This is a genomic window from Pseudomonas proteolytica (genome assembly GCF_007858275.1).
Classification (GTDB): Bacteria; Pseudomonadota; Gammaproteobacteria; order Pseudomonadales; family Pseudomonadaceae; genus Aquipseudomonas; species Aquipseudomonas proteolytica.
The window spans coordinates 1-57,671 of sequence record NZ_VFEV01000024.1 but is presented as its reverse complement, the minus strand read 5'-3'; the positions used below and the strand labels follow the sequence as shown (position 1 = coordinate 57,671).

The 57,671-nt window shown below is 61.8% G+C and carries 45 protein-coding genes (1 of these 45 running past the window's edge); 29 read left to right on the top strand and 16 right to left on the bottom strand.

Going from position 1 to position 57,671, the window contains the following annotated elements:
- The 15 genes from hscA to FIV38_RS17975 form a co-directional block, all read left to right on the top strand.
- Window positions 1-613 carry the final stretch of a Fe-S protein assembly chaperone HscA gene (hscA, locus tag FIV38_RS18040; protein ID WP_029298553.1) on the top strand. It extends 1,250 nt beyond the left edge of the window, so the window shows 613 of its 1,863 coding nt (coding positions 1,251-1,863); the start codon falls outside the window, past its left edge; the stop codon is at window positions 611-613.
- 3 nt (window positions 614-616) lie between these two features.
- Window positions 617-958, top strand: coding sequence for an ISC system 2Fe-2S type ferredoxin (fdx, locus tag FIV38_RS18035; RefSeq protein WP_029298551.1), 342 nt, complete (start codon window positions 617-619; stop codon window positions 956-958).
- 14 nt (window positions 959-972) lie between these two features.
- Complete coding sequence (gene iscX / locus FIV38_RS18030; RefSeq protein ID WP_092233830.1) at window positions 973-1,173, top strand: Fe-S cluster assembly protein IscX; 201 nt, start codon at window positions 973-975, stop codon at window positions 1,171-1,173.
- 88 nt (window positions 1,174-1,261) lie between these two features.
- Window positions 1,262-1,687, top strand: coding sequence for a nucleoside-diphosphate kinase (gene ndk / locus FIV38_RS18025; protein ID WP_017846179.1), 426 nt, complete (start codon window positions 1,262-1,264; stop codon window positions 1,685-1,687).
- A gap of 28 nt (window positions 1,688-1,715) precedes the next feature.
- A complete protein-coding gene (rlmN, locus tag FIV38_RS18020) occupies window positions 1,716-2,864 on the top strand; it encodes a dual-specificity RNA methyltransferase RlmN (protein WP_029298546.1) in 1,149 nt (382 codons plus the stop codon).
- 12 nt (window positions 2,865-2,876) lie between these two features.
- Window positions 2,877-3,635, top strand: coding sequence for a type IV pilus biogenesis/stability protein PilW (pilW, locus tag FIV38_RS18015; protein ID WP_029298544.1), 759 nt, complete (start codon window positions 2,877-2,879; stop codon window positions 3,633-3,635).
- Complete coding sequence (locus FIV38_RS18010) at window positions 3,635-4,621, top strand: RodZ domain-containing protein (protein ID WP_092233833.1); 987 nt, start codon at window positions 3,635-3,637, stop codon at window positions 4,619-4,621. The genes pilW and FIV38_RS18010 overlap by 1 nt, the downstream gene beginning before the upstream one ends.
- A 2-nt stretch (window positions 4,622-4,623) precedes the next feature.
- Window positions 4,624-5,733 carry a flavodoxin-dependent (E)-4-hydroxy-3-methylbut-2-enyl-diphosphate synthase gene (gene ispG, locus FIV38_RS18005; RefSeq protein WP_029298540.1) on the top strand — a complete coding sequence of 370 codons (1,110 nt, stop codon included), beginning with the start codon at window positions 4,624-4,626 and terminating at the stop codon, window positions 5,731-5,733.
- A 23-nt stretch (window positions 5,734-5,756) separates the two neighbouring features.
- A complete protein-coding gene (hisS, locus tag FIV38_RS18000; RefSeq protein WP_029298538.1) occupies window positions 5,757-7,046 on the top strand; it encodes a histidine--tRNA ligase in 1,290 nt (429 codons plus the stop codon).
- 41 nt (window positions 7,047-7,087) lie between these two features.
- Complete coding sequence (locus FIV38_RS17995; protein ID WP_029298536.1) at window positions 7,088-7,729, top strand: YfgM family protein; 642 nt, start codon at window positions 7,088-7,090, stop codon at window positions 7,727-7,729.
- Window positions 7,722-8,873, top strand: coding sequence for an outer membrane protein assembly factor BamB (gene bamB / locus FIV38_RS17990; protein WP_029298534.1), 1,152 nt, complete (start codon window positions 7,722-7,724; stop codon window positions 8,871-8,873). Before FIV38_RS17995 ends, bamB begins: the two co-directional genes overlap by 8 nt.
- Window positions 8,874-8,936: 63 nt before the next feature.
- Window positions 8,937-9,110 (top strand): hypothetical protein, encoded by a 174-nt coding sequence (locus FIV38_RS29980; RefSeq protein WP_158682871.1) that lies wholly within the window; start codon window positions 8,937-8,939, stop codon window positions 9,108-9,110.
- 21 nt (window positions 9,111-9,131) lie between these two features.
- Window positions 9,132-10,601 (top strand): ribosome biogenesis GTPase Der, encoded by a 1,470-nt coding sequence (gene der / locus FIV38_RS17985; RefSeq protein WP_029298532.1) that lies wholly within the window; start codon window positions 9,132-9,134, stop codon window positions 10,599-10,601.
- Between the two features lie 215 nt (window positions 10,602-10,816).
- Entirely contained in the window at window positions 10,817-11,965 is a 1,149-nt protein-coding gene (locus FIV38_RS17980) for a pyridoxal phosphate-dependent aminotransferase (protein ID WP_092233834.1), read from the top strand.
- On the top strand, window positions 11,953-12,744 hold the full coding sequence (locus FIV38_RS17975; protein WP_092237314.1) for an amidohydrolase: 792 nt from the start codon (window positions 11,953-11,955) through the stop codon (window positions 12,742-12,744). Before FIV38_RS17980 ends, FIV38_RS17975 begins: the two co-directional genes overlap by 13 nt.
- Before the next feature lie 182 nt (window positions 12,745-12,926).
- Here the strand turns inward: FIV38_RS17975 and leuA are convergent, their stop codons facing one another.
- From leuA to FIV38_RS17955, 4 genes are all read right to left on the bottom strand, one after another.
- The gene (gene leuA / locus FIV38_RS17970) at window positions 12,927-14,606 is read right to left on the bottom strand and encodes a 2-isopropylmalate synthase (protein WP_029298525.1); all 1,680 of its coding nucleotides are present in this window, start codon (window positions 14,604-14,606) and stop codon (window positions 12,927-12,929) included.
- A 382-nt stretch (window positions 14,607-14,988) separates the two neighbouring features.
- Window positions 14,989-15,810, bottom strand: a complete 822-nt coding sequence (locus FIV38_RS17965; RefSeq protein WP_092233837.1) for a M23 family metallopeptidase — start codon at window positions 15,808-15,810, stop codon at window positions 14,989-14,991.
- Window positions 15,811-15,813: 3 nt separating this feature from the next.
- Entirely contained in the window at window positions 15,814-17,193 is a 1,380-nt protein-coding gene (xseA, locus tag FIV38_RS17960) for an exodeoxyribonuclease VII large subunit (RefSeq protein WP_070994742.1), read from the bottom strand.
- Between the two features lie 30 nt (window positions 17,194-17,223).
- Window positions 17,224-18,114 carry a LysR family transcriptional regulator gene (locus FIV38_RS17955; protein WP_092233841.1) on the bottom strand — a complete coding sequence of 297 codons (891 nt, stop codon included), beginning with the start codon at window positions 18,112-18,114 and terminating at the stop codon, window positions 17,224-17,226.
- Between the two features lie 99 nt (window positions 18,115-18,213).
- Here FIV38_RS17955 and FIV38_RS17950 point away from each other — a divergent pair, with 99 nt between their 5' ends.
- The 4 genes from FIV38_RS17950 (at window position 18,214) to guaA (ending at window position 23,013) form a co-directional block, all read left to right on the top strand.
- The gene (locus tag FIV38_RS17950; protein WP_070994744.1) at window positions 18,214-18,981 is read left to right on the top strand and encodes a sulfite exporter TauE/SafE family protein; all 768 of its coding nucleotides are present in this window, start codon (window positions 18,214-18,216) and stop codon (window positions 18,979-18,981) included.
- 137 nt (window positions 18,982-19,118) lie between these two features.
- On the top strand, window positions 19,119-19,667 hold the full coding sequence (locus FIV38_RS17945; RefSeq protein ID WP_070994745.1) for a sugar ABC transporter ATPase: 549 nt from the start codon (window positions 19,119-19,121) through the stop codon (window positions 19,665-19,667).
- A gap of 217 nt (window positions 19,668-19,884) precedes the next feature.
- Window positions 19,885-21,354, top strand: coding sequence for an IMP dehydrogenase (gene guaB / locus FIV38_RS17935; protein WP_070994746.1), 1,470 nt, complete (start codon window positions 19,885-19,887; stop codon window positions 21,352-21,354).
- 81 nt (window positions 21,355-21,435) lie between these two features.
- On the top strand, window positions 21,436-23,013 hold the full coding sequence (guaA, locus tag FIV38_RS17930; protein ID WP_029298509.1) for a glutamine-hydrolyzing GMP synthase: 1,578 nt from the start codon (window positions 21,436-21,438) through the stop codon (window positions 23,011-23,013).
- 146 nt (window positions 23,014-23,159) lie between these two features.
- Here guaA and FIV38_RS17925 read toward each other — a convergent pair whose 3' ends face one another.
- From FIV38_RS17925 to treR, 3 genes are all read right to left on the bottom strand, one after another.
- Window positions 23,160-23,471, bottom strand: coding sequence for a hypothetical protein (locus tag FIV38_RS17925; RefSeq protein WP_092233844.1), 312 nt, complete (start codon window positions 23,469-23,471; stop codon window positions 23,160-23,162).
- Window positions 23,472-23,588: 117 nt separating this feature from the next.
- A complete protein-coding gene (locus FIV38_RS17920) occupies window positions 23,589-26,660 on the bottom strand; it encodes a membrane-targeted effector domain-containing toxin (RefSeq protein ID WP_092233845.1) in 3,072 nt (1,023 codons plus the stop codon).
- 65 nt (window positions 26,661-26,725) lie between these two features.
- The gene (gene treR / locus FIV38_RS17915) at window positions 26,726-27,430 is read right to left on the bottom strand and encodes a trehalose operon repressor (RefSeq protein ID WP_029298502.1); all 705 of its coding nucleotides are present in this window, start codon (window positions 27,428-27,430) and stop codon (window positions 26,726-26,728) included.
- 316 nt (window positions 27,431-27,746) lie between these two features.
- On the opposite strand from treR, the gene treP reads away from it, so the two are divergent.
- The 5 genes from treP to FIV38_RS17880 all read left to right on the top strand — a co-directional run bounded on the left by treP (window position 27,747) and on the right by FIV38_RS17880 (window position 35,298).
- Window positions 27,747-29,189 (top strand): PTS system trehalose-specific EIIBC component, encoded by a 1,443-nt coding sequence (gene treP, locus FIV38_RS17905; protein ID WP_029298500.1) that lies wholly within the window; start codon window positions 27,747-27,749, stop codon window positions 29,187-29,189.
- 118 nt (window positions 29,190-29,307) lie between these two features.
- Window positions 29,308-30,954: an alpha,alpha-phosphotrehalase gene (gene treC, locus FIV38_RS17895; protein WP_092233851.1), complete on the top strand. Its 1,647-nt coding sequence runs from the start codon at window positions 29,308-29,310 to the stop codon at window positions 30,952-30,954.
- A gap of 150 nt (window positions 30,955-31,104) precedes the next feature.
- Window positions 31,105-32,325, top strand: a complete 1,221-nt coding sequence (locus FIV38_RS17890) for a maltoporin (RefSeq protein WP_092233854.1) — start codon at window positions 31,105-31,107, stop codon at window positions 32,323-32,325.
- A gap of 163 nt (window positions 32,326-32,488) precedes the next feature.
- The gene (gene ptsP, locus FIV38_RS17885) at window positions 32,489-35,011 is read left to right on the top strand and encodes a phosphoenolpyruvate--protein phosphotransferase (RefSeq protein ID WP_092233857.1); all 2,523 of its coding nucleotides are present in this window, start codon (window positions 32,489-32,491) and stop codon (window positions 35,009-35,011) included.
- Window positions 35,012-35,013: 2 nt separating this feature from the next.
- Entirely contained in the window at window positions 35,014-35,298 is a 285-nt protein-coding gene (locus FIV38_RS17880) for a PTS sugar transporter subunit IIB (protein ID WP_092233859.1), read from the top strand.
- Window positions 35,299-35,436: 138 nt separating this feature from the next.
- On the opposite strand, the gene mltF is transcribed toward FIV38_RS17880, so the two are convergent.
- Window positions 35,437-36,897, bottom strand: coding sequence for a membrane-bound lytic murein transglycosylase MltF (gene mltF / locus FIV38_RS17875; protein ID WP_092233862.1), 1,461 nt, complete (start codon window positions 36,895-36,897; stop codon window positions 35,437-35,439).
- 287 nt (window positions 36,898-37,184) lie between these two features.
- On the opposite strand from mltF, the gene purL reads away from it, so the two are divergent.
- Window positions 37,185-41,081, top strand: coding sequence for a phosphoribosylformylglycinamidine synthase (gene purL / locus FIV38_RS17870; RefSeq protein ID WP_070994753.1), 3,897 nt, complete (start codon window positions 37,185-37,187; stop codon window positions 41,079-41,081).
- A 4-nt stretch (window positions 41,082-41,085) separates the two neighbouring features.
- On the top strand, window positions 41,086-41,397 hold the full coding sequence (locus tag FIV38_RS17865; RefSeq protein WP_092233865.1) for a YqfO family protein: 312 nt from the start codon (window positions 41,086-41,088) through the stop codon (window positions 41,395-41,397).
- 341 nt (window positions 41,398-41,738) lie between these two features.
- Here FIV38_RS17865 and FIV38_RS17860 read toward each other — a convergent pair whose 3' ends face one another.
- From FIV38_RS17860 to FIV38_RS17825, 8 genes are all read right to left on the bottom strand, one after another.
- A complete protein-coding gene (locus FIV38_RS17860) occupies window positions 41,739-47,417 on the bottom strand; it encodes a membrane-targeted effector domain-containing toxin (protein ID WP_092233868.1) in 5,679 nt (1,892 codons plus the stop codon).
- A 77-nt stretch (window positions 47,418-47,494) separates the two neighbouring features.
- On the bottom strand, window positions 47,495-49,210 hold the full coding sequence (gene nagE, locus FIV38_RS17855) for an N-acetylglucosamine-specific PTS transporter subunit IIBC (RefSeq protein ID WP_092233871.1): 1,716 nt from the start codon (window positions 49,208-49,210) through the stop codon (window positions 47,495-47,497).
- 26 nt (window positions 49,211-49,236) lie between these two features.
- Window positions 49,237-51,744 carry a phosphoenolpyruvate--protein phosphotransferase gene (gene ptsP / locus FIV38_RS17850; protein ID WP_092233874.1) on the bottom strand — a complete coding sequence of 836 codons (2,508 nt, stop codon included), beginning with the start codon at window positions 51,742-51,744 and terminating at the stop codon, window positions 49,237-49,239.
- Between the two features lie 37 nt (window positions 51,745-51,781).
- On the bottom strand, window positions 51,782-52,804 hold the full coding sequence (locus FIV38_RS17845) for an SIS domain-containing protein (RefSeq protein ID WP_029296152.1): 1,023 nt from the start codon (window positions 52,802-52,804) through the stop codon (window positions 51,782-51,784).
- Window positions 52,785-53,891 carry an N-acetylglucosamine-6-phosphate deacetylase gene (gene nagA / locus FIV38_RS17840; RefSeq protein ID WP_092233878.1) on the bottom strand — a complete coding sequence of 369 codons (1,107 nt, stop codon included), beginning with the start codon at window positions 53,889-53,891 and terminating at the stop codon, window positions 52,785-52,787. The genes FIV38_RS17845 and nagA overlap by 20 nt, the downstream gene beginning before the upstream one ends.
- Before the next feature lie 9 nt (window positions 53,892-53,900).
- Window positions 53,901-54,659, bottom strand: coding sequence for a GntR family transcriptional regulator (locus FIV38_RS17835; RefSeq protein ID WP_029296156.1), 759 nt, complete (start codon window positions 54,657-54,659; stop codon window positions 53,901-53,903).
- Window positions 54,660-54,920: 261 nt separating this feature from the next.
- A complete protein-coding gene (locus FIV38_RS17830) occupies window positions 54,921-55,424 on the bottom strand; it encodes a L,D-transpeptidase family protein (protein ID WP_029296160.1) in 504 nt (167 codons plus the stop codon).
- 23 nt (window positions 55,425-55,447) lie between these two features.
- Window positions 55,448-55,996 carry an NUDIX hydrolase gene (locus FIV38_RS17825; protein WP_070994758.1) on the bottom strand — a complete coding sequence of 183 codons (549 nt, stop codon included), beginning with the start codon at window positions 55,994-55,996 and terminating at the stop codon, window positions 55,448-55,450.
- Window positions 55,997-56,142: 146 nt separating this feature from the next.
- Between FIV38_RS17825 and FIV38_RS17820 the strand changes: the two genes are divergently transcribed.
- Genes FIV38_RS17820 through FIV38_RS17810 form a run of 3 tightly spaced genes read left to right on the top strand, consistent with a single transcriptional unit; the run spans window position 56,143 to window position 57,517 of the window.
- Window positions 56,143-56,745, top strand: a complete 603-nt coding sequence (locus FIV38_RS17820; protein ID WP_029296164.1) for a CoA pyrophosphatase — start codon at window positions 56,143-56,145, stop codon at window positions 56,743-56,745.
- 35 nt (window positions 56,746-56,780) lie between these two features.
- The gene (locus tag FIV38_RS17815; RefSeq protein WP_070994759.1) at window positions 56,781-57,305 is read left to right on the top strand and encodes a gamma carbonic anhydrase family protein; all 525 of its coding nucleotides are present in this window, start codon (window positions 56,781-56,783) and stop codon (window positions 57,303-57,305) included.
- The gene (locus FIV38_RS17810; RefSeq protein ID WP_092233881.1) at window positions 57,302-57,517 is read left to right on the top strand and encodes a DUF1289 domain-containing protein; all 216 of its coding nucleotides are present in this window, start codon (window positions 57,302-57,304) and stop codon (window positions 57,515-57,517) included. The genes FIV38_RS17815 and FIV38_RS17810 overlap by 4 nt, the downstream gene beginning before the upstream one ends.
- The last annotated feature ends 154 nt before the right edge of the window (window positions 57,518-57,671 follow it).

Below are 57,671 nucleotides of genomic sequence, written 5' to 3'. Positions count from 1 at the left end.
CGTCGCCCGCGCCCAGGACTTCACCACGTATAAAGATGGCCAGACGGCCATGATGATTCATGTGCTGCAAGGCGAGCGCGAGCTGATCAGCGACTGCCGCTCCCTGGCACGCTTTGAATTGCGCGGCATCCCGGCGATGGTCGCGGGTGCAGCGAAGATTCGCGTGACCTTCCAGGTCGACGCCGATGGCCTGCTCAGTGTGGCCGCGCGTGAGTTGGGCTCGGGCGTTGAAGCCAGTATCCAGGTCAAGCCGTCCTACGGCCTGACCGACGGCGAAATCGCCAAGATGCTCAAGGATTCGTTCCAGTATGCCGGTGATGACAAGGTCGCCCGTGTACTGCGTGAACAGCAAGTCGATGCCCAGCGCCTTCTCGAGGCTGTGCAGGGCGCCCTTGAGGCCGACGGCGAGCGCCTTCTGGATGCTGAAGAACGCCTGGTCATCGACCTGCAGATGCAGGAACTGGCCGAATTGATGAAAGGCACCGATGGTTATGCCATCGAACAACAGACCAAGCGCCTTTCACAAGTAACCGATGCCTTTGCCGCCCGTCGTATGAACCAGACGGTGAAAGCCGCCCTGGCGGGACGCAACCTGAATGAAATTGAGGAATAACTGATGCCGCAGGTCATTTTTCTGCCACACGCCGAGCATTGCCCGGACGGTATGGTCGTGGAGGCTGAGACCGGCAAGTCCCTTCTCGAAGTCGCCCATGACAACCACATCGAGATTGAGAGTGCCTGTGGTGGCGTCAATGCCTGCACCACCTGTCACTGCATTATCCGCGAAGGTTTCAATAGCCTCGAAGAGGCCGATGAGCTGGAAGAGGACTATCTTGATAGGGCATGGGGCCTGGAACCGACTTCGCGCCTGAGCTGTCAGGCAAAGGTGGGGACTGAAGACCTCACCGTCGAAATTCCGAAGTATTCCCTCAACCATGCGGCCGAAGCGCCGCACTGACTGGTAGTGCTGTCATGAATTATGGCTGGAATGATGTACAGCGCATTGCTGAAGAGTTGGCTGAAACCAAGCCGGATATTGATCCGCTGAAGGTCAACTTTGTCGACCTGCAGCGCTGGATCATGGAGCTTCCTGATTTCGACAACACCTCCGGTCGCTGCGGCGAGAAGGTGTTGGAAGCAGTTCAGGCGCTCTGGATAGAAGAAATAGACTGATCATCCCCGCAGGTTAGGCAATACCCAAGAACCCGCGTATAATTCGCGGGTTTAATTTTTCGCAAATTACCGTTTCTGGAGTTACACCATGGCTGTTCAACGTACTTTCTCCATCATCAAGCCTGACGCTGTTGCAAAAAACGTCATCGGCGAGATCACCACTCGTTTCGAAAAAGCCGGCCTGAAGGTTGTAGCTTCGAAACTCAAGCAACTGTCCAAGGCTGAAGCTGAAGGCTTCTACGCTGAGCACAGCGCTCGTGGTTTCTTCGGCGACCTGGTTGCCTTCATGATCTCCGGCCCTGTTGTTGTACAGGTTCTGGAAGGCGAAAACGCTATCGCTCTGAACCGTGAGCTGATGGGCGCTACCAACCCTAAAGAAGCTGCTGCCGGCACCATCCGTGCTGACTTCGCTGACTCCATCGACGCCAACGCTGTACACGGTTCGGACTCCGAAGCCGCTGCTGCTCGCGAAATTTCGTACTTCTTCGCAGCTACTGAAGTAACCACTCGCTAAGCATTGGCTTAAGAGTGAAGGTGAATCCATGACTACATCGACTGTAAAAACCAACCTGCTGGGGCTGACTCAACAGGAAATGGAAAAATTCTTCGACTCAATCGGGGAGAAGCGTTTCCGTGCCGGTCAGGTAATGAAGTGGATTCACCACTTTGGCGTCGACGATTTCGACGCCATGACGAACGTCAGCAAGGCCCTGCGCGACAAGCTCAAGGCTATTGCCGAGGTCCGTGGTCCCGAGGTTGTCAGCGAGGACATCTCCAGCGACGGCACCCGTAAGTGGGTGGTGCGCGTGGCGTCCGGCAGTTGCGTCGAGACCGTCTACATTCCCCAGGGCAAGCGCGGCACTTTGTGCGTTTCGTCCCAGGCAGGCTGTGCCCTGGACTGCAGTTTCTGCTCCACCGGCAAGCAAGGCTTCAATAGCAACCTCACCGCCGCCGAAGTCATCGGCCAGGTGTGGATTGCCAACAAATCCTTTGGCAGCGTCCCGGCAACCGTCGACCGTGCCATCACCAACGTGGTGATGATGGGCATGGGTGAGCCGCTGCTGAACTTCGACAACGTGATTGCGGCCATGCATTTGATGATGGACGACCTGGGCTACGGCATCTCCAAGCGCCGTGTGACCCTGTCGACCTCCGGCGTGGTACCGATGATCGATGAGCTGGCCAAGCACATCGACGTCTCCCTGGCGTTGTCGCTGCACGCACCCAATGACGCATTGCGTAACCAATTGGTGCCGATCAACAAGAAGTATCCGCTTAAGATGCTGCTCGAGTCTTGCCAGCGTTATATGGCGACCTTGGGTGAGAAGCGCGTGCTGACCATTGAGTACACCATGCTCAAGGACATCAACGACAAGGTCGAACACGCGGTCGAGATGATCGAGTTGCTCAAGAACACCCCGTGCAAGATCAACCTGATCCCGTTCAACCCGTTTCCCCATTCTGGCTACGAGCGGCCGAGCAACAACGCCATCCGCCGTTTCCAGGATCAACTGCACCAGGCAGGCTACAACGTGACTGTGCGCACCACCCGTGGTGAAGACATCGACGCTGCCTGTGGCCAATTGGTCGGACAGGTGCTGGACCGCACCCGTCGCAGCGAGCGTTATATCGCCGTGCGTGAACTGAACGCCGCCGACGATTTGCCGCAAATTGCTGTGAATCGAATCTGAGAGAGGATCTCTATGCCCTTGCGCCTTGCGCTGCTTTTGCTTGTTGCCAGCCTCTCGGTTGGCTGTGTTTCATCGGGCTCTGACAGCCCGTTGCAAACCGGCAAGGGCCGTGACGAAGCGCGTGCTGCCTATGTGCAGTTGGGGCTGGGCTACCTGCGCCAGGGGTTGAGCGAGCAGGCCAAGGTGCCGCTGCAAAAGGCCCTGGCCCTCGACAACCAGGATGCCGACGCCAATGCGGCGCTGGCCCTGGTATTCCAGGCCCAGGCCGAGCCCGAGCTGGCCGACCAGTATTACCAGAAGGCTCTGGCGGTTCGCCCCCATGATCCGCGCCTGCTCAATAACTACGGCAGCTTCCTGTTCCAGCAGGAACGTTATGAACAAGCATCCGGTTATTTCCAGCAGGCCGCCACTGATACCCTATATCCTGAACGTTCGCGGGTTTTCGAGAACCTTGGGGTGACGTCTGTGCGCCTTGGCCAGCGGGAAAACGCCCGCCAGCAGCTGGAAAAAGCCCTGCACCTGAACCAACGCCAGCCACGGGCCTTGCTTGAAATGGCCCAGTTGTCGTTTGAAGACAGGCATTATGTGCCGGCACGTGACTATTACGAGCGTTTTAGCCTGCTCAGTGGGCAAAATGCACGTAGTCTATTGCTCGGTGTGCGCCTGGCCACGGTTCATGAAGAACGCGACAAGGCCGCACGTTTTGGCCAGCAACTAGAACGACTCTATCCCGGTACGCCGGAATATCAGCAATACCTGTCGGAGCAATGATGAAAGCCGCGCACCCGGAAGTTGTAGCCGCTAATCGCGTTAACCCAGGCGAGACCTTGCGTCTGGCCCGCGAAAGCAATGGTTGGTCACTGGAAGAAGTGGCCCTCAAGCTCAATTTGACCACCACTTCCCTGGGCAACCTGGAAAACGGCGCGTTCGACAAACTGCCCGGGCATACCTTCGCCCGCGGTTATATCCGTGCCTACGCTAAGCTGTTGGGCACCGACCAGGCCATCCTGGTCCAGCAATTCGACCAGTTCACCGGTACCGATTCCCAGGGCAGCAACGTGCACGGTCTCGGTCGTATTGAAGAGCCGGTGCGCGTTTCCCACACTATTTTGCGAATTGTCAGCCTGTTGCTGCTGATTGCAGTGATCGGTGGTGGCTTTATCTGGTGGCAGGATCAGACCTCGCTGCGCAGCAAGGACCTGGTCAGCAACGCCCTGGAGCATGTCGAAGTCGAAAGCGCCGACGGCACCACCCAGATCCACCCCCTGGACGAGCCGGAAGACCAGGCTGTGGCCCAGGGCGAGGCCGCAGCTGGAACCAACCTTGACCTGCAAGCGGCTCAACCGCCCGTCGATGCCGGCACTGAATCGGCTCCGGCCGCCGTTGCGCCGGCTCCAGCCGTGCCGGCAACCCCGGCCCCGGCCACTGCGGCCCAGGCGCCCGCCGCTCCGGTCCCGACCCCGGTCGCGCCAACGGTAGCCGCCCCTGTCGCCCAGGCGCCTGCCAGTGTGGCCGGCGATGGCCGTCTCCAGATTACCTACGTCGCTGACTGCTGGACACAAGTCACCGATGGCAATGGCAAGGTCCTGTTCAGTGCTTTGAAGCGTAAGGGAGATACGCTTGATCAGGTCGGCAAGCCTCCTTTGACGCTGCGTCTGGGCTTTGCCCGTGGTGCGCAAGTGGCCTACAACGGCCAGCCTGTGGACGTGGCGCCGTTCACCAGTGGCGAGACCGCTCGCCTGAAGTTGGGACAATAGTCATGCACGGCGAATCTCCAATCAAACGTCGCGTATCGCGCAAGATCTGGGTTGGCTCCGTGCCGGTGGGTGGCGATGCCCCCATCGCCGTACAGAGCATGACCAACAGCGACACCAATGATGTGGCGGCCACCGTGGCCCAGATCAACCGCCTGGAGGCTGCGGGCGTCGATATCGTGCGGGTTTCCGTGCCGGATATGGACGCCGCCGAAGCTTTCGGCCGCATCAAGCAACTGGTCAAGGTGCCGTTGGTCGCCGATATTCACTTCGACTACAAGATCGCTCTGCGCGTAGCCGAACTGGGCGTCGACTGTCTGCGGATCAACCCGGGCAACATCGGCCGCGAAGACCGAGTGCGTGCCGTGGTCGACGCTGCCCGCGATCGCGGGATTCCGATCCGTATCGGCGTCAACGCCGGTTCCCTGGAAAAAGACCTGCAAAAGAAATACGGCGAGCCTACTCCGGCAGCGCTGGTAGAGTCCGCACTGCGCCACGTCGAGCACCTTGAACGCCTGAATTTCCAGGACTTCAAGGTCAGCGTAAAGGCTTCCGACGTGTTCATGGCCGTAGAAGCCTACCGCCTGTTGGCCAAGGAAATCGTGCAGCCGTTGCACCTGGGCATCACTGAAGCCGGCGGTTTGCGTTCAGGCACAGTGAAATCTGCAGTAGGTCTCGGTATGCTGCTGGCCGACGGGATTGGCGATACCATTCGCATCTCCCTGGCGGCGGACCCGGTAGAGGAAGTGAAAGTCGGCTACGACATTCTCAAATCCCTGCATCTACGCTCCCGTGGCATCAATTTTATTGCCTGCCCGAGCTGCTCGCGGCAGAACTTCGACGTGGTGAAAACCATGAACGAGTTGGAAGTACGCCTGGAAGACCTGCTGGTGCCGCTGGATGTCGCGGTCATCGGTTGTGTGGTCAACGGGCCAGGTGAGGCCAAAGAGGCTCATGTGGGCCTGACCGGCGGTACCCCGAACCTGATTTACATCGACGGCAAGCCGTCGCAGAAATTGACGAATGACAATCTGGTGGATCAGCTGGAAAAGCTGATCCGCGACAAAGCGGCCGAGAAGGTCGCCGCAGACGCAGCGCTGATCGCTCGCGGCTGATTGAACGAATTTAAGGATTTGATGTGAGCAAGTCTCTGCAAGCCATCCGTGGCATGAACGACATCCTGCCCGAACAGACGCCCCTGTGGCGCTATTTCGAGAGCACGGTCGCGCGCCTGCTGGATAACTACGGTTACAAGCAGATCCGCATGCCAATCGTCGAGTTCACCGAGCTGTTCAAGCGCTCCATCGGTGAAGTGACCGACATCGTCGAAAAAGAGATGTACACCTTCGAGGACCGCAACGGCGACTCCCTGACCCTGCGTCCGGAAGGTACCGCTGCGTGCGTGCGCGCCGTGCTTGAACATGGCATCACCGGTGGTGGGCAGACTCAGAAGCTGTGGTACATCGGCCCGATGTTCCGTCACGAACGCCCGCAAAAAGGCCGTTATCGCCAGTTTCACCAGATCGGTTGCGAAGTCTTCAACCTCGATGGCCCGGATATCGATGCCGAGCTGATCGTGCTGACCTGGCGTCTGTGGGGCCAGTTGGGCATTCGCGACGCGGTCAAGCTCGAACTCAACAGCCTGGGCACCAGCGAATCCCGTGGCCGCTACCGCGAAGCCCTGGTCGAGTACCTGTCGGCCCACCTGGACAAGCTCGATGAAGACAGCCAGCGTCGCCTGAAGACCAACCCGTTGCGCGTCCTCGATACCAAGAACGCCGACACCCAGGCCGTGCTGGTCGACGCGCCGAAAATGGCCGACTACCTGGACGATGAATCCCGCACGCATTTCGAGGGCCTCAAGGCTCGCCTGGATGCGGCCGGTATTCCCTACGTGATCAACCCCAAGTTGGTGCGTGGCCTTGATTACTACAGCAAGACCGTGTTCGAGTGGGTCACCGATAAGCTCGGCGCCCAGGGCACCGTGTGTGCCGGTGGTCGCTACGACGGCCTGGTCGAGCAGATGGGCGGCAAGCCGACTACGGGCGTGGGCTTTGCCATGGGCATCGAGCGGCTGATCCTGCTGCTGGAAACCCTGGAGCAGATCCCCGAAGAAATTTCCCGTCAGGTGGACGTTTACCTGTGCGCCTTTGGCGAGGCGGCCGAACTGGCTGGCCTGGCCTTGAGCGAACAGTTGCGCGACCAACTGCCGAGCCTGCGCCTGCAGGTCAACGCCGGCGCTGGCAGCTTCAAGAGCCAATTCAAGAAAGCCGACAAGAGTGGCGCGTTGTACGCGCTGATCCTGGGCGACGATGAACTGGCCCAGCAAGTAGTAAGTGTCAAACCCCTGCGTGGCCAGGGCGAACAACAAAGCATTGCCTTTGATGCGCTTGCCGCGCACTTGGCCACCTGCATCGTGCAGGGTTGAAGCTGTCAAACAGCCGAATTTAGCGATTAAGGAGTATTGGGGTGTCGAGTACTGAAGATGATCAGCTGGCCGAGTTCAAAGACTGGTGGCAGCGTAACGGCAAACCCCTGGTAACTGGCGGCCTGTTGGCGCTGGTGGTGGTGTTCGGTTGGCAGGCGTTCCAGAAGTATCAGAGCAATCAGTCGCAAGGCGCCTCGATGCTCTATCAGCAACTGCTGGAAACCACGCTGACCCCTACTGGCAAGCCTGATCCTGCCCAAGTGGCGGACCTGGCCGGCAAGCTGAAAAACGAATTTGGCGGTAGCACCTACGCCCAATACGGCAGCCTGTTCGTCGCGAAAGTCGCGGTTGATACCGGCAAGCTGGATGACGCAGCCTCCGAACTCAAAGCCATCGCCGACAAGCCGAGCAACCCGACCCTGGGTGAAATCGCACGTCAGCGCCTGGCCCAGGTCCTGGCTGCACAGAACAAGGCCGACGAAGCACTGAAACTGCTCGACGGCGATGCTGACAAGGCATTTGTAGCCACTCGCGAAGAGCTCAAGGGGGACCTGCTGGTCCAATTGGGTCGTACCGACGAAGCCAATGCTGCGTACCAAAAAGCCAAGGCTGCGCTGTCTGATGAAGCAGCGGTCGGTGGCTTACAAATCAAGCTGGACGACTTGGCCAAAGGGGATGCGTGACGTGATCCGTTGGAAACATGCAGCATTGCTGGCTCTGGCCGTTTTGGCCGCGGGTTGCAGCAGCAACAGCAAAAAAGAACTGCCTCCGGCCGAGCTGACCAGCTTCAAGGAAGAAGTGGTCCTGCAAAAGCAGTGGAGCCGCTCCATCGGTGACGGCCAGGGTGATACCTACAACATGTTGGTACCGGCAATCGACGGTGACAACATTGTGGCCGCTGACGTGAATGGTGTCGTGATCTCCATGGACCGCATGAACGGCGACGTCAAGTGGAAGAAAGATCTCGAACTGCCGGTTTCCGGCGCCGTTGGCGTGGGTTACGGCATGGTGATGATCGGCACGCTGAAAGGCGAAGTCGTTGCCCTGGATTCGAGCACCGGTGAAGAGAAATGGCGCGCTCGCGTGACCAGTGAAGTGCTCGCACCGCCTGCCACCAATGGCGATATCGTCGTGGTGCAAACCCAGGATGACCGTGTCATCGGCCTTGACGCCAACACCGGTGAGCAGCGCTGGCTGTACGACAGCACCCCGGCGGTGCTGACATTGCGCGGTACCAGTGGTCCGGTTGTGACCAATAACCTGGCGCTGGCAGGTCTTTCGACCGGTAAAGTGGTCGCCCTGGATACCCAGAACGGCGTGCCGGCCTGGGAATCGCGGGTCGCCATTCCGCAAGGTCGCTCCGAGTTGGACCGTGTCGTGGACATCGACGGTGGCTTGCTGCTGTCGGGTGAAACCCTGTACGTCGCCACTTACCAGGGCCGCGTGGCGGCGCTGGACCTGCAAAGCGGCCGTGTTCTCTGGCAGCGTGATGCCTCCAGCTACGCCGGTGTCGCCCAAGGGTTTGGCAGCGTCTACGTGAGCCTGGCATCCGGTACCGTTGAAAGCGTCGACGAGCGTTCCACCACAGCCCTGTGGAGCAACGACTCGCTGGCTCGCCGTCAACTGTCGGCGCCGGAAGTGTTCTCCAGCTATGTAGCGGTAGGCGACCTGGAAGGTTACCTGCACCTGCTGAGCCAGGTGGACGGGCGCTTTGTCGGCCGTGAACGTATCGACAGCGACGGCCTGCGTGCGCGTCCGCTGGTGGTAGGCAACATGCTTTATGTGTTTGGTAACAGCGGCAAGCTGGAAGCCCTGACCATCAAGTAAGAACTATGCTTGGGGTAACCCCCAGGCGGCCCTACTTCAATACCTGTTGCTGTAGGAGCGAGCTTGCTCGCGAAGGACGTCAACGATAACGCGGGTTTTCTGGATAAACGCGTCGTCCTCGGGTTTTTCGCGAGCAAGCTCGCTCCTACAGTAGCGGGGGCAGAGCAGGGCATGTGGCATTTCAAATGCCGCCCCGAGCACCAGCCGCTGCCTTGCAGCGGCTTTTGTATTTTCTGAAATAACGCAGTGGAGAGCCGCATGGTTCCCGTAATCGCCCTGGTGGGCCGACCTAACGTCGGCAAGTCCACCTTGTTCAACCGCCTGACCAGGACTCGCGACGCCATCGTCGGCGACTTGTCCGGTCTGACCCGTGATCGCCAATACGGTGAGGCAAAGTGGCAAGGGCGCTCCTACATTATTGTCGACACCGGAGGTATCTCCGGTGACGAGCATGGCATGGACGAAAAGATGGCCGAGCAGTCGCTGCTGGCCATTGAAGAAGCCGATGTCGTGTTGTTCCTGGTGGATGCCCGTGCGGGCTACACCGCTGCCGACCAGATGATCGGCGAGCACCTGCGCAAGCGCAACAAGCGTTCCTATCTGATCGCCAACAAGATCGACAACATCGATCCTGAGGCGGCCCGCGCCGAATTCAGCCCGATGGGCCTGGGTGACGCGATCCCGGTCGCCGGTGCCCATGGTCGCGGCATCACCCAGATGCTGGAAATCGCCCTGCGCGACTTCCCCAAGGATGACGCCGACGAAGTTGAAGGCGAAGAAGAGCTCGTTGCCGAAGGTGAGGAAGCCAAGCGCATTCCTGGCCCAAGCGAAAAAGACGGCATCAAGATCGCCATCATTGGCCGTCCGAACGTCGGCAAGTCGACCCTGGTCAACCGCATGCTCGGTGAAGACCGGGTAATCGTCTATGACCAGCCCGGCACCACCCGTGACAGCATCTACATCCCGTTCGAACGCAACGACGAGAAGTACACGCTGATCGACACCGCCGGTGTGCGCAAGCGCGGCAAGATCCACGAGGAAGTCGAAAAGTTCTCGGTGGTGAAAACCCTGCAGGCGATCAAAGACGCCAACGTGGTGATCTTCGTCATGGACGCCCGCGAAGGCGTGGTCGACCACGACCTCAACCTGCTGGGCTTTGCCCTGGAGGCCGGTCGGGCATTGGTGATCGCGATCAACAAATGGGACGGCATGACCCCGAGCGAGCGTGACTTCGTCAAGGTCGAGCTGCAACGCCGGTTGTTCTTCGTCGACTTCGCCGACATCCACTTTATCTCGGCGCTGCACGGCACCGGCGTGGGCAACCTCTACGCCTCGGTACAGAACTCGTTCAAGTCTGCGGTCACCCGCTGGCCGACCAACCGCCTGACCCAGATACTTGAGGATGCAGTTGGCGAGCACGCGCCGCCGATGGTCAACAACCGCCGGATCAAGCTGCGTTACGCCCACTTGGGTGGTGCCAACCCGCCGATTATCGTGATCCACGGTAACCAGATCGAGAAGGTGCCTAAGTCCTACGTGCGCTACCTGGAAAACACCTACCGTCGTGTCTTGAAGCTGGTCGGTACGCCGATCCGCATCGAGTTCAAAGGTGGCGAGAACCCGTACGAAGGCAACAAGAACAGCCTGACTGACCGCCAAGTGAACAAGAAACGTCGCTTGATGAGCCACAACAAGAAGGCTGACAAAAAGCGTAAAGACCGCCGCTGACTGTGGGGCTGGCTTGTGTGTGCGGGCTTGCCCGCGATAGCGATAGATCAGACACCAACTTGCTGACTGACCCACCGCTACCCAGGCAAGCCAGTACCTATACCAGTTAGGCGTTACCCAAAAAGGGCTCTGAACGAGCCCTTTTTTGTGCCCCACGATTGACCCCTCGGCGCTTGCAGCTTACAACTTGTAACTCACCGTCAGGGGCCCACCGAATGATCACCAGCAAGCTGCCAAACGTCGGCACCACCATCTTCACCACCATGTCGCAACTCGCTGCGCAAACCGGCGCGCTGAACCTGTCCCAGGGCTTCCCCGATTTCAACGGCCCCCAGGCCTTGCTCGACGCGGTGGGCAAACATGTTGCCAACGGTCATAACCAATACGCGCCAATGACCGGTCTACCGGCCCTGCGCCAGCAAGTGGCGGCCAAGGTCGCCCGCAGCTACGGCGTGCAGGTTGATCCCGACAGCGAGGTGACCATCACCCCCGGCGCCACCCAGGCGATCTTCTGTGCGATCCAGGCGGTGATCCGCAGCGGTGATGAAGTCATCGTCTTCGACCCGTGCTACGACAGCTACGAGCCCTCTGTGGAGTTGGCCGGCGGTCGTTGTGTGCATGTGCCATTGGGGCTGGCGGACTTCAGCCTGGATTTCGAGCAGATCAAGGCCGCGCTATCACCGCGCACGCGCATGATCATCCTCAACACCCCGCACAACCCCAGCGGTGCCCTGATCAGCCGTGCCGAGCTGGACCAGTTGGCCGAGCTGATCCGTGACCGCGATATCTATCTGGTCAGCGATGAGGTCTACGAACACCTGGTATTCGATGGCGTGCCCCACGTCAGCGTCCTGGCCCACGAGGAGCTGTATCAGCGTGCGTTCGTGGTCAGCTCTTTTGGCAAAACCTACCACGTCACCGGCTGGAAAACCGGTTACGTGGTTGCGCCTGCGGCCTTGAGCGCCGAACTGCGCAAGGTGCATCAATACGTCAGCTTCTGCGGCGTGACGCCGTTGCAGTTCGCCCTGGCCGACTTTATGGCCGAGCACCCTGAACACGTCGAGGAGCTACCGGCTTTTTACCAGGCCAAGCGTGACCTGTTCTGCGATCTGCTGGCCCCCTCGCGTTTCAGTTTCACGCGGGTGGCCGGTACTTACTTTCAACTGGTGGATTACTCACAGATTCGCCCGGACCTGGATGACGTGGCCATGTCGCTGTGGATGACCCGCGAACATGGCGTGGCGACGATTCCGGTCTCGGTGTTCTACCAGACCCCACCCCAAGGCCAGCGCCTGGTGCGCCTGTGCTTTGCCAAACGCGAGGAGACGCTGCGCCAAGCAGCCGAGAAACTATGCGTGATCTGAGTGCGTTACCCGATCTGAACATCGCCCTGGTTCAGACCACCCTGGCCTGGCATGACCGCCAGGCCAACCTGGAGCATTTCGAGTTGCTGCTGGAGCAAGCCAGGGGCGCCGACTTGATCGTGCTGCCGGAAATGTTCACCACCGGTTTTTCCATGGAGTCCGAAGCCCTGGCCGAAGCCGAAAACGGCCCGACCCATGAGTGGCTCAAGGTCCAGGCGCAGCAGTACAACTCGGTCATTACCGGCAGCGTGATTATCCAGGCCGCCGATGGCAGTCACCGCAACCGCCTGTTATGGGCGCGACCCGATGGCGAGGTGTTGCACTACGACAAGCGGCACCTGTTTCGCATGGCGGGTGAGCACAATCACTACACCCCGGGCGAGCGCCAGGTGCAGTTCGAGCTCAAGGGCTGGCGGATTCGCCCGCTGATCTGCTACGACCTGCGCTTCCCGGTGTGGAGTCGTGATGCCCAGGATACGGACCTGTTGTTGTACACCGCCAATTGGCCGGGGGCACGGCGCCAGCACTGGAACCGCCTGTTGCCGGCGCGGGCCATCGAGAACTTGTGCTATGTGGCGGCGGTAAACCGGGTAGGAACGGACGGCAAGGGGTTTGCTTACACGGGGGACAGCCAAGTCCTCGACTTCCAGGGCGAAAGCCTGTTGAGCGCAGGGGAGGCGGACGGGGTGTTCCAGGTCTGCCTGGAGGCGGCGCAGTTGGCGGAGTATCGCCAGAGGTTTCCGGCGAACCTGGATGCCGATAGCTTTCAGTTTGTCTGATAAATCTTTGGTGTATGGGGGATAGCTATCGCGGGCAAGCCCGCTCGCCACAGGAGAGTTCGTCAGTTTCTGAAAGTTGTGTAGATACCTATGCCGCGATAGGGCCATCAGCCTCGCCCCAGCCCCAAAGTAAAAAGGCCCCTGGATTCGCATCCAGGGGCCTTTGGCTTTTCAGCGGTCAGTTACGCCGCTTTCGCTTCCAGCTGGCTCAACGAGCGGTTCAGCGCGCTGAACACCGCCTTGAAGCTGGCCGTCGTGATGTTTTCATCAATCCCCACGCCATGCACCGGACGCTCGCCGTTCACGCGCAGTTCGATGTAAGCCGCAGCCTTGGCGTTAGTACCTGCGCCGATCGCGTGCTCGTTGTAGTCCATGATCTCGACACCAATCGGCAGGCCGGCCACCAGCGCTTCCAGCGCGCCGTTGCCTTTGCCGTGCCAGCGCAGGTTGGTTTCACCCTGGCCCTTGCCGGAGACTTCAACTTCTACCGAGCTGTTGCCGTTTTCTTCCTGCAAGCGGTGGCTGACCAGCGCGTACGGGGTGTTGGCTTGCAGGTATTCACGCTGCAGCAATGCGTGGATCTGCGAGGCGGTCATCTCCAGGCCCACGCGGTCGGTTTCGGCCTGGACTACCTGGCTGAACTCGATCTGCATGCGGCGTGGCAAGCTGATGCCGTATTCCTGTTCCAGCAGGTAAGCGATACCGCCCTTGCCCGACTGGCTGTTGACGCGGATCACCGCCTCGTAGCTGCGGCCAATATCGGCCGGGTCGATTGGCAAGTACGGCACTTCCCACAAGGCATCCGGTTTCTGCTGGGCGAAGCCTTTGCGGATTGCATCCTGGTGCGAGCCGGAGAACGCGGTGTGGACCAGATCGCCCACATACGGGTGACGTGGGTGCACCGGGATCTGGTTGCACTCCTCGACCACTTTGCGCACGCCGTCGATATCGGAGAAGTCCAACTCAGGGTTTACGCCCTGGGTGTAGAGGTTCAAGGCGACGGTGACGAGGTCGACGTTACCAGTACGCTCGCCGTTGCCGAACAGGCAACCTTCGACACGGTCGGCACCCGCCATCAGGCCCAGCTCGGTGGCGGCGACGCCAGTGCCACGGTCGTTGTGGGTGTGCAGGCTGATGATCACGCTGTCACGACGGTTGATATGGCGACCGAACCACTCGATCTGGTCGGCATAGATGTTCGGCGTGGCGCATTCCACCGTAGCCGGCAGGTTGAGGATCATCTTGTGCTCGGGCGTCGGGTTCCACACCTCGATCACTGCGTCACATACTTCCTTGGCGAACTCCAGCTCAGTGGCGCTGAAGGTCTCTGGCGAGTACTCGAAAGTCCACTGGGTTTCCGGCTGCTGGGCGGCGTACTTGACGAAGAGCTTGGCGGCGTCGACCGCGATGGCCTTGATCCCGTCCTTGTCCTGATTGAACACGATACGGCGGAAGGATGGCGAGGTGGCGTTGTACAAGTGCACGATGGCTTTCTTGGCGCCGCGCAGGGATTCGAAAGTACGCGCGATCAAGTCTTCACGGCCCTGGGTCAGCACCTGGATGGTGGTGTCCTCGGGGATATGGTTGTCTTCGATCAGGGTGCGTACGAAGTCGAAGTCAGTCTGCGAAGCGGCCGGGAACGAGGCTTCGATCTCTTTCACGCCCACCGAGACCAGGGTTTTCCAGAAACGCAGTTTCTTCACGGCGTCCATCGGTTCGATCAACGACTGGTTGCCGTCGCGCAAGTCGGAACTGCACCAGATCGGCGCGGTGGTGATGGTCTTCGACGGCCAGGTACGGTCCGGGATATCAATGGTCGGGAACGCGCGGTATTTCGAAGACGGGTCTTTGAGCATGCTCATCAGAAGAATCCTTGTTGTAGGGCCGAGAAGAGGCGGCCTGCCAGAAAGCGTTTATTAGGGATGCAAACCGGGGACGAGGCAGATCGATTCAGCCTGGCAGTCGTGCGCTGACGAGGCACAGGCTGCGGTGCTGGCGGAGCTGAATGAGGGTGTGAGAGGTTTTCATAAGCTCAACCCTAACCGGCGAGGTGAAAGATGGCAAGCAGTCGGAAAAAATTGAGAGAAGTTCTGCTATTGCTCTGGTAAACGAGATTTTATGGTGAGTAAAGTCTGGATGCTTTGTTTTATTTGCGTGAGGGTTTGCAGATGCGCAATCAGTGCAGACTGATTTGGCGCCATCGCATGCAAGCCTGCGATGACGCCAGTCTGCCCCGCGATCAGATCAAGGCTGGAACGCCCCTATAAAGATCGCCGGGTCCACCCGCGCATCATTCAAGCTGATATTCCAATGCATATGCGGCCCGGTCGCTCGGCCCGTCGAACCGACCTTACCAACCACCGCCCCGCGCACCAGTTGCTGGCCCACCTTCACATCAATCTTCGACATATGGCAGAACATGCTGATAAAGCCCTGGCCATGGTCGACGAACACCGTGTTGCCGTTAAAGAAGTAGTTCCCCACCAGAATCACCTTGCCATTGGCCGGCGTCTTGATCGGCGTGCCAGCGGGCACCGCGAAGTCCAGGCCCGAGTGCGGGTTGCGTTCTTCACCGTTGAAGAAGCGGCGCACGCCGAACTTGCTGGACAGCGGGCCGTTCACTGGCTTGTCCAGCACCAGGTTGCTTGGCAGGTTCGGGCTGAAGCTGCGGTAAGCCTTGAGCTGCACGGCCAGCTCGCCCTCGATGCGCTTGAGTTGTGCAGGCTCGGGGTTGACCTGGCTTTTGTTCTTCAGGGTGATGCGCTGTTCTGGATACTTCTTGAAACCGACGATAAACGGCAGGTTGCGCCCGCCACTGCTAATGCGCTCGTTACCGGGCTTGACCGTCAGCGGGATGCCGACAATCGCCAGCCAGTTGTCCTGTTCCTTGACCACCAGCACCGGTTTGCCCTGATAAGTGGCTTTCGGCGCGGCGGCCCCAGGGCCCAGGTCGACCACGGCCACGCCACCGGGCACCGGCTTGTTCAGAGTGCGGGTGATGTAGCTGTCGGCGTGGGCGTTAAAAGCGAGGCACAGCAGCAGCAACAGGCTAAATAGACGAGGCATCAATCAATCCAGTAATGAAAGGGTGACGGGTGTCAGGTGGTTATCTTCCACCCGCACTTGCAGTTGGCCCTCACCGAGACGCGCGGTCAGGCGCTGGCCGGTGTGGGTTTGCGCGGCATTGCGAATGGCCTGGCCGCGCTCGTCCAGCAGGATGCTGTAGCCACGGCCCAGGGTCGCCAGCGGGCTGACCACCTGCAACGTCTGCACCTGGCTTTGCAGTTGCAGGCGGCGCGCCTTGAGACCTTCGCGCATGGCCCGGGGCAGGCGCTCGGCGAGGCTGTCCAGGCGCTGGCGCAGCAGGGCCAGTTGGCGCCCCGGGTGCTGGCCGGCCAGGCGGGTTTCGAGGCGGATCAGGCGTTCGCGACGGGTATTGAGGCTGCGCTCGAACGCCCTGCGCAGGCGCATATCCAGGTCATCCAGGCGCTGGGCCTGCTGGCGCAGACGCTCACCGGGGTGACGCAGGCGCCGGGCCATGCCTTCCAGGCGCAGGCGGTCGTGGGTCAGGCGATTGCGCATCAACATCACCAGGCGCCGGTGCAGGCTTTCGACCTGGCGTACCAGGTTGCTGGCATCCGGCGCCAGCAACTCAGCGGCAGCCGAGGGCGTGGGGGCGCGCACATCGGCCACGAAGTCACTGATGGATACATCGGTTTCATGGCCGACCGCACTGACGATAGGCGTGACACACGCATCGATGGCACGGGCCACGGCTTCTTCGTTGAAACACCAGAGGTCTTCCAGCGAGCCGCCGCCACGGGCCAGGATCAGCGCATCAAAGCCCCGGGCATCCGCCAGCTTGAGGGCGCGGACAATCTGCGCCACGGCCTCGCGGCCCTGCACGGCGGTGGGGATCAGGGTCAGCTGCACGTTTGGTGCACGGCGGGCGAATACACTGATGATGTCGCGAATCACCGCGCCGGTGGGTGAACTGATAATGCCGATGCGGCGCGGATGGGCCGGCAGCGGCACCTTGCGCTCGGCACTGAACAGCCCTTCGGCGCTGAGTTTTTCCTTCAAGGCATCGAAGGCCAGGCGCAGCGCACCATCGCCGGCTGGCTCTACAGTGTCGAGGATCAACTGGTAGTCGCCACGCCCCTCGAACAGCGAGACTTTGCCCCGCACCTTGACCGCCAGGCCATCCTTCAATGCCTGGCGCACGCGCGCGGCGTTGTTGCGAAACAGCGCACACCGTACCTGCGCGCCGCTGTCCTTGAGGGTGAAATACACATGCCCAGAGGCCGGGCGGGCGAGGTTGGAGATCTCGCCTTCGACCCAGATATTGGTGAACACGTCCTCGAGCAACACCCGAGCGCGGCCGTTGAGTTGGCTGACAGTCAGGACCTCGCGGTCCAGGCCCAGGCGGGCAAACGGGTCTTTCATCATGGCAAGAGATCTTTAGTCATGGGCGGCAGTTTATAGGCATTCGGCCAGTGTTTGACAGAACTGCGCAACCAACGCGCTCGGCGCCTGCGCACAGGCCAGGGCCACTGTGCTGTGGCAATCAGGGTCGGCCAGGGGCAGGAAGTGAATGTTGGCCGGGGCGATATCACGCATCGACTCGGGCAGCAGCGCAATGCCAAATCCAGCCTGGATCAACTGCAGTTGGGTGGTCTTGCGCGACATCACCCGCGCGGCCTTGGGGAAAAATCCGGCACGCATGCACAACTCGGCCGACAGGTAACTCAGGCCGCCGCGTTGTGGGTGGGGGATCGAAATAAAGGCTTGGTCTTTCAATTGCGCCAGTTCAATGGCCGCGGAATGCCGGGCCAAAGGGTGGGTAGGAGGTACAGCCAGCAGCAGTGGCTCTTTATACAGAGGCACGATACGTACCCCTTCGCGCTGGCGCAGCACCGGCAGGCGCAGCAGGCCGACCTCCAGCCGACCGTCGGCAATGTCCTCCAACTGCGCTTCTGAGGACAGTTTGACGATATCCATCGACACCCCGGGACACTGCTCCAGCCAGGCGCTGATCCCGCGCAGGACGCGCCCGCTCATCGGCACCGTGCTGGAGTGGCTCAGGCGCAGCGTGCCGAGTTGGCCGTGGCCGACCTGGGTCGCCAATTCACTGGCCTTGTGCAACTCGCCCAGCAGGTTGCGCGCTCGTGGATAAAACGCCTCGCCGGCGGCCGTCAGGCGCGGGAGGCGGGCGGTGCGCTCGAACAGCGGGGTTTGCAGGAGGGTTTCCAACTCCTTGATCTGCCGGCTGAGGGCCGATTGCGCGACAAACAGGCGTTCGGCGGCGGCGCTGAAGCTGCCGCTCTCGGCTATTTCGACGAAGTAACGCAGTTGTCGGGTAGAAATCACCAGTCATGCCTTTTTGAGATAGATGGATGGCTTTGAAGATATTAGTCGCAACACATCAGCTTGGCTAAAGTGAGGGCCATCGCTAACAAGGAATATTTCATGAGCCTGGTTGAATTGATGGCGCAGTGGTCGTTTGGTCCGGTGGACTGGCTGGTGATTGGCCTGGGGATCACCCTGGCCTATATCGTGTTTGGCATCGCCGGCTTCGGCACGGCACTGGTGGCCGGGCCGATCCTGATTATGTTCATGCCGCTGTCGAAGATCATTCCGTTGCTGGTGCTGCTGGATTTCGTCGCGGCCTTTGGCAACCTGCTGCAATCGCGGCGGGATGTGGTCAAGCCGGAGCTATTGCGGTTACTACCGTGCATGGCCATTGGCTGCACCCTGGGTGTGATCTTCTTGCTTAACCTGCATTCGGACCTGCTCCTGCTGTTGATGGGCCTGTTTATCAGCGCCTATGCCATTTACAGCCTGGCGGTAAAGGCCAAGCCCACAGCTTTGGCTGCCGGCTGGTCGGTGCCCATGGGCGTAGTGGGCGGATTGTTTGGGGCCTTGTTTGGCAGTGGCGGCTTTTTGTATGCGATTTATCTGAACAGCCGCCTGCCCAAGGACGGCGCGCGAGCCACCCAAAGTGCGTTGATCAGCGCGAGCACGGTGGTACGCCTGAGTTTGTTTTTGATCGCCGGGGTGTATGCCCAATTGCCCTTGCTGCTGCTGGCGGTGTGCCTGCTGCCGGCGATGGCCCTGGGGCTGTGGGCGGGGCGCAGGTTGACCCTGCGCATGTCCCGCGAGGCGTTTGTGCGGTTGGTGACGTGGCTGGTGCTGGCCAGTGGCATAGCGTTGATTGGGCGGTATTTGAGTACTTGACCTGTGGGTGGCAGGGATTAAGCTGCCGGGCTCTAGGGCCTTATCGCGGGCAAGCCCGGCTCCCACATTGGTATGCGATCAACTGTGGGAGCCGGGCTTGCCCGCGATGAGGCCAGCAGCCACACCGCAGGACTCCCATGAATTCCCAAAGCATCCTTGTCCCGAAAATCTCCACCTTGCCCGTCCACGAACCCCGCGCCCGGGCCATCGTGCGCTGGCTGGTGCGCAAGAACATCATCAAGGAAGAACTGACCACCTGTGGCCGCACCGGCAACCGCATGGGCTATGCCCTGGCCGACGGCGCCCGCGCCGTGGTGTTGCACCCCGAGGCGTTGCCATTCAACGAGCCGGTCAATGGCCTGGAAATCATCTACAAGCGTTGCATCTATACCCCGGCCAAGGGGTTTCTCGAAGAAGCCGGCTGCCCGCAATGCCTTAAAGAAGTCGGCGAGGCGCTGTTCGAGAGCCTGGAAGACTGGATGCCCGGCCATACCGACAACTTCACCTGCCCGCTGTGTGGGCATGAAGATGACATCAACGGGTTTCTATTCTTGCAGGAGTGCGGCTTTTCCAACCTGGGCTTCATCTTCAACAACTGGGCCGAAGCGGGCTTCAAGCAGAGCTTTATCGACGAATTTGCCGACTGGCTCGACCAGAAAATCAGCTGGGTCAAAGTCGAATTGTAGGCGCGAGCTTGCTCGCGAAAATCGTCAACGATAACGCTGGCTTTCTGGTTTTGCGCGGTGCCTTCACGCTCTTCGCGAGCAAGCTCGCTCCTACAAAAAAGCGCCTGGGTTTACCCATCTATCAGTATTACCAAGTTTGTCAGAGTTTTACATTGAGCCCGGCAGGGCGCATGTATATAATGGCGCGCTTCCATTTTCCCGCTCGGGAGCCCCCGCGATGCTGCGTATCAGCCAAGAAGCTCTGACATTCGACGACATTCTCCTAGTGCCCGGTTACTCCGAGGTGCTTCCTAACGAAGTCAGTCTCAAGACCCGCCTAACCCGTGGCATCGAGCTGAATATTCCCCTGGTTTCCGCTGCCATGGACACCGTCACCGAAGCCCGTTTGGCAATCGCCATGGCTCAGGAAGGCGGCATCGGCATCATCCACAAGAACATGACCATCGACCAGCAAGCTGCCGAAGTGCGCAAGGTCAAGCGTTATGAAGCCGGTGTGGTGAAAGATCCGATCACCATCGAAGCCGACGCCACCGTACGCGACCTGTTCGACCTGACCCGCCTGCACAACATCTCCGGTGTTCCTGTGCTGCACGATGGCGACCTGGTCGGCATCGTCACTTCCCGTGACGTGCGCTTCGAAAACCGTCTTGAAGTTACCGTCCGTGAAGTGATGACGCCTAAAGAGCGCCTGGTCACTGTCAAGGAAGGCGCCGACAAGAACGATGTGCGTGAACTGCTGCACAAGCACCGCATCGAGCGCGTGCTGATCGTCGACGACAAATTCGCCCTCAAGGGCATGATGACCGTCAACGACATCGAAAAAGCCAAGGCTTACCCGCTGGCCAGCAAGGATGACCAAGGTCGTCTGCGCGTTGGCGCCGCCGTTGGTACCGGTAAAGACACCGGCGACCGCGTTTCGGCCCTGGTCGCTGCCGGTGTTGACGTGGTGGTGGTCGACACTGCCCACGGTCACTCCAAAGGCGTGATCGACCGCGTACGCTGGGTCAAGCAGAACTTCCCTGACGTGCAGGTGATCGGCGGCAACATCGCCACCGGCGCTGCCGCCAAGGCCCTGGCCGAAGCCGGTGCTGACGCAGTCAAGGTCGGTATCGGCCCAGGCTCGATCTGCACCACGCGTATCGTCGCCGGTGTGGGCGTGCCGCAAATCAGCGCCATCGCCAATGTTGCCGCTGCCCTTGAAGGCACTGGCGTACCATTGATCGCCGACGGCGGCATCCGTTTCTCCGGTGACCTGTCCAAGGCCATCGTAGCCGGTGCTTCCTGCGTGATGATGGGCTCGATGTTCGCAGGTACTGAAGAAGCGCCAGGCGAGATCGAACTGTTCCAGGGCCGTTCCTACAAGGCTTACCGCGGCATGGGTTCGCTGGGCGCCATGTCCCAGGCGCAAGGTTCTTCCGACCGCTACTTCCAGGACTCCTCGGCAGGCGCCGAGAAGCTCGTCCCGGAAGGCATCGAAGGCCGTGTGCCGTACAAGGGCACCCTGAGCGCCATCATCCATCAACTGATGGGCGGCCTGCGTTCCTCGATGGGCTACACCGGCAGCGCCGACATCGAAGAAATGCGCACCAAGCCAGAGTTCGTACGGATCACCGGCGCCGGCATGGCTGAATCCCATGTCCACGACGTGCAGATCACCAAGGAAGCGCCAAACTACCGCGTAGGTTGAGGCTTCCAGCAAAACGTTAAGTAACCGGGGCTGTTCTTTCAGCCCCGAGTTGTTTCTGATTCATTAGACGAGACTGACTTCATGGCCCTCGACATTCACGCCCACCGTATCCTGATCCTCGACTTCGGTTCCCAGTACACCCAACTGATCGCCCGCCGCGTGCGTGAAATCGGCGTGTACTGCGAACTGCATCCGTTCGATATGGATGACGAAGCGATCCGCGAATTCGCCCCTAAAGGCGTCATCCTCGCCGGTGGCCCCGAGTCCGTGCACGAAGCCAACAGCCCGCGCTGCCCGCAAGCGGTGTTTGACCTGGGCGTGCCGGTCTTCGGTATCTGCTACGGCATGCAGACCATGGCCGAGCAACTGGGCGGCAAGGTCGAAGGCTCCGAGCTGCGTGAATTCGGTTATGCCCGTGTGGACGTGGTCGGCAAGAGCCGCCTGCTGGACGGCATCGAAGACCACGTCGACGCCGACGGCCTGTTCGGCCTCGACGTCTGGATGAGCCACGGTGACAAGGTCACCAGGATGCCGGAAGACTTCCACATCCTGGCCAGCACCCCGAGCTGCCCGATTGCCGGCATGTTCAGCGACGAGCGTCGTTACTACGGCGTGCAGTTCCACCCGGAAGTGACCCACACCAAGCAAGGCGGGCGCATCCTGTCGCGCTTCATCCTCGACATCTGCGAGTGTGAAGCCCTGTGGACCCCGTCGAAAATCGCTGAAGATGCCATCGCCAACGTGCGCGCCCAGGTCGGTACCGACAACGTGTTGCTGGGCCTGTCCGGCGGCGTTGACTCCTCCGTGGTTGCCGCGCTGCTGCACAAGGCGATTGGCGACCAACTGACCTGCGTCTTCGTCGACAACGGCCTGCTGCGCCTGCACGAAGGTGAGCAAGTGATGGCCATGTTCGCCGAGAACATGGGCGTCAAGGTGATCCGCGCCAACGCCGAGGACCAGTTCCTCAACAACCTGGCCGGCGAGTCGGACCCGGAGAAGAAGCGCAAGATCATCGGTCGCACCTTCATCGACGTCTTCGATGCCCAGTCCAACAAACTGGACAACATCAAGTACCTCGCCCAGGGCACCATCTACCCAGACGTGATCGAGTCGGCTGGCGCCAAGAGCGGCAAGGCCCACGTGATCAAGTCCCACCACAACGTAGGTGGCCTGCCTGAGGAAATGAACCTCAAGCTGGTAGAACCGCTGCGCGAGCTGTTCAAGGACGAAGTCCGCCGTCTGGGGCTGGAACTGGGCCTGCCGTACGACATGGTCTACCGCCACCCATTCCCGGGCCCGGGCCTGGGCGTGCGGATCCTCGGTGAAGTGAAGAAGGAATACGCCGACCTGCTGCGTCGTGCCGACCACATCTTCATCGAAGAGCTGCGCAAGGCCGACTGGTACCACAAAGTCAGCCAGGCCTTCGTGGTATTCCAACCGGTGAAATCGGTTGGCGTTGTAGGCGATGGCCGCCGCTACGCCTGGGTCGTGGCCCTGCGTGCGGTAGAAACCATCGACTTCATGACCGCCCGCTGGGCACACCTGCCGTACGAACTGTTGGAGACTGTCAGCGGCCGTATCATCAATGAGATCGAAGGTATTTCGCGCGTGACGTATGACGTGTCGAGCAAGCCGCCGGCGACGATTGAGTGGGAATGATTGGACGTCCGGGACTGACCGGCACCCAATAGCAAAAAGTACCCAGAAGCCCGCGTAATTGCGGGCTTTTGGCTTTTTGGCTCCCCAGGCTCGCCGATGATGGCGGTCGAGGAGGCGCAACTGCCCTGCTGCGATGCCGTACTGGATTACCGGCGGCCTTCGCACACCGGCGATTCACCGATGCGACCTTCCTTGCACAGGTCAATGTTATCGGTGCGCTTGAAACCTGCGTCTTTCATGCAATAAAACCGCGTGAGCACCTGGTCAATCGGCGTCGTGTCTCCCGTCCCTACCAGGTTGGTATAGCCGCATGCGGTCATAGCGTTTTTGACGCCCTTTTCAGACACCCCGACCTTTTTCCAATTGGTAAATTCTGGCGGCGGCGGTTGAAAGCCTCTGCCCGTGCAGCCAACCAATGTCACGGCGCAAACACTCAGTAACAGGCTCCTCGTGAGCATGGTGTTTTCCCTTATGGTTTGACGTGGATAAAGTGTGAGACACCGTTCGACAACAAACAAACGGTTGCGCAGCAAAAAAACCTGGCCACGGCCAGGTTTTTCACTCCGTTGAACGACTCAGCGTGGCAGCCTGCTTTGCAAGCTCAAGCCGGTGTTGGTGATCGCGGCGGATAGTTGGTCTAGTGTGGGGAAATGTACTTGGTGCACCAGCGGCCAGGTAGGGCGCTCGATTACGAAGCCGCCGTCGGCCAGTCGGGTGATGGGCGTGATGACGACGTCTAGATCCCGACTACGGTGAAACAGCCTGTACGAACCTTGCGTCTCATCGATCAGGTACATGCCTTTGCGAAACAGCAATAGCCGATTTTGCAGCTCTGTGCGCTGCACGGGCGGTGCCTCGACCTGTACCCGCATGTCGGCATGCAGGGTATTGAAGGGGACGCTCATATTTTCGTCCGGTTCCATCGTGTCGTGATCCACCGGCGCGCCTGGATCTACCCGTATATCGTGGCCTTCCCCTGGGTACACCTCCTCAATACGCACTCCCATCCCGCCCTCCAGCTCACTGATGCCGGCCACCTCCCTGAACGTGTTGGTGCTGGTCGGCGCGGTCATCACCAGCCATTTGCCGCCACCGTTCAAGGCTTTGTCGGCGTTGATAATCCGGTGGGCCAGGTAGTTGCGCGCCATTTGCGCCGAGCGGTCGACCAGCGGGTCTGTGTATTTGTAGTGCGCGGCGCAGTCGATGGCCTGCACGCGAATGCCGTTGCTCCTGGCTGCCTTGATCAGTTGCAGTTCGTTGAATTGTCCTGCGGGGTCGGTGCTCATCGCCTCCAGGCTGTCTTGCAGGTCTTGTGACATTGACCCGCTCTGGAAGTAGCGATTGAGGTCGTCCTGGGCAAAGTCGTTGAGCAGGCGCCGCATGTACAGGGTTCTGACGCCCTTGCGCGTGAGCAGGGGGATGTTCTCGATGATCAGGCGCGTACTGGTGATGCGGTCCAGGGTTTCGCCGATAACCAGCCCGGGCAGGTCGTGCGGCAGTTGTTCTATCAGTTCGCTGAATGAGGTTTGCGGGGGCACGATGGGAACGCTCGGGCGCGGCGGCAAGCGACTCCAGGAGAGTTCGCGGTAGAAGGCTTTGGCCGAGTCCAGCAGCCTGGTGTGGGTGTGGCCGAAGTAGAAATTGTAGCGATCGAGGTTCAGGAAGCGGCTGTCGATATGGATTTCAAGGATCCCCAGCGCCCATTCCTTCAAGTCGTGGCGGATCGATGGGCGCGCGTCGAACTCGGTGGTTACCCTGCCAATCGCACTCGATGTTCCAGGCTCGGGGGCACTGGCATCGGCCACCGGTTTGACCTTGACCTTGGTCTTGACCTTGGCTGCCTTGCTGGAGTTGCCGCCTCCGCCCTTCAAGCCGCGGCTGCCAGATACGGGCTCCCATTCATCCAGTGCGTTCAAGCGCACCGGTACCGTTGCGGTGAATCCATGCGGGTTGGCCGGGTCGACAATGACCCAGTAACCCGGGCCATTCAGGTCACTTTCGTAGCGCACGTAGTAGGCCATGTCGTTCATCAGGATGGCGTGTTGAGGCATGCCATTTGAGGTTTTCAGGGTGTAGACCTGAAAGAACTTGCCCGGCGTGGTGTCAGGGGGCGCGCCTTCGAGAATCAGGTTGGCCTCGTAATGGGCCGGCACCATCAGCTTGGGTTCCACTACCTCCAGGACCGTAGCGGGCGGTGGGGCGAGTGGCTCCACCGGTGCTGGGGCAAAACGCTCCGGGGTCTCGACGATTTCCGGCAGTACCCCGTCGGCCTTCAACAGGCTCAGGTTGAACAGGGTGTCGATGGCACTGAAAACCGCTCCTTGTTGGCCTGCGCGGCGCTCGGCCAGGGTTTTGCCATTGATCGCCTGGTCGATATTAAGTCCCAGGTTGGCCGTGCTGGCGCCGAGTACCACCAGGGCCACCGGCCCGCCGACCACAGCCATCGGGCCGAAGACTTTACTGAAGGCGTTCAGGTAGCCGATCCACAGTTTCTTGCGCAGGTCGCCGTTGCTGTGCAGGCAGAAGTCGGCGTCATTTTGCATGCGCGCCTTGCTGGCCTGGGCGAGCCAAGTGAACGCATCGCCGTCGATGGTCGTGTCCGCCTGGTTGATCAGGTGGTGATTCCACTGGCCCCAGGTCACGAACAGCTGATCGATGTTCGCATTGAGCCCCTTGTCCACCCAATCGGCTGGCAGTGTGCCGGTCAGGGCCTGGGCGGTGCGATAGATCAGGACCGGCGTCAGCAGCATCTGTTTCCAGGTCACCGCATCGGTGTCGTCTTGTTGGATCTGCGCCGAGAGCGGGAAGTGGGTCATGAACTGTGCGCGGTTATCCGGATGATTGGTTTGGCACAACAACCAGAAATGCAGGTCAGCCGGTGTGCTGAAGCAATGAAAGGCTTGGGCTTGGCCGGGCACATAGAGGATTTGCCGACCGTCGTGGTCGATGATGCGCAGGATATCGCTGGCAACATGCCCGCCAATGTCCAGCGCCGCCAACCTCAGGCCTGGCATGGCAGGGGCGCTGGCCTGCAGGTTGGATAAGGTCGGGGGCCAGTCCAGGCCGTGGGCGGCGGCCTTGATCACGTTCTGGAACTGCACCTCGGTCAACTGGTCGGCCTGCCGGGCTTGCAGGGCGCTGGCGAGGAAATTGACCTTGCACAGGGTCCGGAAGTCGTCTTGGTGTGTGTGCCAGAAGCTGCCCATGCGGGTGCTGTAGCGGTCGCTGAAGTTGATGTCCCAGAAGTCGTTGAGCACCGCTCTGGCAGACAGGCGCACCTCGTTGCGGTGATCAAAAACCCGTGCTTCGGGGCCCACGCTGTAGAAGCCGCCGTCACCGTCGAGCAGGTCCGCGTTGTCCTGATCGTGAAGGCTGAAACGGTGAATCACCAGTTGCGGCAGGGTCATGGACTCCAACGGTTTCTCGTTGTGGATCCAGCCGGTAAATGCCTGGCCGTCACCAATGCCGCCCTTGAATCGATGCCAGTACACGTGGTCGGGGTCCAGGCCCGCGAGGTCGTGCCTGGCGAGAATCTCGCGGGCTGTGTCGGTCGCCATCGCCTGCATGTTCGGGCACGCTTCGAGCACTGTAGGTGCCATGGCCTTGAGCTGGCGCTGGGCGGCGGGGGATGTATCGATCATCGGCATGTCGTTCTCCTGGGGCTAGAGAGAAAAAGCATGCCGGGGTTGTTGTGGGGGGCTGGGGTAGATAGTTAGCGTCGCGCAATATCGGAAAAGTAAAACTTATCCAGCGTATGTCGCGACTCGGTGTACTCGAACTGCCGCCCATCCTGCAAAAACGTCTGGTTGCTCACCACGATCACATGGCTCTGGCCGTCGAGGTCCAGGTGCGCCTGGTCGTCCTTACTGCGGGGCAGGGCTTCGATGGTGCGCTGGGCGTAGCTGATCTGCAGTTGCAGCGTCTGCTCGATAAACGCGTAGATCGACTGTTCGGCAATCGTCTGGTCCAGGCCCGGGATCAGGTCGGCGACGAAGTGGTTGATGTCGAGGATCACCCGTTTGCCGCCGATGCGCCGCACTCGCTTGATGCGCGTGATCAGGGTGCCGGGCTCGGCCTCGATATGCTGCTGCAGGGAGCCTTCCAGGGGCAGTTGAGTGAATTCGACCACTTCGGTGCGTACGTCATCGCCCAGGTCGGCGTGGGTTTCGTGGAAGCTGACGATGCCCCCCAGTTGGAACTCAATCGGGTTGGGCGACAGCACGAACGTGCCCTTGCCATGGATCTTTTGCGCGAACCCACGCTCCTGCAATTGCTCGATGGCCCGACGCACGGTGCCACGGCTGGCCTGGTAGGCGTCCATCAATTCGGTTTCAGAGGGAAGGCGCGTGCCGCGTTGCAGGCGTTCGGTGGTGATGCTGGCAAGCAGATCCGTATAGATCTGGTTGTATTTGCTCATGGGGATGGCTCTGTGCCCGACTTGATCATTCAAGGCAGGAACCTTAGTGGCAGAGGTGGAGTTTGTCCATTGGACCCTCGGATATCGCCAATCCCTGTAGGAGCGAGCTCGCTCGCGAAAAACGTCAACGATAACGCGAAAAACCAGACACCCCGCGCTGCCCTCAGGTTCTTCGCGAGCAAGCTCGCTCCTACAAAAGAGGTCATCGGATATTTTTGTAACTCGTACAGACGAGTTGTTGCTTTAACTCGTCTGTACGAGTACTTTTGCCCTCGGCGTGCTGCCAATAACAAAAAACCAAAGTGGAAGAACAAGCATGAGCCACGACTATTCCAACATTGCCCGCGAGATCCTCGAACATCTGGGGGGCAGCGACAACCTTGAGCAAGCGGCCCACTGCGTGACGCGCCTGCGCCTGGCGCTCAAGGACCCAAGCCTGGTCAACGCCAGCGCATTGAACCAGGTCGATCTGGTCAAAGGCTCGTTCTTCACCGGCGGCCTGTTCCAGGTCGTCATCGGCCCTGGCGAAGTAGAAAAGGTCTACGCCGCCCTGCGCGAACAGACCGGCCTTGCCGCCGCCACCATCGCCGATGTGAAGAAGAAGGGCGCCGACAAGACCAACGCCCTGCAGCGCCTGGTTCGCGTGTTCTCCGACGTGTTCATGCCGATCCTGCCGGCGCTGATCATTGCCGGCCTGCTGATGGGCATCAACAACCTGATGGGCGCCAAAGGCATGTTCATCGAGGGCCAGACTTTGCTGGAGGCCTATCCGAACCTGGATGGCCTGTGGAGCCTGATCAACCTGATGGCCAACACCTCGTTCGTGTTCCTGCCGGCGCTGGTGGGCTGGTCGGCGGCCAAGCGCTTTGGCGGCAGTGAAATCCTCGGCATCGTACTCGGCCTGATGCTGGTGCACCCGGACCTGCTCAACGCCTGGAACTACGGCAAGGCAGTGGCGGGGCTCGACGGCCAGAGCCTGCCGTACTTCGATATTTTTGGCTGGTTCCAGATCGAAAAAGTGGGTTATCAGGGCCAGATCCTGCCGATCCTGATGGCCGCCTATGTCATGAGCGTGATTGAGAAGTGGCTGCGGGCGCGCGTGCCCAATGCCATCCAATTGCTCGTGGTGCCGATCACCACCATCGTCGTCACCGGCGTGCTGGCCCTGGCGATTATCGGCCCGGTCACCCGTCACCTCGGCATCCTGATCACCGAAGGCGTCGTCACGTTATTCGACCTGGCGCCGATGGTCGGCGGGGCGATTTTCGGCCTGCTGTATGCGCCGCTCGTGATCACCGGCATGCACCACATGTTCCTCGCCGTGGACCTGCAACTGATCTCGACCCAGGGCGGCACATTTATCTGGCCGATGATCGTCATGTCTAACCTGGCCCAGGGCAGTGCCGCGCTCGGAGTGTTCTATATGAGCCGCAATGCACGGGACAAAAGCATGGCCTCGACCTCGGCGATTTCTGCCTACTTCGGCATCACTGAACCGGCGATGTTTGGGGTGAACCTGCGCTTCAAGTTCCCGTTCTATGCCGCGTTGCTCGGCTCGGCGCTGGGCAGCATTTTCCTCTCGCTGAACAAGGTCCAGGCCTCGGCCATCGGCGTCGGTGGTTTGCCTGGGTTTATCTCGATCATCCCGCAGTACATCCCAAGCTTCGTTATCGGCATGGTCATCGCGATTGTGGTGCCGTTTGTTTTGACCTGTGGGTTGAGCATGAAGATTGTCCGGCCGGGTTATCGCGTCGCCTGATCGATCGCTTTCGCAGGCAAGCCAGCTCCCACAGGGGGATGCATTTCAAATGTGGGAGCGGGCTTGCCCGCGATGAGGCCCGCAAGGCCAGCACATAACTCTACTGAAGGAACCCACCATGCAAGACTGGCAACACTCGGTGATCTACCAGATCTACCCAAAAAGCTTCCACAGCCATGCGGGTAACGCCACCGGTGACCTGCTGGGCATCGTGGACAAACTCGATTACCTCCAATGGCTGGGTGTCGATTGCCTGTGGATCACCCCGTTCCTGCGCTCACCCCAGCGCGACAACGGCTACGACATCAGCGACTACTACGCCATCGATCCCAGCTACGGGACCATGGCCGACTGCGACCTGCTGATCGGCGAAGCCGCCAAGCGCGGGATCAAGCTGATGCTCGACATCGTAGTCAACCACACCTCCATCGAGCACGAATGGTTCCAGCAGGCGCGCAGCAGCCTCGACAACCCGTACCGCGACTTCTACATCTGGCGCGACCAGCCGAACAACTGGGAGTCCAAGTTCGGCGGCTCGGCCTGGGAATACGAGGCGCAGACCGGCCAGTACTTCCTGCACCTGTTCGACCACACCCAGGCCGACCTCAATTGGGACAACCCCAAGGTGCGCGCCGAAGTCTACAAACTCATGTGCTTCTGGCGTGACAAAGGCGTGGGCGGTTTCCGCCTGGATGTAATCAACCTGATTTCCAAGCCGGCGGACTTTCCCGAAGACAACAGCGATGGCCGGCGCTTCTACACCGATGGTCCGCACGTGCATGAGTACCTGCAGGAAATGCACCGCGAAGTGTTCGAAGGCCACGACCTGATCAACGTTGGCGAGATGTCATCCACCAGCCTCGAGCACTGCATTCGCTACTCGCGCCCGGAGTCGAAAGAGCTGTCGATGACCTTCAACTTTCATCATCTGAAAGTGGATTACCCCAACCTGCAAAAATGGGTGCGCGCCGACTTCGACTTCCTGCAACTCAAGCAGATTCTCTCTGACTGGCAACTGGGCATGCAGGCCGGTGGCGGGTGGAATGCGCTGTTCTGGTGTAACCATGACCAGCCGCGGGTGGTCTCGCGATTTGGTGATGACGGCGAGTACCGCGTGGTCTCGGCCAAGATGCTCGCCACCGCCTTGCACTTTCTGCAGGGCACGCCGTTTGTGTACCAGGGCGAAGAGCTGGGCATGACCAATCCGGGGTTCGAGCAGATCGGGCAGTACCGCGATGTCGAGACCCTGAACATCTACCGCCTCAAGCGCGAAGCGGGCGAGTCGCAAGCGTCAAGCATGGCCGCCATCATGCAAAAGTCCCGGGATAACGGGCGCACGCCGATGCAATGGAACGGCCAGGCAAATGCCGGCTTCAGCAGCGGTGAACCGTGGATTGGCATCCCGGCCAATGCGGCGCAGATCAATGTGCAGAGCCAGTTGGATGACCCGGATTCGGTGCTGCATCACTACCGGGCGCTGATCGCCTTGCGTCGCCTTGAGCCGCTGATCCAGCAGGGCGTGTACCGCCAACTGTTGTGCGATCACGCCAAAGTCTGGGCGTATCTGCGTGAAGGCCATGGCGAGCGCCTGCTGGTGCTGAACAACTTCTACGGCCAGCCCTGCGAAATCCAACTACCTGGCCAAGTGATCAGCGCGGCGAGCGCGCAACGGCTGCTGATCAGCAACTACCCCGACTGCCCGGTGCGCACCGACAGCATCACCTTGCGCCCATACGAGTCTTTTGTGCTGCACCTGACCGACTGACATTCCCCTTTTTGTAGGCGCGAGCTTGCTCGCGAAAAACTTCAAAGCGCCGCGTGCATCCGCAATGCCCACGTCACCGTTGACGATTTTCGCGAGCAAGCTCGCTCCTACAGAATCGCGTTACACACAATAAGAAAAAAGGAGCGCTTCATGAAAACAACAATAAAGCTGGGCCTCGCTGCATCCTGTCTGACGTTGCCCCTGGCGGCCCACGCCCTGGAATTCGCCGGCTATCTGCGCAGTGGTGCCGGCACCTCGACCGGCAGCGGCCCGCAGCAGTGTTTCCAACTGCCGGGCGCCCAATCCAAATATCGTTTGGGCAACGAATGCGAACAATACGCCGAGTTGGAGTTACGCCAGGACCTGTTCACCCTCGACGACGGCTCGGTGCTGAGCGTCGATGCCATGGCCTCGCTGTACAACAAGTACGACCGCGAACTGAAGTTCCAGGGCGAAAAAAATGGTTCGGCCCGCATGCCGCAGATGTATGCGCAGTGGTCGAACATGCCCAGCCTCAACGGCGGTTCACTGTGGGCCGGCCGGCGCTACTACAAACGAAATGACATCCATATTTCCGACTTCTACTACTGGAACCAGAGCGCCACCGGCGGCGGTATCGAGGACGTGCTGATTGGCGATCTGAAATACAGCTACGCTCTGTCGCGCAAGGACAACCTGTACCAGAAGGAATACGCCACCCGTCACGACTTCAACGTGGCAGGCTTCAAGACCAACCCCGGCGGGGAGCTGGAGTTGGGCCTGAGCTACATCGAACAGGCTGGCGGGCGCGATACCCACAGCGGCTGGGCCCTGACTGCCCAGCATGTGCAGGCGGCCTTCCTCGGCGGCAAGAACAAGTTTGCCCTGCAGTACGGTGAAGGGCCGGGCACGGGCCTTGGCTACACCGGGAATACCGCGCTGGAGCGCAGCAGTAAAAGCTACCGCGCGGTGGAGTTTTTTGACTGGCAAGTGACCCCGCGTTTCGGTGGCCAGGTCGAGGCGGTGTACCAGAAAGATGTGCGCCCAGGCAGCCAGGACCAGACCTGGATGTCCATTGGTGTGCGCCCGGCGTATGCCATCAGCGAACAGTTCAAGCTGGTCACCGAGCTGGGCCATGACCAAGTGGATGCCAGCGGCGGCACGCGCAAGCTCAGCAAGTTCACGTTCGCCCCGACCTGGTCGCCCAAAGGCCCGGATTTCTGGGCGCGGCCGGAAGTGCGCTTGTACTACACCTATGCCACCTGGAACCAGGCGGCCAAGCGTGCGGCCAATGAACTGGCGGCGGGTTCGGCGTTGTCCGACAGCGGCTCCTACGGCAGTGCGCGGCACGGTTCCAACTTCGGTGTGCAGGTCGAATACTGGTGGAAATAAATACGGCCGATGTAGTGACCCCTTATGTGGGAGCTGGCTTGCCAGCGATGGCGGCCCCTCGGTCTTTGGCAGAGACCGAGTCGTCAGCATCGCCGGCAAGCCAGCGCCTACAGGAATGCCGTTTCGCCCATGATTTTTACAGAACCAAACAGCAGGTGATGTCATGACCACAACTCAACCCCTGGAACTGCTGGCGCCCCTGGCCGGGGTGCTGTTGCCCCTGGACCAGGTGCCGGATCCGGTGTTCTCCAGCCGCCTGATTGGCGACGGCGTGTGTATCGATCCCACCTCGCAGACCCTCTGCGCGCCGCTGGCCGGGGTGATCAGCAATATCCAGGACAGTGGTCATGCGGTCAGCGTCACTGACGACCACGGCGTGCAGGTGTTGATGCATATCGGCCTGGATACCGTGAACCTGGCGGGCAAGGGGTTCACCCGGCTGGTCGAGGAAGGCCAGCGGGTGGTGGCCGGGCAACCGCTGATCGAGTTTGATGCCGACTACATCGCCCTCAATGCCCGCAGTTTGCTGACCCTGATGCTGGTGGTCAGCGGCGAGCCGTTTACGCTGCTGGCGGCGGCTACGGGGCTGGTTGAAGCCGGGCAACCGTTGCTGCGCGTGACGCCTGCAATAGGTGCCGCCAATGGCGCGGAAGAAGAGGGCGACGCCCTGTTTTCCAAGCCCCTGACGCTGCCCAATGCCAACGGCCTGCATGCCCGTCCGGCGGCCGTGCTGGCCCAGGCCGCAAAGGGGTTCAAGGCGAGCATCTGCCTGCACAAGCAAACCCAGAGCGCCAACGCCAAGTCATTGGTGGCGATCATGGGCCTGCAAACAGTGCGCGGCGATACCCTGCAAGTGAGTGCGGCGGGGGCGGATGCGGCGGCGGCGATCGAGGCGTTGGTCGCGTTGTTGGCCCAAGGGTGCGGCGAAGCGGTGGCCGTGGTGGCCGAGGCCATCGCACCGCTGTCATCGGCAACGGTGTTGCGGGGCGTATGCGCATCGCCAGGTTCGGCGTTTGGCCACGTGGTTCAGGTCACCGAGCCTGAGCTGAACGTGACTGAAAAGGGCACTGGCGAGCCCCCAGAACGTGCCGCGCTGACGCGCGCCCTACAGGCTGCAGCCCAAGCACTGCAAGCGCTACAGGACAAGGCCTCGGGGAGCGCCCAGGCACAGATTTTTGGTGCCCATCAGGAATTGCTCGAAGACCCGACCCTGCTGGAACACGCCCACGGTCTGCTGGCCCAAGGCAAGAGCGCGGCCTTCGCCTGGAACAGCGCCACTCTCGCCACCGCTGCACTGTTCGAGCAGTCCGGCAGCCCACTGCTGGCCGAGCGTGCCGCCGATATGGCGGATGTTGGCCAGCGGGTCCTCAAGCTGATCCTCGGGGTCCAGGACGGCGCCTGGGATTTGCCGGAGCAGGCCATCCTGATTGCCGAGCAATTGACCCCCTCGCAAACCGCCAGCCTCGACCCGGCCAAGGTGTTGGGGTTTATCACCGTGGCCGGAGGGGCCACCAGCCACGTCGCCATACTTGCTCGCGCTCTTGGCTTGCCGGCGATTTGCGGTGTGCCGGTCCAGGTCTTGGCGATACCCGATGGCTCGCCAGTGTTGCTGGACGCCGACAAAGGCGAACTGCACCTCGAGCCGGCCCCGGGGGTGATCGAGACGCTGCGGGCCGCGCGCGAGCAGCAGGTTGTGCGCCATCAACGCGATGTGCAGCAGGCTGCCTTGGCCGCCACCACTCGCGACGGTCATCATATTGAAGTGACGGCCAACGTCGCTTCGCTGCAAGAGGTACAGCAAGCCCTGGCGCTGGGAGCCGAGGGGGTGGGGCTGTTGCGCTCGGAGTTTCTCTATCTGGACCGCAACCGCGCGCCGAGCCCGCAGGAACAGGCCCAGACCTACAGCGCCATTGCCGGTGTGCTGGGCCCCGAGCGCAATCTGGTGGTGCGCACCCTTGATGTGGGCGGTGACAAACCCTTGGCCTATGTGCCGATGGACAGCGAGACCAATCCATTTCTAGGCCTGCGCGGGATTCGCTTGTGCCTGGAACGTCCCGAGTTGTTGCGCGAGCAGTTCCGGGCAATCCTGGCCAGCGCGGGCTTGGCGCGGTTGCACATTATGTTACCGATGGTCAGCCTGCTGTCGGAGCTGCGCCAGGCCCGCGAGATCCTGGAAGAACAAGCGCTGGCCCTGGGGCTTAGCGAATTGCCGAAACTGGGGATCATGATCGAGGTGCCGTCGGCCGCGTTGATGGCGGATGTGTTTGCGCCCCATGTGGATTTTTTCTCCATTGGTACCAATGACCTGACCCAATACACCCTGGCCATGGACCGCGACCATCCACGCCTGGCCAGCCAGGCCGACAGTTTCCACCCGGCGGTGCTGCGCCTGATCGACACCACGGTCAAGGCCGCCCACGCCCATGGCAAGTGGGTGGGCGTATGTGGCGCGCTGGCGTCCGAGGCGCTGGCGGTGCCGATGCTGCTCGGGCTGGGGGTGGACGAACTGTCCGTCAGCGTGCCGCTGATCCCCAGTATCAAGGCCACCGTGCGCGAGCTGGACCTGGCGGATTGCCAGATCATCGCCCGCCAGGTCCTGGGCCTTGAAGAAGCCGGCCAAGTGCGCGAGGCCTTGCGCCTTTACCACACGGCGACTGTAGAAACTTTACCTGTCGTGGAGCATTGAGCATGTTCGAGAAATTACAGCGGGCGTTCTGGAAGGCCCTGACACCGGACCTGGTGGCCGAAACGCCGAGCACCGAGCCAGCGGCTGACGCGATGTTGGCGCCGGCGGTGTTGAGTGCGCTGGGTGGGGCGATAAATCTGAAGTCGCAACAGCGAGTGGCTTTGACGCGGATCCGGGTTCAGCTACAGGACCCGACACGAATGGACGAGGTGGCGCTAAAGACGGCGGGTATCACGGCGGTGATGGTGCTGGCAGGCGGGGTGGTGCATCTGATCACTGGCCTGTAGAACACCACAAAATAAATGTGGGAGCGGGCTTGCTCGCGAAAGCGGTGTGTCAGTCAATTATTCATCAACTGACCCTCCGCTTTCGCGAGCAAGCCCGCTCCCACATTGGGGTTCTGTGTGTCTGATCGTTCCCAGGGGTCAGAGTTGGGGGCTGTCTTGCGGGGGCTTGGTTTTGTCCACGCCCGGGACGTGCAGGTTGCCTTCCACCATCTGGTTGCCTTCCAACTGCGGCTGGGTCACCCAGGTCAGGATGTCGTAGTAACGACGGATGTTGGCCACGAAATGTACTGGCTCGCCGCCACGGGCGTAGCCGTAGCGGGTCTTGCTGTACCACTGCTTCTGCGACAGGCGCGGCAGCATTTTCTTCACGTCCAGCCATTTGTTCGGGTTCAGGCCTTCTTTTTGCGCCAGTTTGCGTGCGTCATCGAGGTGGCCGCCGCCCACGTTGTAGGCCGCCAGCGCAAACCAGGTGCGATCAGGTTCAAGGATCTTGTCGTCCAGTTCGCTCTTGATCATCGCCAGGTACTTGGCCCCGCCCTTGATGCTTTGCCGGGCGTCGAGGCGGTTGGACACGCCCATCGCCTGGGCGGTGTTCTGCGTCAGCATCATCAGGCCGCGCACGCCGGTCTTGGAGGTGACAGCCGGTTGCCACAGCGATTCCTGATAGCCAATGGCTGCCAATAGCCGCCAGTCGACCTTTTCTTCCTTGGCCGACGTCTTGAAGAACTTTTCGTACTTGGGCAGGCGCTGCTGCAAATGCTGGGCAAAGGTGTAGGCGCCCACGTAGCCCAGCACATCGACATGCCCGTAGTAACGATCCTTGAGGCGCTGCAAGGTGCCGTTCTTCTCGACCTTGTCGAGGTAGCTGTTGACCTCGTTGAGCAGGCTGTTGTCTTCACCCGCAGCCACCGCCCAGCTCTGGTTGCTGGCATCGCCCAGGTCAAAGGCCACCCGTACGTTGGGGAAGTACACCTGGTTCATCGCCACTTCATTGGAGTCGACCAGGGTCAGGTCGATCTGCCCTTCGTCGACCATGCGCAGCAGGTCGACCACTTCAACGGCGTCGGACTCTTCGTATTCAATCGCAGGGTTCTGCTTTTTCAGCTCGGCCAGTTGCTCGGCGTGGGTGCTGCCCTTGAGCACCATGATCTTCTTGCCCACCAGGTCGGCCGCGTTGGTGGGGCGGGACTGGCCGTTGCGGTAGATGATCTGCGGGGTCACTTCCAGGTATGCATGGGAAAAGCGCACCTGTTGCTTGCGCTGTTCGCTGCTGACCAGACCGGCGGCGGCCAAGACCGGGCCGTTGGGCTTGCCCAACTGGCCGAATAGGTCGTCGAGATTGTCGGCCGTCTCGATTTCAAGCTTCACCCCCAGGTCGTCGGCAAAGCGCTTGACCAGTTCGTATTCGAAACCGGTTTCGCCGTTGCGGTCCTGGAAATAGGTGGCCGGGCTGTTTCGGGTAACCACCCGCAATACGCCATCCTCCTTGATTCGCTCGAGCGTGCTGGGCTTATCAACACAGGCGCTGAGCATCAGGAAGAGTCCGGTGGCGAGGAGCCATTTGGCACATCGCGGGCGCAAAGCAGTTGGGGAGAACATCTGCGCAGTATACGCAAACGGCCCACGGCGCCATATCTCGACAGCATGGGCGTTGTCTGCTAGCACCCGCAAAACTGTGCTGCAGCCCGCAGAAACGTGGCCTGGCGCATGATTGTGACGGTGAAAATAACTGCACCAGCAGCCCCGGAAAACCCCTCGATACCGTGCAATCGAGGCCAACTGACGTTCGGCAGCGGCCAGCAGTGCCGTTTCGGGTGCCGTTGGCGCAGGTTTACGCTAGAATGCACGGCCTCAAAGCACACCCCCTTCCCGAGGCTGTCCCGAAGATGTTGATCCTGCGCGGCGCTCCTGCCCTTTCTGCCTTTCGCCACAGCAAACTCCTTGAGCAACTGAGCCAGAAGGTTCCAGCTGTCACTGGCTTGTATGCTGAATTTGCTCACTTCGCCGACGTTAACGGCGTTTTGACCGCCGACGAACAGCAAGTGCTGGCACGCCTTCTGAAGTACGGCCCCAGCGTTCCCGTTCAAGAGCCGACCGGCCGCTTGTTCCTGGTTCTGCCGCGGTTCGGCACCATCTCGCCCTGGTCGAGCAAGGCCAGCGATATCGCCCGCAACTGCGGCCTGGAAAAAATCCAGCGCCTGGAACGCGGGATCGCCTTCTACGTGGCTGGCCAGTTCAGCGATGCCGAAGCCGAGCTGATCGCCAGCAGCCTGCACGACCGCATGACCCAGATCATCGTCAGCCAGCTGGAACAGGCCGCCGGCCTGTTCAGCCACGCCGAGCCCAAGCCGCTTACTGCGATTGACGTGCTTGGCGGTGGCCGCGCCGCCCTCGAGAAGGCCAACACCGAGCTGGGCCTGGCCCTGGCTGAAGACGAAATTGACTACCTGGTCAACGCCTTCAACGGTTTGCAACGCAACCCCCACGACATCGAACTGATGATGTTCGCCCAGGCCAACTCCGAGCACTGCCGGCACAAGATCTTCAACGCCAGTTGGGACATCGACGGCCAGAGCCAGGAAAAAAGCCTGTTCGGCATGATCAAGAACACCTACGTGATGCATAGCGAAGGCGTTCTGTCGGCTTATAAAGACAACGCCTCGGTGATCGTCGGCAGCGTTGCCGGCCGTTTCTTCCCGGACCCTGAAACCCGCCAGTACGGCGCGGTGCAGGAGCCGGTGCATATCCTGATGAAGGTCGAGACCCACAACCACCCGACCGCAATTGCCCCGTTCCCGGGCGCAGCTACCGGCTCCGGCGGCGAGATCCGCGACGAAGGTGCAACCGGCCGTGGCGCCAAGCCCAAGGCCGGCCTGACCGGTTTTACCGTGTCCAACCTGCAGATCCCAGGCTTCGAACAGCCATGGGAAGTGCCGTACGGCAAGCCTGAGCGCATCGTTACTGCGCTGGACATCATGATTGAAGGCCCGCTGGGCGGCGCCGCGTTCAACAACGAATTCGGGCGCCCGGCGCTGACCGGTTACTTCCGTACCTTCGAACAATCCATCACCACCCCCCGTGGCGATGAAGTGCGCGGTTACCACAAGCCGATCATGTTGGCCGGCGGCATGGGCAACATCCGTGAAGACCACGTGCAGAAGGGCGAGATCCTGGTCGGCTCCAAGCTGATCGTGCTTGGCGGCCCGGCGATGCTGATCGGCCTGGGCGGCGGTGCCGCTTCCTCGATGGCCACCGGCACCAGCTCGGCAGACCTGGATTTTGCTTCCGTACAGCGCGAAAACCCCGAGATGGAGCGTCGCTGCCAGGAAGTCATCGATCGTTGCTGGCAGTTGGGTGACAAGAACCCCATCAGCTTTATCCACGACGTCGGCGCCGGTGGTTTGTCCAACGCCTTCCCTGAGCTGGTCAACGATGGCGACCGTGGTGGCCGTTTCGAACTGCGCAACATTCCAAATGACGAGCCGGGCATGGCCCCGCACGAAATCTGGAGCAACGAATCCCAGGAACGTTACGTCCTGGCCGTTGGCCCGGCGGACTTCGAACGCTTCCAGGCCATCTGCGAGCGCGAGCGCTGCCCGTTTGCGGTGGTCGGCGAAGCCACTGCCGAGCCGCAACTGACGGTCACCGACAGCCACTTCGGCAACAGCCCGGTAGACATGCCCCTCGAAGTGCTGCTGGGCAAAGCCCCACGCATGCACCGCTCGGCGGTACGTGAAGCCGAGTTGGGCGATGATTTCGACCCAAGCACACTGGAACTGGCCGACAGCATCGAACGCGTGCTGCACCACCCGGCCGTGGCGAGCAAAAGCTTCCTGATCACCATCGGCGACCGCACCATCACCGGCCTGGTTGCCCGTGACCAAATGGTCGGCCCATGGCAGGTTCCAGTGGCTGACGTTGCCGTCACTGCCACCAGCTTCGACGTGTATACCGGTGAAGCCATGGCCATGGGCGAGCGCACGCCGCTGGCCCTGCTGGACGCCCCGGCGTCGGGCCGCATGGCCATTGGTGAAACCCTCACCAACATCGCGGCTTCCCGTATTGGCAAGCTGTCCGACATCAAACTCTCGGCCAACTGGATGTCGGCCGCCGGTCATCCGGGCGAAGATGCGCGCCTGTACGACACCGTAAAAGCGGTCGGCATGGAGCTGTGCCCCGAGTTGGGCATCACCATCCCGGTGGGCAAGGACTCCATGTCCATGGCCACCCGCTGGAACGAAGATGGCAGCGACAAGAGCGTCACTTCGCCGCTGTCGTTGATCGTTACCGGCTTCGCCCCGGTCACCGATATCCGCCAGACCCTGACCCCGCAACTGCGCATGGACAAGGGCACCACCGATCTGATCCTGATCGACCTGGGCCGTGGCCAGAACCGCATGGGCGCCTCGATCCTGGCGCAGACCCACGGCAAACTCGGCAAACACGCGCCGGACGTGGATGATGCGGAAGACCTCAAAGCCTTCTTCGCCGTGATCCAGGGCCTGAATGCCGACGGCCACCTGCTGGCTTACCACGACCGTTCCGACGGTGGTTTGCTGACCAGCGTTGTAGAGATGGCCTTCGCCGGTCACTGCGGCCTGAACATCGTGCTCGACAGCGTTGCCGAGGATGCAGCCGAGATCAACGGCATCCTGTTCAACGAAGAGTTGGGCGCGGTGATCCAGGTGCGCCAGGACGCCACCCCGGATGTACTCGCACAATTCAGCGCCGCTGGCCTGGATGATTGCGTGGCGGTGATTGGCCAGCCAATCAACAACGGCGAAATCAATATCTCGTTCAACGGCGATACCGTGTTTGCCGGCCAGCGCCGCTTGCTGCAACGCCAGTGGGCCGAGACCAGCTACCAGATCCAGCGCCTGCGCGACAACGTCGACTGCGCCGAGCAAGAGTTCGAGGTGATCCTGGAAGAAGACAACCCGGGCCTGAGCGCCAAGCTCAGCTTCGACGTCAACCAGGACATCGCCGCGCCTTACATCAAGAAAGGCATCCGTCCTCAAGTTGCCGTACTGCGTGAGCAGGGCGTCAACGGCCAGGTGGAGATGGCGGCGGCGTTCGACCGTGCGGGCTTCAACGCGATCGATGTGCACATGAGCGACATCCTCGCCGGCCGTGTTGACCTCGACGAGTTCAAAGGCCTGGTGGCCTGCGGTGGTTTCTCCTACGGCGACGTGCTGGGTGCCGGTGAAGGCTGGGCCAAGTCGGCCTTGTTCAACAGCCGTGCCCGCGATGCGTTCCAGGGGTTCTTCGAGCGTAACGACAGCTTCACCCTGGGTGTGTGCAACGGTTGCCAGATGATGTCCAACCTCAGCGAGCTGATCCCGGGCAGCGAGTTCTGGCCGCACTTTGTGCGCAACCGTTCCGAGCAGTTCGAAGCCCGCGTGGCCATGGTGCAGGTGCAGGAGTCCAACTCGATCTTCCTGCAGGGCATGGCCGGTTCGCGCATGCCGATCGCCATCGCCCACGGTGAAGGCCATGCCGAGTTCGAAAGCGAAGAAGCCCTGTTGGAAGCCGATCTGTCCGGCACCGTGGCCCTGCGTTTTGTCGACAACCACGGCAAGGTCACTGAAAGCTACCCGGCCAACCCGAACGGCTCGCCGCGCGGGATCACCGGCCTTACCAGCCGCGACGGTCGCGTCACCATCATGATGCCGCACCCGGAGCGTGTGTTCCGCGCCGTGCAGAACTCGTGGCGCCCTGAAGAGTGGAACGAAGACGGTGCGTGGATGCGCATGTTCCGTAACGCTCGTGTGTGGGTGAACTAAGGCCATGTACAAGCTCAGCTTCTTTGTGCCCGACAGCCATGTGGAGGCGGTGAAAACCGCCCTCTTCGCCGCAGGTGGCGGGCGCATCGGCAACTACGACAGCTGCGCCTGGCAAGTGCTGGGCCAGGGCCAATTCCGCGCGTTGGATGGCAGCCAGCCGTTTATCGGGCAGGTCGGCCAGGTTGAAGTGGTTGAGGAGTGGAAGGTTGAGCTGGTGGTGGCTGATGAGCTGATCGTGGCGGTTGTGGCTGCGTTGAAGCTCAGCCACCCCTACGAGACACCGGCGTATGAGGTGTGGCAGTTGGCGGATTTCTGATTCGCAGGCTGCATAAACAAGAAACCCGCTGGGCCAGTTTGGTCAGCGGGTTTTTTGTTGCCTGTGATAGCCATCGATACCTACACAATAAGCAGATAGGGCCGTTGTGGCGAGCGGGCTTGCCCCGCGTTGGGCTGCGAAGCAGCCCCAAAACCAGCCGCTACGGAGTGTCTGATATACCGCATTCGGCTTACTGGGGCTGCTTCGCAGCCCAGCGCGGGCAAGCCCGCTCGCCACGGGGAAGGTTGTTAGTTATTGGAAGTTGTGTGGATAGCTATGCTGCGATAGCGCCCGTCCAAACAACCCGCCCTCCCTACCGGGAAGGCGGATTTTTGCCCGGCTTATGGCGCGGGCGTGAGTTTTACCTCGGCACGAATGGCGTCGATCAAGGTGGTCTGGTAGACAAAGCGCTGCTCGGTCATGCCCCAGCGATCGATGAAGAACATGCCCTGATCGTCCACCTGGATCGGGGTCGAGACGATTTCCCCGGTTCTGGATTTATGCAGCAGGTTGGTTTCTGCCGTGGACGGGCGTTCGACCAGAAAGTGCCCGGACACTTTCAGCCGCGTGCGGTCCAGCGGTACGAAGGCCGTCGGTTCGCGGATGTCGGCGATGCCGACCTGCAAGGTGAAGTCGCTGCGCAGGGCGGTCCAGCGGGTTTCCAGGTTCGTCTCCCAGCGGCCGGGCTGGATGGGGAGTGAGCGGCTGGGCGCTGCGTCGCGGATGTGCAGGCTGGCGGCGCCTTGCAGCTCGGCCAGGCCAGGCACTTGCAGGTGGGTGTTGGTGTGGGCGCTGCCGATGAACGCCACCCATTTGTGCGCGCCGTGTGCCGCCTGGTCGGCGTCGATCACCCGGGAGGCGAAGTAGCTGAACATCTGGTTGCGCGCTTCGGGGTTGGCGCCCTTGACGTAATAACTGGCGGTGCAATCGAGCGCTCGCACGCGCAGCCCGTGTTTGTTGGCTTGCTGGATCACTTCTAAATAGCTGTTGGCGCCGCTGTAGAGCGGCATATGCCCGGCGTTCTGGCGTTTGAGGTAGTCCTTGAGCGCGGGCGACAGGCGTTTTGACTGGCGCAAGGCATCCAACTCCGCTTGGTGCAAGTCGGTGAGTAAATGTTCGACGTACAGCGTGTCGAACTTCAGCGCCTTGAGTTGCTTCATGTGTTTGATCAGGAACGCTTTGCTCGCCTGCGCGCTGTGCGCCTCGCCGATGACCAGCCCCGCCAGTTGGCTTTCACTCACCGCACGCAAAAACGGCTCCGGCAGCGTTTGGCCGTTGAGCCGCGACAATTCCGGGCGGGCCGGCAGGGTGTGCTGGCTGAAATACTGCTGGGCATCCAGGGTCAGACGGTCTCGTGTGCTTTTGAAGGCCGAAAACGCCTTGCGATGCGCGGGCCCCGGCAGGTAACGGGTGTCCAGCCCGCGATACTGGTTGGACTGGGCCAGGATGCTTTCGCGCAGGTCGGCAGCCAGATCGTAGTCGCTGAAATGCGTGACCGTTGCCTCAGCCATCGACGGGCCTGGCGATATTACGGGGCGTTCAGGCGCACGCACGGCCAGGGTGTAATCGGCTGTGGTGTCGCCCGCATCAATGCGCAAACCCACGGCCTGATCAGCGCCGACATCCTCCACGCGTACGGCAATTGCTTTGTGCAGGTCGGCCAGGCCCGGCGCCTGATCGGTTGTGGTCATGCGTGCCGGGTCCATCAGGGCGATCCAGCGTTCATCGGGCACGGCTTCGCTGTCGGCCAGCAGGACTTTGTGCGAGTAGAAGTTGCGCAAGGCGGTGCCGCGCGTGGTGGTGGGCGGGGTGTCGCCGAGGTGGAGGGCGTCATCCAGGTCGTAGCAGGTCGAGGCGTCCAGCGCTTTGATCTTGATGCCTTTGGCTGAAGCCTTGCGTACCAGCGCCAGGTAGGAAAATTCGGCGTTGTCGGCAAACCCGAGGTCCTTGTCCACAAGCATCAGATGCCGCTCGATGTGCTTCCAGGATTGGCCGCTGTTGAGCTTGTCCAGTTTCGGGCGGAATACATCACCGGGCAGGTATTCGATGTACAGGCGCTTGAAGCCTTTGTCGAACAGCGCCTCGAGGTTGTCGATCAGCACCTGTTGGCCGACGCCGCTGTCGGGGATGGCGCCGATGATCAGGTTCGGTGCGCGGGTAAACGCAGCGTTGTCGGTGAGTGCGGCCAGCGAGTTCTCCAACGCGACGGCCGGCACCTGCGCACGGGGCGCCACGGGCGGCTGCTGGCGGAAGAAGTCCTCGGCATCGCGGGTCAGTTGGCTGACCTGTTGCTGGTACACCTCACGCAGCGGTCGCAGGTCCCGGGCCGCTGCGGCCAAGGTGATGTGGGGGTTTTCGTACACCCAGTCGCCCTGTTGGTGCAGTTGCGCCTTGAGGTTGGGGTTGAGCACGTGCTCCAGCTTGTCTGCGTACTTGGCCGGCATCTCATAACGCTTCAGTGCGTCGGGTGTCTGTGGCAGTTTTTCATACTTCGGCGCGCCGCCGATCACGCCAGTGCGTCGCCAAATGCCCAGGTCATCCGGGGCAGCGAGGCGGGTGGTGGACACCAACTTGCCGGTGACCGGGTCGAGGCGATAGAGCAGATAGCGCCCGATCGGGTCCGGTGTTTTGTGCGCCCAGAGAAATTCGCCCTGGAACAACACCGATTGCATCCCGGCAGGCTTGAGCGGCGGCGGTTCCAGTGGGCTGATCAGTCTTAGCGCAGGGCTCTGCACAATACGCCGGGGGGCCTGGCGCACGGCAAACTGTTGCAGGGTGCCGAGGGCCGGGCGCAGATCGGTGAACAAGCCGCCGGCGCTGTTGAGCAGGTAACCGATCAAGTGTTCCAGGGCCTGGGCGTTGTCGCCTTGATGGTAGGCGTGCAGAGCGAGCATGCCGTCCTTGAACGCCAGCGCCAGGCCGATGCTCAGGCTCAGCACCGGGAAGGGTGCGGTGGCGATGGCGGCGACCCATTCCACGCACGTCCAGGCGATGCCGCTGATCATCTGGGTGCGGTTGACGGTGGTGGCTTTCACGTCATCCATCGTGCGTTGCAGCTTGAGGTCATACACCTCGCGTCGCAGGTCCTGGATCTGGGTCTGTGCGCGGATCGGGTCATGGCGCGGCGGGCTGACACTGGTTTTATCCAGCCCTTGTGGCAACTGCCGCCGGGCGTCCTCAAGGAAAGTGCGCACCCGCCCCTGGGACTGCACCGCGACGCGCTGCACCAGGTAACCGAGCATGCCGGGGAGTTTTTTCAACAGGTAGTTGAACTGCCGGGCCTCACGCACGCTGATGCCGTCCGGGGCGTTGGGGGTGTAGAGCAGCGTCGGGGCGTCGGCATGGGTGAAGAGGTAGCAGCCGATCACCCATTCGCCGTCGATGCTCAAGCGGTGGATCGCGTGATCACGGCGGATCGCCGGCGAGGTCTGGTCCATGCTGGCAATGCTGCGCTCCAGCCAAGCGCCGTCGAGCGCGGCGATATGCCCTTGCAGGCGGCATTCAAGGGCGGCGCTGCGCAGTTGCCCTTGGGTCAGGGCCAGGGTGGCGTTGCGCCGCAGCGCGTAGTCCGGGCTGTCGACGTTCAGCAGGCGGGTCTTGATCTCATTGATATACCGCTCGCCGACCCAGACCCCGGTGACCGAGCGCGCGACTTTCTCGGCAGTCAGCGGGCTCAGGTCCACGCCGTCGGGGCCTTTGAAGCGGGCCGAGCGGGAGAATTTTTCGTCGAGAAAACCGATGCCGTCGGCGTAGCCGTCGCGGTACAGCTGGGTGTAGCTGATTGGCGCAGCCTTGGCGAGCGTGGGTGCGTAGGCCCAGACGCTGTCGGGGTCGACGTCGGAGCGCGGGCGCCCAAGCAGCGTGCCCAGGCGCTGGCGCGCCTGCTCATGCAGGTACGTGCTGAAGCTCGGCACCTGCGCCTCGGACAAGGGGTAATCGTTGTAGGCACGCAGACCGCCTTCGGTGTCGTCCGCCAGTTTCATCAGGGTGCGCCGCGTGGGCAGCGGCGCCGCGCGGAACCAGGCGGGAGTGCTGAACTCATCGTCATCCAGGCGCGTGGCCAACACATGGGTGGCCATTGCCTTGAGGCAATCGGCATGGCTGACGGTGGGGCCGAAGCTGATTTCGCGGTGCTCCTGGGCGTGAAACTTGTAGCTCAGGCCGCTGAGCACCTGTTTCATCTTGGCGCGAAAGCGCAGGGCGACGCGGGTGACCAGGTAATCGGTGAGGGTGCCGGGCGGTGACTTGACGCCATTGTCCAGGGTCCAGCCGAGGATGTGATTCTGGCAGGCAACTTCACTGTCGAACGCCTGGAATTGCTGCGCGCGCGGTGCTTGCGGCGTACACAGCAACACGCGGTCGACGGCGCCGCTGGCGTTGCGCCGGCGCAGCACCCACAGGTCTTGCAACTGAGCCTCGTGCAACGCCAGGGTTGAGGCGCTCAGCAATGGGTCGCTGCCTTGGCGCACGCGCTGGATCAGCTCGACATCGTCAGCGCTGAGATGCCCCTGCAGCAGCGCGGTGCAGGCCAGGGTACTGATTCTGTGATCAAGCATGGCCTCGATGGCCTGGCACAGTTCGGTCTTCGCGTGGAGTTGCTTTTGCAAGGTACTGAAGTCGATACGCGGTTGTAGCGTACCCAGTTGCTCCGCGAGCCAACCTGGTGTCAGCTCGGCGTAGGCGGCGGGCAGTGGCGCGCCGTCGTAGCTGAGGCTGGTTTTTTTCAGGAAGTCGGAGCCGGTGTGCTCATCGTCGGGATGTGGGCCGCGCAAGGCCAGCTCGACCAGGTCGCGCTCGTGGTTGTATTCGCAGATCGGGTTGAGCAAGCGCCGCGTGGTTACCAGCAGGCGTTGCGGTTCGAGGTCGTGGATATCCAGCTCATCGCTCAGGCGCTCCAGCCATTGGTGGCGCGCCAGCGCGTAAGGCGTGGCGAGGGCGCCGAACAGTTGCTCCAGGTGTTGCCGGGCCTGGTTGTAATGGTGCAGATGTTCGGCGAGTTGAGCACGTTGGGGGTCGGTGGCGCTGCGGTACCAGTCCGGCGCGCTGTACCGCAGCCATCGGTCGAGCAGCAGTTGGGCACGCCATTGCAGGCGCGCGCTGACGTCGGGAACGGCAGTAGCGATGGCCTGCTCCAGCGCGTTGATCAGGGCTTGCGCGTCGCTGTGCGGGTTGTCCACCAGGCTGAGGGCGCGGGTGATGTCATCGCTGCGCTTGGCGATCAGTTGGTTGTCGAGGTGTTCGAACAGCGGCCGCTCACTGATCGGGTTCAACCCCAGCGGCCAGACGGCGTGTGGCGTCAACGCGTGGTAGTCGGTGGGCAGCAGGCCCATGAAGTGCGTGCGCTCGGCGGCGGCGTCCAGGCGCTGGAACAGCGCGGTGTCGAGGTCGATGAGGGTGGCAAAAAACTCGATCCCGCGTGAGGGGGTAAACAGCGCCACACGGCCGACCGGTGTGCTCGATTGAAGCTCGCTCACCTGCGGGCTTGAATGTTCGGTCAGCACAAAAGCTGCGGCCAGTTCGACGGTTTGCTCCTGGTATTCAAAGGTCAGTGCATACAGGCCTGGGCGTTGTGTGACGCCAAGCGGTATGCGGTCCAGGATCGCCAACTCCTGCGGGTGCAGCAGGCGGTCGGCGCCCGCGAGTGCGGCTTCGTGAGTCAGGGCTGTGTAGCCGGCCTCAAAGGTCATGAAGGATTTACGTGCCTTGCCGTCGATCTGCTCGCGGCGGTCCATGTCCTGCAGTTGTGTGTTCAGCGTGGTTCTGAGGGTGGCCAGCAGGGTCTGGCCTTCAGCGCTTTGCAGATCACGTTCGGCCAATCCCTGGTACAGCGCACGGCTCTTGTCGAGGAACTGTTGCCGGTACTGTTTGAGAAGGGTGTTCAAGCGTTCCAGATAAGCCAGGTCTGCCGACTGGGTTTGCGCAGGCAGCAACGGCCCATCGACATCGAGCAGGTAGTGGCCGATCAGGTTGAGTGAGCCTTTGATCTCGTCAAAGCTCAAGGGGGGATTGGAAGTGCTCACAGGCACGGGCTCCATGCTGAGGGTTAGAGCTGTCAGCATGGGCAGGGCCGCCCCGGGCGGGGCGGTAGATAGGTAGGTCAGGCGCCCGCGCGCACCGGGTTGCGTTGTGCCAGGGCCTTGAGGGCGTCGCTCAAGCCCTGGGCCTGGTCGCCGACCAGCAAATGCCACACGCCGTCTTCAAGCCGGCTGACACCCTGGCAGCCGAGGCTGTTGAGTTGCGCCTGCGACAGGCCTTTTTCATCGGCCAGTTGCAGGCGGATACGGGTCATGGCGATGCAGTCCAGTTGCACCACATTGTCCTGCCCGCCCAATGCATCCAGCCATTGCTGTGCCTGGGCCGTGGCGACTGTAGCGGCGCTGGCCGCTGGCGCTGGCATGGCGGCGCCGGCTACCGGCACGTGATTGGATGAGGGCATCGCCAGGCGGATTTCATCGGCAATGCTATCGGCCAGCGGTCCGACGACGACCTGCAGGCTGCCGCCGTTGCCGGGACGGACCACGGCCATGGCGCCAAGGGCTTTCAACTCGGCATCCAGCGCCTTGTTGCGGTCCACCATGTCCAGGCGCAAGCGCGTGGTGCAGGCGCCGACGCTCAACAGGTTCGCGGCACCGCCCAATGCGCGCAGGTACGCATGGGCCCGCTGGTTATCCGTCATGACCTCGGCCTGGGCCACCTGGATGTCTTCGCGCCCTGGCGTTTTCAGGTTGAAGCGGCGGATGCAGTAGCTGAACACGCTGTAGTAGATCAGCGCATACGCCAGGCCCACGGGCACCACCAGCCAGCCATTGGTGGATTTGCCCCAGCCCAGGACCATGTCGATGAAACCGCCGGAAAAGGTGAAGCCCAGGTGAATGTCCAGCAGGTTGGTGACGGCCATCGACAGGCCTGTCAGCAGCGCATGCAGCAGATACAGGAACGGCGCGAGGAACATGAACGCAAACTCGATCGGCTCGGTCACCCCGGTGAGGAACGAGGTCAGGGCCATCGACAGGAATATCCCGCCCATGATCTTGCGCCGCTCCGGCAGGGCATTGCGGTACATCGCCAGGCACGCCGCCGGCAGGCCGAACAGCATCACCGGGAACATGCCTGTCATGAACTGGCCGCCGTTGGGGTCGCCGGCAAAGTAGCGGGTCAGGTCGCCCGTCACCACCGCGCCGGTGGCCGGGTCGGTGAAGCTGCCGAACACGAACCAGGCCATATTGTTGAGGATATGGTGCAGGCCGGTGACGATCAGCAGGCGGTTGAATACGCCAAACACAAACGCCCCCAGGCTGCCGCTTTCCATCAGCAAGACGCCGAAGCCGTTGATGGCGTGCTGCACCGGTGGCCAGATCAGGCCGAACACCACGCCCAGGCCCACTGCCGAGAACCCGGTGACAATCGGCACGAAGCGTCGCCCGCCGAAAAAGGCCAGGTACTCCGGCAGCTTGATGTCCTTGAAGCGGTTGTACAGGGCGCCGGCCATCAAGCCGCTGACGATCCCGGCCAGCATGCCCATGTTGATGGTCGAGTCCAGCACCTTGAGGGTCGAGATCATCACCAGGTAACCGATGGCGCCCGCCAGCCCGGCCGTGCCGTTGTTGTCCCGGGCAAAGCCGACGGCGATACCGATGGCGAAAATCAGGGCCAGGTTGGCAAAGATCGCTTGCCCGGCGTCGTGCATCACCGCGATGTTCAGCAGGTCGGTATCACCCAGGCGCAGCAGCAGGCCGGCAATCGGCAGGATGGCGATGGGTAGCATCAATGCGCGGCCCAGGCGTTGCAGGCCTTCGATGAACAATTGGTACATGGCGAGTCTCCTTTTTCTTGTTGTTGTCAGCTCAACGGCCAGTGCTGGTGACAGGCTTGGCGTACGGCCCCGGCGCTGCTCAGGTTGAGCAGGCCCTGGCTCAGTTGCCGGCATTGCGTGGCGTCGAGGTGGCGCACACGGTCTTTGATTTCAGCAATCTGCGGCGGGCTCACGGACAGCTCGCGCACCCCCAGGCCCACCAGCACCGGTGTGGCCAGCGGGTCGGAGGCCAGGGCGCCACACACGCCGACCCAACGGCCATGTTTCGCGGCGCCGGCGCAGGTCTGGGCGATCAGGCGCAACAGCGCCGGGTGCAGTGCATCGACCCGGGCAGCCAGGCCGGCATGGTCGCGGTCCATGGCCAGGGTGTACTGGGACAGGTCATTGGTGCCGATCGACAAAAAGTCCGCATGCTCGGCCAGTTGCTCGGCCATCAGCGCGGCGGCCGGCACTTCGATCATCACCCCCAGGTCCGGGCGCTGGGTCAACCCCAGTTCGGCGCACAGGTCGTCGAGGCGCTGGCGAATGTGCAGCAACTCGTCCACTTCACTGACCATTGGCAACAGGATCCGGCAGCGCTGCAGCGGGCTGACCTGCAGCAGGGCACGCAATTGCTGGTCGAGCAGTTCCGGGCGTACCTGGGCCATGCGAATGCCGCGCAGGCCCAGCACCGGATTGGCTTCGGCGGGCAGTGGCAGATAGTCGAGCTGTTTGTCGCCGCCCACATCGATGGTGCGAATGATCACTGGTTTGTCGCCCATGGCGTCCAGCACCGCCTGGTAGGCCTGGCGCTGCTCTTGCTCATCGGGCGCGGTGCGGCGCTCGACAAACAGAAATTCGGTACGCAACAGGCCAACGCCATCGGCGCCGTTTTCGTAGGCCATCTGTGCCTCGCTGCTGGAGGCCACATTGGCCGCCACCTCAACGCTTACGCCATCAAGGGTGCTGGCCGCTGTCTGGGCCTGGGCCTGTTGCTGCTGGCGCTGCAGTTTTTGCGCATCGCGGATCTGGTGCACCTCGGCGTGGCGTGCATCATCGGGCATCAGTTCCAGGCGGCCGTTGGCGGCGTCCAGCACCACACGCTGGCCTTGGGGCACATCGAGCACTTCACTGCCCAGGGCGACCACACAGGGCAAGCCTTTGCCCCGGGCCAGGATCGCCACATGGGAGGTGGCGCCCCCTTCGGCCATGCACAGGCCCGCAGCGTTCTGCTCGCTCAACTGCAGCAGGTCCGAGGGGGTCAATTCATGGGCGGCGACAATGGCGCCGGCCGGCAACTCGAACTGCCAGGCTTCACCCAGCAGCGCCCGCAGGACCCGCTGCTGCAAGTCCCGCAGGTCGTTGGCGCGCTCGGCGAACAACGGCTTGCCCAAGCCCAGCAGCACGGCGCATTGGGCCTGGATTGCATCGCGCCAGGCGTGGGTGGCGGCGCTGCCTTGCTCGATGGCAGCGGTGGCGGCCTCCAGCAGGGCGGGGTCTTCCAGCAGGGCCAGGTGGGCGGCGAAGATCTCCTCTTCGTCCACGTCCTTGCGCCGGCGGGCGTGCTCCAGGGTACGGCGGATTTCCCCGCGCACCTGCTCCAGGGCGGCGTCCAGTTGCTGCAACTGCTCATCGGCGACGTGGGTTCGCGGGTCTGCAGGCAACTCGATGCTGCTCATTCGCCACAAAGGCCCGCAGACCAGGCCAGGTGCGGCGCAGACACCTTGCAAAACACCGGCTTGGGCGGGGGCGCGCTGCGCAGCGACGGTGGCCGGGGCTTTGTGGGGAACCGCCAGGGACAACGCCGCGAGCAGGGCTTGCAAGGCGGCTTCGCTGTCTTCGCCTTGGCAACTGACGCGCACTTCGTCCTGCTCGCCAATCCCCAGGCCCAGCAGGCCGATCAGGCTGCCGCACGGCGCAGATTTGCCGGCGAAATGCAGGTGCGACTGGCTGCTGAAACCTTGCGCGGTCTTGCGGATCAACGCAGCGGGGCGTGCATGCAGGCCACCCTTGTGGGTGATGCGAATGCTGGCGCTGGCGGCGTTGCCGGTGTGCGCGCCAGGCGCTGTGCGGGTGGCCGAGGTGTGGCGCGGGTAGACCTGCATCAGCGGTTGGCCCACGGTCGCCATTTGCATGCTGAACGGTCGCAGCTCGAACTGATCGCTGTTGGTGAGGATGATCAGGCTGATCAGGCTTTTGCACTGGCGGGCGATGCGGTCCAGGTCCAGGCGCACCAGGGCCTGGCCGCTGCTCACCCGGGCGCCCTCCTTGACCAGCAGCGCAAAGCCCTCGCCCTTGAGCTCGACGGTGTCGATGCCCACGTGCAACAGGATCTCTGCACCGTTGTCGGCACGCAGGGTCAGCGCATGCCCGGTGCGGGCAAGGTGAATCACCACGCCATCGCATGGCGCATACAGGCAATCGTTGAGCGGGTCGATGGCCAGGCCATCGCCCATGGCGCCGCTGGCGAACACCTCGTCTGGCACGTTGCCCAGGGTCCGCACCGGCCCGGTCAGGGGCGCGTTGAGGGTCAGGTCATTGTTATTGTTGGTCATGGGCACGGTACTCATCAGGAAAACGCTGCACATCACTTCAGTGGGTGCGGGTGACTTTGCTCAGGTGGCGCGGCTGGTCGGGGTCCATGCCCCGGGCCTGGGCCAGGCCGGCGGCCATTACGTAAAAGCTCTGGATCGCCAGGATCGGGTCCAGGGCCGGGTGTTCGGCGCGGCTGAGGGTCAGGTCACGCTCGGCGATATCGTCGGGTGCGGCCAGCAGCACGCGGGCGCCGCGTTGGCGCATTTCCGTGGCCAGGGTCAGCAAGCCCGGCTGTTCGGCGCCGCGTGGGGCGAACACCAGCAACGGGTAGTTGGCGTCGATCAAGGCCATCGGCCCATGGCGCACTTCGGCGCTGCTGAAGGCTTCGGCCTGGATCGCCGAGGTTTCCTTGAGTTTGAGCGCGGCTTCCTGGGCAATGGCAAACCCGGCGCCACGGCCGATAACCATCAGGCGCTGGCAATCGCGCAGGGCGTCGATGGCCAGGCTCCAGTCCTGGGTCGCCGCTTCGCGCAGGCCGGCAGGCAAGGCGTGGCAGGCTTCGAGCAGGCCGTCTTCCTGGTTCCAGTGGCCGACCAACTGGGCACTGGCGCTCAAGGTGGCGATAAAGCTCTTGGTCGCGGCCACACTGCGTTCGGGGCCGGCGCACAGGGGCACATGGAATTCGCACGCGGCCTCCAGGGGCGAGTCTTCGGCGTTGACCATCGATACGCTCAACGCCCCGCGCTTGCGCAGCAGGCGCAGGCTGTTGACCAGGTCCGGGCTTTGCCCCGACTGGGAAAACCCGAAGGCGGCCTGACCGCTGACTTTCAGCGGCGCCTGCGCCAGTGTCACCACCGACATCGGCAGCGACGCCACCGGCACGCCCACGTGTTGCATGGTCAGGTAGGCGAAGTAGCTGGCGGCGTGGTCCGAACTGCCACGGGCGACGGTCATCGCCACTTGCGGCGGCTGGCGGCGCAGGCGGCCCGCGACTTCGGCCAGCAGCGGGTCGAGGCATTGCAATTGGGCCGCGACGGCCTCACAGGAGGCCAGGGCCTCTTCAAGCATTTTTGAAGTCAATGGTTTCTCCTTCGACCATTACGTCGGTGAGGTGCAGGGAGCGGTCCAGGCGCACGCAGTCGGCAAAACTGCCGGGTTGCAGGCGGCCGCGTTGTTCCAGGCCCAGATAGTCCGCAGGAAATTGCGACAGGCGCTGTGAGGCTTCGTTGATCGGCAGGCCGATCTTCACCAGGTTGCGCAGCGCCTGATCCATGGTCAGGGTGCTGCCGGCTAGGGTGCCGTCGGCCAGGCGCACGCCGCCCAGGCATTTGGTCACGGTATGGCTGCCCAGCTTGTATTTACCGTCGGGCATGCCGGCGGCGGCCGTGGAGTCGGTGACGCAGTACAGGCAGGGGATCGAGCGCAGGGCCACGCGCATGGCGCCGGGGTGCACGTGCAGCAGGTCCGGGATCAACTCTGCGTATTTGGCATGGGCCAGGGCGGCGCCGACGATGCCCGGCTCGCGGTGATGCAGCGGGCTCATGGCGTTGTACAGGTGGGTAAAGCTGGTCGCGCCGGCGGCCAGGGCGGCGACGCCTTCTTCATAGCTGCCCAGGGTATGGCCGATCTGCATGCGCACCCCGCGTTGGCTGAGCGCGCGGATCAGGTCGTCATGGCCGGCGATTTCCGGGGCAATGGTGATCACCCGGATCGGCGCCAGGCGCAGGTATTCCTCAACCTCGGCCATCAGCGCTGTGTGGGCGAAGTTCGGTTGGGCGCCGAGCTTGCCCGGGTTGATGTAGGGGCCTTCCAGATGCACCCCCAGCACTCGGGCGCTGCCGGCCGGGCGCTGTTCGCAGAACTGGCCGAGTTCGCCGAGCACCCGGGAGATTTCCTCGACCGGCGCAGTCATGGTGGTGGCCAACAACGAGGTGGTGCCGAAACGCACATGGGTGCGAGTGATGGTCTCGAAGGCGCTGCGGCCTTCCATGATGTCCTTGCCGCCGCCGCCGTGCACATGCAGGTCGATAAAACCTGGCAGCAAGTAGGGCAGGTCGTTGTCGGCCGGATCGCAAGGCACGCCTTCGACGGCGCTGACCTTGCCTTCGTGGTGCACCAGGCGGCCGCGAATCCAGCCGTGGGGCGTGAGGATATTGTCTTCGGACATGGCAGTTCTCTAAGGCCGCAACTCGGCGGCAAAGTCATAGCGACGCAGCTCTGCGACAAAGTCGTAGTAGTCGTTGCGGCAGTAGGTGTCGGTGATCTCGATGGGCGTGTTGTCGGCGGTGTAGCCGACCCGGGTCATCAGCAGCATGGCGGTGCCGGGGGCGATGCCCACCAGGGCCGCGAACTCGTCCGAGGCGTTGATTGCCTGGATGTGTTGCAGGGCCCGCACCACCGGTTTGCCGATGCCTTCCAGGTATTCGTAGAGCGAGCTGCCGATGGCCTGGGGGTTGGGAATGATCGAAGCGGGCAGGGCGCTCATCTCGATGGCCATCACGGTGTCGTCCGCTTTGCGCAGGCGCTTGAGCCGCGCCACTTTGTCGGTGGGCGACAGGCCCAGGCGGATCAGTTCTTCATGGGTCGGCGGGGTGATCTCGCGCACCAGCCATTGCGAACTGGGGGCAAACCCCTTGAGCCGCAGCATTTCGCTGAACCCCGAAAGGCGCGACAGCGGTTGTTCCAGGCGCGGCGTAATAAAAGTCCCGGAGCCTTGGCTGCGGCGGATCAGGCCTTGGGCGAACAACACTTCCAGGGCTTTGCGGGCGGTGACCCGGGAAATGCTCAACTGCTCGCTGAGCACGCGCTCCGAGGGCAAGGCCTGCTCGGATTTCCACTGGCCGGCATGGATCGCGGCTTCCAGATTGCGGGCCAGTTGCAGGTACAGCGGCGTGGATTGTCGGTCGTCAGGACGCAGGGTCTGGATGGGATTCATCTGTAGGGTTTCCGATGCGTTATTGGAGTGTTGTCGCCCGGTAATGGCCGGAAATTAATACCACTTAAATACCATGTCAATGCCGCCAAAAGCGTGCAAACGGCTGTTTGCAGGCACCTTAAAGGTGCCTGGCATCAAGTGGTATTAGAGAGGTCTTTATCGCGCGCAGAAAGACGCAGCCCCTGGCAGTGAAATGGTATTCACCGGCAGGGGCTGTGGGGGAGGCAGGTTTTTTTTGAATTATTTTACGAACGGTGCCGGTTACGGGCGGATCTCGATCATCGTGCCGTCCTTGACCAGGTTCCACACTTCGCGCATGTCGACATTGCGCATACCGATGCAGCCGTCGGTCCAGTCCAGGGTGTGGAACCACTGTTCGGGGTATTCCTCACTGTCTGGCGTGCCGTGGATCATGATCATGCTGCCGGGCTTGACCCCTTCGCGGCGCGCGCGGGCGGCATCGCTGATATTGGGGTAGGAGATGTGCATGGACAGGTTGAAGCGGTCGCTGGTCTTGCGCCAGTCGATCCAGTAGAAGCCTTCCGGGGTGCGGCGGTCGCCTTCGATCAGCTTGTGGCCCTTGGGGTTCTTGCCCAGGGAAATACGGTAGGTCTTGAGCGGCTTGCCGTCGTTGATCAGTTGCAACTGATGGGCGGACTTGAGCACCAGGATCTTCTCGACGGGTTTGCCGCCCAGGGTTTGCAGGGTGGTGGCGCACGACAGGCTGGCGAACGACAGGCAGAGCAGGGCAAGCAACCAACGCATTGAAACGATATCCGTATAAAGGCTTATTGCGCCGGTTGAGTCGCAGGCGGCACCGATTCGCTGCGCACGGGGAACACCTGTTGCCGACGGTCAGCGAAAAAGCATTCTAAGGTACGCCTGACCGTGCGGAAAGCCAGCTCGGACCAAGGGATATCGGCTTCATCGAACAGCCTGACTTCCAGGCTCTCGGGGCCGGCGGCAAAGTCCAGGTCGATCAGTTCGGCGCGGTAGAAGATATGCACCTGGCTGATGTGCGGTACATCGATCAGCGTGTAGATGCTCAGGTTGCGCACCCTGGCGCAGGCTTCCTCAAGGGTTTCGCGCATGGCGCCCTGTTCGACGGTCTCGCCGTTTTCCATAAAGCCTGCAGGCAGGGTCCAGAAGCCCAGGCGCGGCTCGATGGCCCGTCGGCACAGCAGCACCTGGTTGCCCCAGACGGGCAGGGTGCCGGCGACGATATTGGGATTCTGGTAGTGAATAGTCTGACAGTGGTCACACACATAACGCAGGCGTGCGTCGCCTTCGGGAATGCGCTGGATGACCGGTTTACCGCATTGGCTGCAGAAGTTCATGCTTGGGTTCCTGGGGACTGCGCCTATCTTGGCGTGCAGGGCAGTGGCCTGCAAGTTGTCGTTTAGCGACACCGCCGGGGTTTTGGGGTTGGGCGCCCGTACGCTTTGGTGCATGATGCAAGGTAGCCAACAGATCGAGATGACTCATGCTGGACGAGCTACTTCGCCGGGTAAGCAATCACACGCCACGCACGCTGGAAACTGACGGACGTTTCCCCGAGGCCGCCGTGCTGGTGCCGATTACCCGTAGTGACGAACCCGAGCTGATCCTGACCCTGCGCGCCAGCGGGCTGTCGACCCACGGTGGCGAAGTGGCCTTTCCGGGAGGGCGGCGCGACCCGGAAGACCCGGACCTGGTGTTCACTGCCCTGCGCGAGGCCGAAGAAGAAATCGGCCTGCCGCCGGGCCTGGTGGAAGTGATCGGCCCCTTGAGCCCGCTGATCTCCCTGCACGGCATCCGTGTGACCCCGTATGTGGGGGTGATTCCCGATTATGTCGAGTACCTGGCCAACGACGCCGAGATTGCTGCGGTATTCAGCGTGCCCCTGGAGTTTTTCCGCCAGGACCCGCGCGAGCACACCCATCGCATCGATTACCAGGGCCGCAGTTGGTACGTGCCCAGCTATCGGTTCGGTGAATACAAGATCTGGGGCCTGACGGCGATCATGATCGTAGAGTTGATCAACCTGCTCTATGACGATGCCGACATCAGCCTGCATCGACCGCCGAAAAGCTTTATCAATACCTAAGCCATCGTTTGAATGGCAAGCCGTGAGGGAAGACCATGAAATACCGCCTGGGCGATGCCCGCGTCGAGACCCATCCACACAGCTGGGTGGCGCCCAATGCCACGCTGGTGGGCAAGGTCAAGCTGGAAGAGGGGGCCAACGTCTGGTTCAACGCGGTGTTGCGTGGTGACAACGAACTGATCCTGATCGGCAAGAACAGCAACGTGCAGGACGGCAGCGTGATGCACACCGACATGGGCTACCCGCTGACCCTGGGCACTGGTGTGACGGTTGGGCATAACGCCATGCTGCATGGCTGCACCGTCGGCGACTACAGCCTGATTGGCATCAATGCGGTGATCCTCAACGGTGCCAAGATCGGCCGGCACTGCATCATCGGCGCCAACTCGTTGATCGGCGAAGGCAAGGAAATCCCCGACGGCTCGCTGGTGATGGGCTCGCCTGGCAAGGTCGTGCGGGAGTTGACCGAGCAGCAGAAAAGAATGCTGGAGGCCAGTGCTGCGCACTACGTGCATAACTCGCAGCGCTATGCCCGTGATCTGGTCGAGCAGCCAGAATGAACCCGGTAGAACGCCCCGTTGCCTCGCCCTGCGTGAGTATCTGTGCGCTGGATGATGACGATATCTGCACCGGTTGCCAGCGCAATGTCGACGAAATCACCCGTTGGAGTCGCATGGACAATGCCGAGCGCCGGGTAGTGCTGGGGTTGTGCCATGAACGGGCGAAGGCCAGTGGAATATTGTGGATGATCCCCGGAAAATCCGGCGCCTGATATTTTTGAATGGCGAGCGAACCTGTTGTGGCGAGCGGGCTTGTTGTGGCGAGCGGGCTTGCCCCGCGCTGGGCTGCGTAGCAGCCCCAATAAAACCTCCGCGGACGTTCAGGTACACCGCAGCGCCTGTCTTTAGGGCTGCTACGCAGCCCAG

Excerpts from the sequence above, each read along its gene's own strand:
- fdx (WP_029298551.1), top strand. The coding sequence starts at position 617 with ATGCCGCAGGTCATTTTTCTGCCACACGCCGAGCATTGCCCGGACGGT.
- iscX (WP_092233830.1), top strand. The coding sequence starts at position 973 with ATGAATTATGGCTGGAATGATGTACAGCGCATTGCTGAAGAGTTGGCT.
- ndk (WP_017846179.1), top strand. The coding sequence starts at position 1,262 with ATGGCTGTTCAACGTACTTTCTCCATCATCAAGCCTGACGCTGTTGCA.
- rlmN (WP_029298546.1), top strand. The coding sequence starts at position 1,716 with ATGACTACATCGACTGTAAAAACCAACCTGCTGGGGCTGACTCAACAG.
- pilW (WP_029298544.1), top strand. The coding sequence starts at position 2,877 with ATGCCCTTGCGCCTTGCGCTGCTTTTGCTTGTTGCCAGCCTCTCGGTT.
- FIV38_RS18010 (WP_092233833.1), top strand. The coding sequence starts at position 3,635 with ATGAAAGCCGCGCACCCGGAAGTTGTAGCCGCTAATCGCGTTAACCCA.
- ispG (WP_029298540.1), top strand. The coding sequence starts at position 4,624 with ATGCACGGCGAATCTCCAATCAAACGTCGCGTATCGCGCAAGATCTGG.
- bamB (WP_029298534.1), top strand. The coding sequence starts at position 7,722 with ATGCGTGACGTGATCCGTTGGAAACATGCAGCATTGCTGGCTCTGGCC.
- der (WP_029298532.1), top strand. The coding sequence starts at position 9,132 with ATGGTTCCCGTAATCGCCCTGGTGGGCCGACCTAACGTCGGCAAGTCC.
- FIV38_RS17980 (WP_092233834.1), top strand. The coding sequence starts at position 10,817 with ATGATCACCAGCAAGCTGCCAAACGTCGGCACCACCATCTTCACCACC.
- FIV38_RS17975 (WP_092237314.1), top strand. The coding sequence starts at position 11,953 with ATGCGTGATCTGAGTGCGTTACCCGATCTGAACATCGCCCTGGTTCAG.
- leuA (WP_029298525.1), bottom strand. The coding sequence starts at position 14,606 with ATGAGCATGCTCAAAGACCCGTCTTCGAAATACCGCGCGTTCCCGACC.
- FIV38_RS17965 (WP_092233837.1), bottom strand. The coding sequence starts at position 15,810 with ATGCCTCGTCTATTTAGCCTGTTGCTGCTGCTGTGCCTCGCTTTTAAC.
- xseA (WP_070994742.1), bottom strand. The coding sequence starts at position 17,193 with ATGATGAAAGACCCGTTTGCCCGCCTGGGCCTGGACCGCGAGGTCCTG.
- FIV38_RS17950 (WP_070994744.1), top strand. The coding sequence starts at position 18,214 with ATGAGCCTGGTTGAATTGATGGCGCAGTGGTCGTTTGGTCCGGTGGAC.
- FIV38_RS17945 (WP_070994745.1), top strand. The coding sequence starts at position 19,119 with ATGAATTCCCAAAGCATCCTTGTCCCGAAAATCTCCACCTTGCCCGTC.
- guaB (WP_070994746.1), top strand. The coding sequence starts at position 19,885 with ATGCTGCGTATCAGCCAAGAAGCTCTGACATTCGACGACATTCTCCTA.
- guaA (WP_029298509.1), top strand. The coding sequence starts at position 21,436 with ATGGCCCTCGACATTCACGCCCACCGTATCCTGATCCTCGACTTCGGT.
- FIV38_RS17925 (WP_092233844.1), bottom strand. The coding sequence starts at position 23,471 with ATGCTCACGAGGAGCCTGTTACTGAGTGTTTGCGCCGTGACATTGGTT.
- FIV38_RS17920 (WP_092233845.1), bottom strand. The coding sequence starts at position 26,660 with ATGCCGATGATCGATACATCCCCCGCCGCCCAGCGCCAGCTCAAGGCC.
- treR (WP_029298502.1), bottom strand. The coding sequence starts at position 27,430 with ATGAGCAAATACAACCAGATCTATACGGATCTGCTTGCCAGCATCACC.
- treP (WP_029298500.1), top strand. The coding sequence starts at position 27,747 with ATGAGCCACGACTATTCCAACATTGCCCGCGAGATCCTCGAACATCTG.
- treC (WP_092233851.1), top strand. The coding sequence starts at position 29,308 with ATGCAAGACTGGCAACACTCGGTGATCTACCAGATCTACCCAAAAAGC.
- FIV38_RS17890 (WP_092233854.1), top strand. The coding sequence starts at position 31,105 with ATGAAAACAACAATAAAGCTGGGCCTCGCTGCATCCTGTCTGACGTTG.
- ptsP (WP_092233857.1), top strand. The coding sequence starts at position 32,489 with ATGACCACAACTCAACCCCTGGAACTGCTGGCGCCCCTGGCCGGGGTG.
- FIV38_RS17880 (WP_092233859.1), top strand. The coding sequence starts at position 35,014 with ATGTTCGAGAAATTACAGCGGGCGTTCTGGAAGGCCCTGACACCGGAC.
- mltF (WP_092233862.1), bottom strand. The coding sequence starts at position 36,897 with ATGTTCTCCCCAACTGCTTTGCGCCCGCGATGTGCCAAATGGCTCCTC.
- purL (WP_070994753.1), top strand. The coding sequence starts at position 37,185 with ATGTTGATCCTGCGCGGCGCTCCTGCCCTTTCTGCCTTTCGCCACAGC.
- FIV38_RS17865 (WP_092233865.1), top strand. The coding sequence starts at position 41,086 with ATGTACAAGCTCAGCTTCTTTGTGCCCGACAGCCATGTGGAGGCGGTG.
- nagE (WP_092233871.1), bottom strand. The coding sequence starts at position 49,210 with ATGTACCAATTGTTCATCGAAGGCCTGCAACGCCTGGGCCGCGCATTG.
- ptsP (WP_092233874.1), bottom strand. The coding sequence starts at position 51,744 with ATGACCAACAATAACAATGACCTGACCCTCAACGCGCCCCTGACCGGG.
- nagA (WP_092233878.1), bottom strand. The coding sequence starts at position 53,891 with ATGTCCGAAGACAATATCCTCACGCCCCACGGCTGGATTCGCGGCCGC.
- FIV38_RS17835 (WP_029296156.1), bottom strand. The coding sequence starts at position 54,659 with ATGAATCCCATCCAGACCCTGCGTCCTGACGACCGACAATCCACGCCG.
- FIV38_RS17830 (WP_029296160.1), bottom strand. The coding sequence starts at position 55,424 with ATGCGTTGGTTGCTTGCCCTGCTCTGCCTGTCGTTCGCCAGCCTGTCG.
- FIV38_RS17825 (WP_070994758.1), bottom strand. The coding sequence starts at position 55,996 with ATGAACTTCTGCAGCCAATGCGGTAAACCGGTCATCCAGCGCATTCCC.
- FIV38_RS17820 (WP_029296164.1), top strand. The coding sequence starts at position 56,143 with ATGCTGGACGAGCTACTTCGCCGGGTAAGCAATCACACGCCACGCACG.
- FIV38_RS17815 (WP_070994759.1), top strand. The coding sequence starts at position 56,781 with ATGAAATACCGCCTGGGCGATGCCCGCGTCGAGACCCATCCACACAGC.
- FIV38_RS17810 (WP_092233881.1), top strand. The coding sequence starts at position 57,302 with ATGAACCCGGTAGAACGCCCCGTTGCCTCGCCCTGCGTGAGTATCTGT.